We start from the raw sequence: 53,391 nt of genomic DNA, 5'->3' as shown, positions 1-53,391 counted from the left end.
GCCGACCGCCGCTCGCAGGATTGGAAGTGGAATGGCGACAAGATCGCGATGGCGACCGAACGGCTGAACATTCCGTCTGTCGTTGCCGAAGTGCCGGCGGGCGACGCCGGCTGGCAGGGAGCGCCGGAAAACAGCATTGTCGGCCATGTTCACCTGCGTGTCGGCAGGCCGGAAGACGCCGAAGCCTGGTGGAACCAGGAATTCGGCTTCGACACGGTGGCGAAATATGGCGGCCAGGCGGTGTTCCTGTCGTCCGGCGGCTATCACCACCACATCGGCGCCAACGCCTGGCAGAGTTCGGGCGCCGGCCGCCGCGATTCCACGCGGTCGGGCCTGGCCTGGGTTGAAATGCGCTCGGACAATGTGACCAGCCCGGTAACCCGCGAAGATCCCTGGGGCACGGTCATCAGGACTGTTCCCGGCAAGGCTGGCCGATAGGATCGGAGGCTTGTCGCCGGTTCAGATGCCGCTAGGTGGTTCATAGCTGGATCCGGCAGCGTGACCCGTCAGCAATCCGTGCGACCAACTGGTGAACCCAGTTGCCGCCGTACGCACGGCGGACTGCGCCCAGTCATAACCAATCACGTGCTGGCTGAAAGACCATTCGCCGTTGTTGCGCGTGGCGATTGCGAAGCGCGCATGCGGGCTGCCGGTCACGGTGAGGCCGGGGAAGGCCTGGACGCCCACGCTGCCGGGATTGAGTATCAGCCGACTGTCGGACAGATGCACGAGGCGTGGCGTGTGGGTATGGCCGCACAAGATTAGGCTGGCATCGGTATTTCCGAGCTTGCTCCTGATCTGATTTTCTCCGGACGGATAAAAGTGGTCGACGCCGTCTTCTTCAAGCAGGAACGCCTCGTCGTCGCTGGGGCTGCCGTGGCAGAGCAGGATTTCAGGAGCGAGTGGCAAGGTGATCGGCAATGCCGAAAGCCATGCCAGGGACGCCGGTGAGAGGCATTGACGGGTAAACGCGTCAACATCTTCCAACCCGGAAACAGGGGGCTCGACAAGCACGCGGTCGTGATTCCCGCGCACGGTTGGCCAGTTCTCGGCGACCAGATATTGCGCGGTTTCCTCGGGCCATAACGGGCCGGAGACACAGTCGCCTAAATTGACAATGATATCCGGAGAACTTTCCCTGATGCGCGCATGAGCTGCCTCCAACGCGCGCAGATTCCCATGGACGTCTGAAATAACAGCCAGTCGCATTGAATATTCTATCCAAACACCCGTTTGAAGATCGTGTCGACATGCTTGGTGTGATAGCCCAGGTCGAATTTCTCGCGGATTTCTGCTTCCGGCAGCGCTGCGGTCACTTCCTTGTCGGCGAGCAGTTCTTCAAGGAAATCAGCGCCTTGCTCCCACACCTTCATGGCGTTGCGCTGCACCAGTCGGTAGGAGTCTTCACGCGACAGGCCGGCCTGCGTCAGCGCCAGCATGACGCGCTGCGAATGCACGAGGCCGCGGAACTTGTTCATGTTCTTCAGCATGTTGTCGGGATAGACAAGCAGCTTGTCGATGACGGTGGTCAGCCGTGACAGCGCGAAATCGAGCGTCACCGTGGCGTCCGGCCCGATCATGCGCTCGACCGACGAGTGCGAAATGTCGCGCTCGTGCCAGAGCGCCACATTCTCCATCGCCGGCAGCGCCATCGACCGCACCATGCGGGCAAGGCCGGTGAGGTTTTCGGTCAGCACCGGGTTGCGCTTGTGCGGCATTGCCGAGGAGCCTTTCTGGCCCGGCGAAAAATACTCTTCCGCTTCCAGCACTTCGGTGCGCTGCAGATGCCGGATCTCGATCGACAGCCGCTCGATCGACGAGGCGATGACGCCCAGCGTGGCGAAGAACATGGCATGGCGGTCGCGGGGGATCACTTGAGTCGACACCGGCTCGGGCTTCAGGCCGAGCTTTGCCGCCACATGTTCCTCGACATAGGGGTCGATGTTGGCGAAGGTGCCGACCGCGCCAGAAATCGCGCAGGTGGCAATGTCTTCGCGCGCATGCACCAGGCGCTCGCGGCAGCGCGAGAACTCAGCATAGGCTTGCGCCAGCTTGACGCCGAAGGTCGTCGGCTCGGCATGGATGCCGTGGCTACGGCCGATGGTGACGGTGTCCTTGTGCTCGAAAGCACGGCGCTTGAGCGCTGCAAGCAGGCCGTCGATGTCGGCGAGCAGGATGTCGCTGGCGCGGGTAAGCTGCACGGCAAAGCAGGTGTCGAGCACGTCCGACGACGTCATTCCCTGGTGGATGAAACGGGCGTCCGGCCCAACGAATTCGGCGAGATGGGTCAGGAAGGCGATGACGTCGTGCTTGGTGACGCGCTCGATCTCGTCGATCGCCTCGACATCGAATTTTGCCGCACTGCCCTTTTCCCAGATGGTTTTGGCCGCTTCCCTGGGGATGACGCCGAGTTCGGCCAGCGCATCGCACGCATAGGCTTCGATTTCGAACCAGATGCGAAACCGGGTTTCGGGCGACCAGATGGCGACCATTTCCGGTCGGGAGTAGCGAGGGATCATCGGTCAGTCCTGACGTATCGAGAGGTTTGCCCGCGTCCTAACAGAGGCGAGCAAAATGCTCAACGCTGCTGGCGCGCAAACCAGACGCTCGCGGCAAACAAGGCCACGAAACCAAGCGGAAAATAAAGCCGGATGCCCAGCACCACGAACTGGTAGAGCGCAATCAAGGTCGTGAAGACGAACTGGAGGGCCCAGGTGTGGGTAAAGGCAGGTGCATGCCACTCTGCATAGTAGGAGCGGTACTGCAGCGCAAACAGCCCAGAGGTCAGGCCGACCGTTGCTGCGGCAAGGCACACAAAGGCTGCTGCGAAGGCGACCTCCCAGCGCCTGCCCTGCGAGACCAGCTTCGCGGCAAACAGGCCAATCGGAAAGGCCAGCGCAGCTCCCACCGCGAACAGCAGGGTGACAATGCGGATTTTCGCCGGGGTCTCCCAGTTGTTCAAGAACAGGTTGACCAGCGCGCTGGCCCCCATCGTCACCGCCCACAACAAGGCGCCGAAAAACGCTATGCGCGGCGTCGGTACCGCGCGGCAAAGGCGGTTCAGCGCACGATCGCGCCTGGCGGGTTGAACAACAAAAGGTGTCACAGGCGGCCGGTCACCGCGATCCAGCGAAAGTCCGGCCCCTCGAAGCCGTATTGGCGCACCGCGATCAGCACCGCGTAGGCGCTGAGACTGTCCATTGAAAAGGTCTGCACGGCGCCGATGCTATAGCCGTTCGGGCAACCCCGGCTTTTCGGTATCGCCTTGTCCTCGTGCAGCAGCTTGGTGGTGCCGCCATCCTGGGCCTCGATACGCAGCAAGCGAAAACCGTTGATCTCGCCCTGGCTCTCGCAGCCTTCGGTGTTGTTCATGCCCAGCTCGTCCAGCCGGAATTCGAGCGGCTGATCGACCGGAGAGAAGATCGGGCGCGGGTTGACCGCCATCCGGTGCGGATCGGCTGAAAGTTCGGTCACCGGGTTGAAACCCGCGGTGATGCCGCGGTTGGCGCTCAGCTCGGCCTGACTGACGATGGCTTCACCTTTTTGCCGGGCCTGAAGGCGCGCCGCGTCCAGCTTGGCATTCTCGTCCTCAAGCCGCACCCGGATCGGCGTGCCCTTGAGAAAGCTGTCGGTGCTGGTGTCGATGTAGTAGCGGTTGGCATAGGGAAAGCCCGATCCATCCTGCACGCCATATTCCTCGAAAGCGAAGACACTGCCGTCCTTGGCGAAGCCGAGGATTTCAAGTTCAGCGACATCGCCGGCACGTGCGGCGATCGAGGTCGCAAACTGTGCAAGCAGGGCAACTGCAAACAGAAATAGCATTCGCATCGGTCTTCACCCCCCGTGATCGTTTCAATCCACTAGCACGACAGAATCAAAACGTCGTGCGGTGCGAAAGCCGATGCATCCAATCGGCCCCTCATTTGTTAATGTCGGCAGTCCCAATGGAGAACCACCATGACCGACACCAGCAAAATTCGCGAGCATATGGAAGTCGTCGGCGCCGATGGCGTGCATGTCGGCACCGTCGACAAGGTCGACGGCCAGCGCATCAAGCTGACCAAGGCCGATAGCGGTCAGGGCGCTCACAAGGGCCATCACCATTATGTTCCCGTGAGCCTGATTGCCGAGGTCGACGGCAACAAGGTGTGGCTGTCCGCGAATTCCGATGTCGCGGTGACCTTCGAGGAAGAAAAATCCGATCGAGTATGATCGAGGGCCTCTGTTTATCCCAGGCGCGATGACCAGACCGGAAACAGATCGTTTTCGGCCGGCGTCGCGGCAAACACGCCGCGGCTGATGGCGCGCGCCATCGTGGCGCCGGCCGCGGCATAGAGGTCGATTGCCGCGTCGGCGGTGAGTTCGATGCCGCTCGTGCCGGTTGCCAGCGCGAATACCAGGTCGCCATCGGCCGGCGTGTGTGTCGGCCAGATGGCGCGCACGAAGCCGTCATGCGCTGAGATTGCCAGGCGCTTTGCAGCGGCCTTGGTGAGAACCGCGTCGGTGGCGATGACGGCGATCGTGGTGTTGCCGCCGGCCTGTCTGCCCATATGCTTGTCGCGGTATTTCAGCAGGATCGTTTTCGCGTCGTCCGGCATCGGCGAGGGATAACCAAGTCCTCCGAATTCGTCGCCGATTTCGAACGGTGCCGCCCAGAAATGGCGAGTTCGGCTGATGGTTGCTGAGCCGGTCGGATTGACGGCGGCCAGTGCGCCGATGGTGACGCCATTGTCCAGCAGCGTCGAGGCCGAGCCGAGGCCGCCCTTCAGCCCCGAGGTCAACGTACCGGTGCCGGCGCCGATGGTGCCGAGTTCGAAATCGGCAGCGGCCTTTTGCGCTGCTTCATAGCCAAGCTCGCGGTAGGGCGGATAACGGCCCCAATCCTTGTCGCCGCCATTGCGCAGGTCGAACAGGATCGCCGACGGCACGATCGGCACGCGAAAGCCTCCGACCTCCAGGCCGATGCCGCGTTCGCGCAGCGCCGCCTGCACGCCGGATGCAGCGTCGAGGCCGAAAGCCGAACCGCCCGAAAGCACCACGGCGTGCACCACATCGACCGAATTGTGCGGTTCGAGCAGGTCGGTCTCACGGGTGCCCGGCGCGCCGCCCAGGATCTGAACGCCGGCCACCGTCGGTCCGTCGCAGAGCACGGTCGTCACGCCGGACTTCAGCTTGGCATCGGACGCGTTGCCGACGCGCAGTCCGGCAACGTCGGTGATCAGGTTGCGCGGGCCGGTGCGAAACATCAGTTGCTTTCCAAAGGCGCAAAGCGCGTGCCGTCGAATCGGAAGACGCGGTAGGGGCTCTGGCTGAGGTCGCCTTTTGCATCAAAGCGGATCGGCCCGATCGCAGTGGTGAAATCCTGTCCGGTCAGGGCCTCGGTCAGTGGCTTGCCCGAGCCCTCGGACAAGGTTGACGCCGTTTTGGCGATCTCGATAGCCGCGTAGGCGGGCAGCGTATAACCGTCGGGCACGACCTTCTGCGTGGCAAAGGCCGACAATAGTTTGGGGTCGGCGACATCGGCCCATTCCGGCGGTGCGATCATCAATGTTCCCACGGCATAGGGCACGTCTCCGGTCGGTGTGCGGAGGTTCTCCCCGCCGGCAAAGACGATGCCGGCCTGGAGCTGTGCTGCATCCCGGCCCATGATGGCTATGTCGTCGCCGTCGCCGCCGGCAAACACATGCGTGGCGCCGGCCTTCTTCAGCCGGCCGATCATGCCGATCTGATTGTCGAGCTGCGGCCGGAACGTGTCGACGAATACCGGTTTCAGCGCTGCCTGCTCGGCGGCCGCCCGCAACGTCTCGGCGATTTCGCGGCCATAGATGGTGCCGTCGTCGATGACGGCGAACAGCTCGCTTTGCCACAGATGGGTGAGGGTGGAGGCGACGGCGTTACGCTCATCGTCGCCGCGTGGCCCGAGACGATAGACCGGCCAGCCGGTCTTGACGCGGCGGTCGGTCAGGCTTTCGGTTCGCACGCCAACGGTAATGACTGGAATGTTGGCATCCTTCAGGATCGGCATCGCCGCCTCGATCGCCTCGGTGCAAAGGAATCCGACCACGACATTGACCTTGGCTGCGACGAATTCCCTGGCCGCCGCAGCGCCTCCGTCCGCAGTGCAGGCGTCATCCACGATCTTGAGTTCTATGCCGTTTGCTAGGGCCGCCTGACCGGTGCCGGCCTCGATCTGTTTGCCGAGAATGGCCGATGGTCCAGAGAGAGACGCTGAGACGCCGACCACCAGCGTCTGGGCATTCGCATCACTGGCCAGAAACAGCCAGAACAGCGCCGCTATCGTTCTTGTCCTGGGTCGCATTCGAGCGATGAGGTCCTCTGTGCCGGTCTTATGCTGCTGGCACCTATTTATCGCCAAGACCTAAAGCCTGCCCGACCTTGGTGCAACACGCGAATTTCGGGATATGGCTCAAGCACTTCGCTTGTGGCAGGCTATGTATGGCCATATATGTCGGTAGGATCCTGACCATGGAAAATATACGGTGCTGAAGAAGAACGAAATTGGGCCGCAGGCCTACCGCGACGCCATGAGCCATTTTGCCGGCCACGTCCATGTTGTCACCACCGATGGGCCGGCCGGCAAGCGCGGTGCGACGGTGATTGCGGCCTGTTCCGTGTCGGATACACCGCCGACCATTCTGGTCTGTCTCAACCGTGAAAATCCCAAGAATGAGCCGTTCGTAAAAAACGGCAAATTTGCCTTGAACACGCTGGCCTCGCACCAGGAGCCGCTGTCGATCGGGTTTTCCGGCATCACCGGCCTGCCGGTCGAGGAGCGCTTCGCGCTTGGCGAATGGGACGAGATCTCCACCGGCGCGCCAACTCTGAAGGGCGCGCTCGCCGTGTTCGACTGCGAATTGATCGACACCAAGGACCTGGCCACGCATCGTGTGCTTTTTGGCAAGGTGACAGGCCTTCGGATGGGCGATAATTTGCGGCCGCTGATCTACCACGCCCGCGGCTACCACGTTCTGGAAAGCGGAGCGGCGGCGTTCACGGAGAAAGAATGACCGAGCTGAAACCGCGCGCCGCGCCGCGGACGATCGACGAGACGCTCGATCTCCTGACCGGCGCGGACTATGTAGCGGACCGGTCGCTGGCGACCGTGCTGTTCCTGTCGCTGCGCATGAAGCGGCCGCTGTTCCTCGAGGGCGAGGCCGGCGTCGGCAAGACCGAAATCGCCAAGGTATTGGCGCAGGCGCTCGGCCGTCGGCTGATCCGCCTGCAGTGCTATGAAGGCCTCGACGTCTCGTCCGCCGTCTATGAGTGGAACTACGCCGCGCAGATGATCGAGATCCGCATGGAGGAGGCGGTCGGCAAGGTCGAGCGCTCCGCGATGGAGCGCAACGTCTTCTCCGAAAAATATCTGATCCGCCGCCCGGTGCTCGATGCGCTGACCGGCAAGGCCGGGGCTGCTCCGGTCTTCCTGATCGACGAGCTCGATCGCACCGACGAGGCGTTCGAAGCCTTCCTGCTCGAAATCCTGTCGGACTTCCAGGTGACGGTGCCTGAACTCGGCACCATCAAGGCGGACGAGCCGCCGATCGTCATCATCACCACCAACCGCACCCGCGAGATCCACGATGCGCTGAAGCGGCGCTGCCTCTATCACTGGGTCGACTATCCCAATGCTGAGCGCGAACTGGAGATCGTGCGCCGCAAGGTGCCGCAAGCCAACCAGCGGCTTTCGGCCGAAGTGGTCTCCTTCATCCAGAAGCTGCGCCAGATCGAGCTGTTCAAGGTGCCGGGCGTTGCCGAAACCATTGACTGGGCCGGCGCGCTGACCGAGCTCGACAAGGTGGCGCTCGATCCTGAAACCGTCTCCGACACGATCGGCGTGCTGTTGAAATACCAGGACGACATTGCCCGCATCGAACAGGGCGAAGGCCGGCGCATCCTCAACGAGGTGAAGGCCGAGCTTTCGGCGGCGGAGTAGGCGATGCCGATCCAGGAACCGAAACAAGCGAAGGCCGACGGGCGGATCGCCGACAATATCGTTTATTTCGCCCGCACTCTGCGCAAGGCCGGCATGCGGGTCGGGCCCGCCTCGGTCAAGGATGCCATCGAAGCGGTGCTCGTCGCCGGCATCGGTTCGCGCGACGATTTCTACTGGACGCTGCACGCCGTGCTGGTGTCCAGACATGAGGATCACGCCACTTTCGACGAAACCTTCCGGCTGTTCTGGAAGTCGCGCGAGCTGATCGAAAAGATGCTGGCGATGTTTTCGCCCGTGGCGCCCGACAACAGGGAAAAGCAGAAGCCCCGCACAGCCGAAAACCGTGTCAGCCAGGCGATGTTCGAAGGCCACCAGAAGAACCAGCCGGCTCAGGAAATCCCTGAGATCGAGGTCGACGCCCGCTTCACCTTTTCCGGCAACGAGGTGCTGCGCGGCAAGGACTTTGCCCAGATGAACGCGACCGAGATGGCCGACGCAAAGAAGGCGATCGCGCAGTTGCGGCTGCCTTTCGACATGGTGCGGACGCGGCGCTTCAAGGCTGATGCGCATGGCCGCCGCATCGATCCGCGCGCCATGATGCGTTCGGCAGCGCGCACAGGCGGCGAATTGATCCTGCCGAAATTCCGTTCAGCCCGCGAAGTCCATCCGCCGCTGGTGGTGCTGGCCGACATTTCCGGCTCGATGAGCCAGTACACACGCATCTTCCTGCATTTCCTGCATGCGCTGACCGAAAAACGCCGGCGCGTGCACACTTTTGTTTTCGGCACCCGGCTCACCAACCTGACCCGGCAGATGCGCCATCGCGACCCCGATGCCGCCCTTGCCGACTGCTCGGCGGCGGTCAAGGACTGGTCAGGCGGCACCCGCATCGGCGATACGCTGGCCGAGTTCAACCTGATATGGTCGCGCCGCGTGCTGGGGCAGGGCGCGGTGGTGCTTCTGATCACCGACGGGCTGGAGCGCGACGATGTCGCCGGCCTGTCGGAGGAAATGGAGCGTCTGCACAAATCCTGCCGGCGGCTGATCTGGCTGAACCCATTGCTGCGTTTCGACGGTTTTCAGGCGCGCGCCCGTGGCGTCATGGCGATGCTGCCGCATGTCGACGAATTCCGCTCGGTGCACAATCTCGATGCGCTCGCCGATCTCTGCGCGTCGCTGGACAAGAAATCGGCACAGTCGGTCGATCCGCGCCGATGGCTGGAGGCTGGCGCGAGGCACGCCGCATAACCATATCTTTCTCATCCGAAAAACAGATCCTCGAGAAAAACAGACTTCTGGAAAAACGGTCATGGAAAACAGCATTTATCTGGATGAGGCCCGCGACCCCTTGATCATCGCAGAGGGCTGGATGAAGGACGGCAAGGACGTGGCCATCGCGACAGTGGTCGAGACCTGGGGTTCCGCGCCCCGACCCGCAGGCAGCCATCTGGTCATCGACGCCGACGGCAATTTCCACGGCTCCGTCTCGGGCGGCTGCGTCGAAGGCGCTGTTGTCACCGAGGCGATCGACGTCATCGACAGCGGCAAGGCAAAAATGCTTGAGTTCGGTGTTGCCGACGAAACCGCCTGGCAGGTCGGCCTGTCCTGTGGCGGCCGCATCAAGGTGTATGTCGAAAGGCTCGGCTGATCTCGGATGGATCCCTATGCGCTGAAAACGCTCAACGCCGAACGCCGCGCTCGCCGCGCGGCGATCCTGGTCACTGATCTCGGTGACGGTCGCAACCGCATCGTGCGTGAGGGCGATCAGGTCGCTGGCGATCTCGGCGCCGCGATCGCCAGGGCGTTTCGCACTGGCAATTCCGGTTCGGTCGAGGCCGAGGGGCGGACCTTCTTTCTCAATGCGCATCTGCCGCAGCCGCGTCTGGTCGTGATTGGCGCTGTCCATATCAGCCAGGCGCTGGCGCCGATGGCGAAAATCGCCGGTTACCCCGTAGAGATCATCGACCCCCGCACCGCTTTCGCCACGCCGGACCGATTTCCAGACGTCGCGCTCCATGCCGAATGGCCCGAGGACGTGCTGAAGCGTCAGCCACTCGACAGCTATACAGCGCTGGCCGCCGTTACCCATGATCCGAAGATCGACGATTTCGCCCTGAAGATCGCGCTCGACGCCAACTGTTTCTATGTTGGCGCCCTTGGCAGCCGGAAGACGCATGCCAAGCGGGTCGAACGCCTGCTGGCGCTGGGCGCGAGCGCCGACCAGATTGCGCGTATTCATGCGCCGATCGGGCTTGATATTGGTGCAGCCAGCCCGGCCGAGATCGCCGTTGCGGTCCTTGCGCAAGCGATCCATGCCTTTCGCTCGCGCGGTGTGGAAGTTAAAGGCGCGGCAGCGTGAAGTTCGGGCCGATCCCGATCGATACGGCCGAAGGCGCGGTGCTGGCGCATGCCACCACGGCTGGTGAACGCCGCTTTCGCAAGGCGCACAGGTTGAGCGCCGAAGATGTCGCGCTGCTGCGGGCCGCCGGCATTTCTGAAGTCGTTGCGGCGGTGCTGGCCGCCGACGACCTCGGCGAGGATGCCGCCGCGCAGGCGATCGCTGACAGCATGGCCTTTCGCGGCATCGAGGCCAGGTCGGCCGCGACCGGGCGGGTCAATCTCCATGCCCAAGCGTCGGGCATCTTCACTGTCGATAATGCTGTCATCGACGCTATCAATGCCATCGATCCGGCCATCACCATCGCCACGCTGGCGCAGCATGCGCCGGTCGAGAAAGGCCAAATGGTCGCGACCGTGAAGATCATCCCCTTCGCGGTCAGTTCGGCACTGGTCGACGCCGCGACAAAAATCTGCGCCGGTGGTGAGATCTTTGCCGTCAATGCCTACCAGCCGGTCCGTGTCGGCGTCATCCAGACGGTTCTGCCCGGCATCAAGCCTTCCGTACTCGACAAGACGCTGCGCGTCACCGAAGCCCGGCTCGGCCGCACCGGCGGCAGGCTGACGGCGGAGCGCCGCACGCCGCATGAGATCGCACCGGTGGCGGAAGCCGCGGCCTCCCTGGCGCGCGACAACGACATGGTGGTGATCTTCGGCGCCTCGGCGATGAGCGATTTCGCCGATGTCGTTCCGGCGGCGATCGAGAGGGCGGGCGGTACCGTTATCCGCGCCGGCATGCCTGTCGACCCCGGCAACCTGCTGGTGCTGGGCACGCTCGACGGCAAGCGCGTCATTGGTGCACCCGGTTGCGCCCGCAGCCCCAAGGAGAACGGCTTCGATTGGGTATTGGACCGGTTGATCGCTGGCCTTGATGTGACCGCCAAGGACATTGCCGGCATGGGCGTCGGCGGGCTGCTGATGGAAATTCCGACACGGCCGCAGCCGCGCGAACCGCTGCCGGCCAAAAGTCAGCTCAAGGTCGGCATCGTGCTGCTGGCGGCCGGCCGGTCGAGCCGCATGGGGGGGCCGAACAAGCTCCTGGCGCTGTTCGACGGCAAGCCTCTGGTGCGCCGCACTGCTGAGCGGGCGCTCGGCTCGAAGGCATCGGGCACAATTGTCGTCACCGGCCACCAGCGCGAGCGGGTGCGCGCCGCGCTGGCGGGCCTCGACGTGACCTTCGCCGACAACCCCGACTTTGCTGAGGGCCTGTCCACCTCGCTGAAAGCCGGCATTGCGTACCTGCCGGAAGACTCCGCCGGCGTGATGATCGTTCTCGGCGACATGCCGGGTATTGCGTCCGACGACCTCGACAGGTTGATCGAAGCTTTCCGCAAGGCCGGCGGCAATTCGGTGGTTCGCGCCTCGCATGACGGCAAGCGCGGCAACCCGGTGCTGTTGCCGCGCTCGCTGTTTCCGGCGATCGCCCATCTGGAAGGCGACACCGGCGCACGCCATCTGGTCGAGACCGAAGGGCTCGATGTCATCGATGTTGAGATCGGCGCGGCGGCGTCTGTCGATGTCGATACCCGCGAGGCGCTGGAAGGCGCCGGCGGCGTGCTGCAGGATTGACAAACCCAAGCCGAAAAACGCATGCCTTGGCCATGTCTTTTCGTTTCTTTCCCTCTGCGTTTGCGCATTTACCCCCCTCTGGCCTGCCGGCCATCTCCCCCTCAAGGGGGGAGATCGGCAGTTTCGATGGAAGCGTCCATCCTGCGGCCTTGGAAATTGGCGAAAACCGAAAGCGCATCCAATCTCCCCCCTTGAGGGGGAGATGGCCGGCAGGCCAGAGGGGGGCGTGCCGCGCGTTCCTCACAGCAATGCTTTTCTTGGTTTCTTCAGCCACCCACGCCAATGCTCTCGAATTAAAACCCTTCAAGGACGATCTCTTCGCCTATCCGACCACGCTGTCGTCCGACACCAATGGTGCCTACATCGTCATCGACTACCGCGAGATGCGCGACATCAACCAGCGTGACCAGGTGCCCGAGCGCCGGGTGAACGCTCAATACACCGACACCAGCGTTCGCAAGGTGCAGCAGGATCTGCTCCTGAAGACCGATGCCGGCGATGTCAGGCATGTCGCCGTCGGCAAGACCGAGGGCGCCGGTATCATCGTGCTTTATCTGCACGGGCAGGGTGGCAGCCGCAAGCAGGGCGTCGACGACTTCACCTTCGGAGGCAATTTCAACCGGCTCAAGAATCTGATGGCCGGCAATGGCGGCCTCTACCTCAGTCCGGATTTTTCCGATTTCGGTGACACCGGTGCCGCTCAGGTGGCGGCCCTGATTGATCACTATGTCGAACAATCGCCGGGCGCGAAAATCTTCGTCGCCTGCGGCTCGATGGGTGGCGCCCTGTGCTGGAAGCTTGCTGCCCGCAAAGACACCGGCGGCCGTATCAACGGCTTGCTGCTGCTCGGCTCGCTGTGGGACGAGAGCTTTTTCACTAGCCCAGCCTTCAAGCGCCGCGTACCGGTCTTCTTCGGCCAGGGCAGCCACGACGTGGTTTTCCCGGTGGAAAAGCAGGAAGCCTTCTTTCGCTCGATCCTGGCCAAGTCGAACACTTATCCGACGCGTTTCGTCCGTTTCGAGACCGGCACCCATGGCACGCCGATCCGCATGACCGACTGGCGCGGTACACTCAACTGGATGCTGTCGAAGGCACCTTGATCGACACCGCGGGAAGCCCGTACGGGCTCACGGCGGAGTGTTGTAGTCGACAACCGTCTGCGGATTTTCCTCGCCGTCATAGGACGCATCGACGTCGAACTGGACCAGCGAGAAATTGCCATTCCGGAACAGATATGTCCCCGCGTCGGACGCATCGCCGATGCCGCGCCATTTGTTGAACGTGGTGATCGTGTGGGCATTCTCGTCATAGTCGGAATTGACCGCCCAGCCGGTCGTCTGGAAACCGATGATGCTCATGCCCAGTAATTTGCCGTCGCTGTCATTGTTTTCGTAGCGGATGTCCATCTTGGGTTCGGCGAACTGCAACTGCTGTACGCCCGAGACCTCGTCGGTCATGTAGTAGATCGAGCTTTCATTATAGGCTGCGGCCGAGCAGGAAAAATGAAACAGCCGCGTTTCCTTGTCAGGATCGCCGGGCTGCGCATTCTTGTCCTTGTACTTGATCGAAAAGACCTCCGGCTCATCGGCCAGGAATTGCTTGTCGCATTGGTCGCCATACGTCGCCAGAAACGCCTTCTTGGCCTGTTCCAATGCCGTGTCCTTCTTCGGCGGCGGCGGCCCGTCGCCGCAGCTTGGCGGCAACGCCTCTTCGAAATCGGCGGTGGAGGGTTTAAGCGCGCCTTTTTCGATGTGGATCGGATCGAAGGGCGGCGCGGCCTGGATCTGGGCATTCACCTGGCGCAGCGTATAGCAGCCGGCAAAGACCTTCTCGCCGCCGCTCTTGTCGGTGGCGCGGATGGCGACCGGGACGTTGTAGAAAATGCTGCCGGCCGCACCCTCGTCCGAAACAGCACCGGTGGCGACCTCGACCTTGTCTGTGCCGTCATAACCCTTGACGAAACTGTCGAAATCCTTTGCCGGCTTCGTATCGCCGAAATAGCCCCAGGCGCGGGCGAATTCGTGCCGGCTAATGGCGCTGTAGAGCGAGCGGACGACCGCATCGGCGCTCGACCGGTCGTCGACATAGGGCGCTTCGGGTGCATCTTCGGCGGCCAATGTCGTCTGGCCGATCGGGGCAAGGGAGAGAAAGGCAGTCGCTGCGAGAAGGGCGCGTCTCATCGGGAATCTCCGCTCGATAGGAGATTCTACTATGGCGATTGCGGCAACGTGGTGACGCAGCGCCGGCGGTCTTGAAGAATCGTGCGCGAAGGCGCTACGTCGCGTCCGCTGGCGTTCGGCCGGACAGGGAGATTTGACGTGACGATATCGATGTATGAGGCATCCGTGCCCGTGTTTTCGGTCAGGCTGAAAGCGCTTTCCAATGTGCTTGCGACCGCCGAACAGAATGCGCTTGACCGCAAGATCGACCCGCAGGTTTTTTTGACGGCGCGGCTAGCGCCAGACATGTTCGCCTTGACCAGGCAGGTGCAGATCGCCACCGATCATGCCAAGGGCGCGCCGTCGCGGCTCGCCGGCCGTGAGGTGCCGAAATACGAGGACAATGAGGCGAGTTTCGCCGATGTCCAGGCCCGCATCACGAAGACCCTGGATCTTCTGGCGTCATTTTCGGCTGCCGAGTTCGACGGCTCCGACGACAAGATCATCGAATTGAAGCTTGGTGGACGCGAAAGCTCGATGCCCGGCATGCAGTATCTGCTGCATGTGGCCATGCCCAACTTCTATTTTCACCTCACCACTGCTTACGACATCCTTCGCCACAATGGCGTGCCGTTGGGCAAGGCGACGTTCCTGGGCGCGCTGTAAAGGATTGAGGTCTTCGAGATGTCCCGGACTGATCCGGGACATCTGACGACTCCGACGGCAGTTAGCGAATGGACATTTCGCGGGCAATGCGCGGAAAATCGGCGGGTTTGATACCGATGTCAGCGCGGTCGGCACTGCTCATCGAATGAAGCAGTGCGAGCGCCGAACGGTATCTCAGATGCTCCTGCGGCCGCGGCCGGGCGAACATTTCAGTGAAGAAACCCATGATTCAAGCCCCTTAATTGGTCCTCCACAGCCGCCAATATAGGTGAATCGTGACAATTGTGCAGTGCAGCATTTGCATGCCTGCCATGTCTTGGCGAATTTCTTTCGCCATTTCCCTAATCGACAGAAACTTTTGCGCGACGCGCATCGTAGCCTTGAATGCTGGCTACATGGCCGGTTTTTCCTCGCCACTCCTGGCGAATTCCGGACTGCATGAAAGTGCAGTCCGGCTTTTTGTGTTGGGGTTGAGGAGGCTGAAGAGGCCGAAGAGGCTAGCCTGCGCGACGGCTAAATTCGTTAAGATCGGTGGCATGCATTTTTAACGAGCCGGCTCTAAGCTCTGAGGCTTGCACGGTCGGGCAAGGGGGAGGCTGACATCGCTACTGGCGCCAAGCGGGATTTCGCTTCGTTGCTCGACGACCTCTTCGTCGCTTCCGACAGGGGCGGCGAGATTGGGAGAGACGGGATTGAAGAGGCCGGCGCTCGTCCATCCATCCCGTTCGACTATCTCTCGGTGGCCGATGAACTCCATTCCGGCCGTATCAAGGTTTCTGGCAGCAGCTTTGCCAGCGAATATCGCGAGGCCGGTGCCGATCTGGCGACCGAATTCGCCGCCTTGCTCGATCATGCCAAACTGGCTCTTGCCGGCGAGGAGCCAAAGCCTGAGGAAAAGCTGCCGCCGATCGATCCGGAATCCATCGCGGTCGAACTTGGCCTCAATCAGCCCAAGCAAATCGCCGATTTCGGCCGCATGCGCCGCAGCTTTGCCTTTGCCAACCATCCCGACCGTGTCGCCCCGCATCTGCGCCAGCGCGCTATGATCCGCATGCAGGTGGCTAACATGCTGATCGACGAGGCCAAGCGGCGTGCGGTGGCCGGCGCTCGCCGCTAAACGCCGCTGGTTCACGCAAAAGTCGGCCTGGCGAGGCTTGGAGAGTGCCTCTGCTTTCCGTAGGATGGGCTTACTCCCCGCGCAGCCGCGCACGCTTTTCCTCCGGAGCAGAATTCCATGCACAAACGCCGTCTCGGTCGGACCGATCTTCTTGTTACCCAGATCTGCCTGGGCTCCATGACCTGGGGCCAGCAGAACACCGAGGCCGAGGGCCACGCCCAGATGGACCTCGCCTTTTCACGCGGCGTCAATTTCATCGACACCGCCGAACTCTACCCGATCCCGCCCAAAGCGGAGACGCAAGGGCGGACCGAAAAGATCATCGGCAGCTGGATGAAGGTCAACCGCAACCGTGACAAGGTGATCCTGGCCTCCAAGGTTGTCGGCCGCACGGCCAACAGCTGGTTTCGCGGCGACAGGCCGTCGCAACTGGTGCGCGCCGATATTTTTGACGCCATCGACAAGTCGCTGGCCAAGCTCGGCACCGACTACATCGACCTCTACCAGATCCACTGGCCGGAACGGGACATTCCCTGGGGCGCCAATTCGACGCGCATCGGCGCCGTATCGCCGCGCGCCGATTCTGTCGGCGCACCGGCCGACGAAACACCGATCGCCGAGACGCTTGCCGTGTTCGACGAACTGGTGAAGGCGGGAAAGATCCGCCATTTCGGCCTGTCGAACGAGAGTTCCTGGGGCGTGATGCGGTTCCTTGCCGAGGCTGAAAAGGGTATTGGCCCGCGCGTCGCGTCGATCCAGAACGCCTACAATCTCGTCAACCGCACCTTCGAGGTGAACCTCGCCGAGGTCTGCGAGCGCGAGCAGGTGTCGTTGCTTCCTTATTCGCCGCTGGCGCAGGGTTATCTGACCGGCAAATACGATCATGGCGCGCGCCCGCAAGGGTCGCGCTCGCAGCTGTTCAATCGTGGCCAGCGCTATGAGACGCCCAACGCGGCGCAAGTGCAGCTCGAATACAATGAGCTGGCGCGCGCCTTTGGCCTGGAGCCGGCATTGTTTGCCAATGCCTATGTCTCAAGCCGGCCCTTCGTCACCTCGAACATCGTCGGCGCGACGACCATTTCGCAGCTCGACCTAGCGCTGTCTTCCGTGGAAATCGTCTGGACCGAAGAGATGCAGAAGGCGGTGGATGCGATCCACCAGCGGGTCGGCAATCCCTGTCCTTGAACGGATTGGATGTGGCCGAATACTCGATAATTCCAAGTGAGCGAGCGACAATGAATTTTCCGGTTGAGACAGTGCGTGAAAAGTTTCCGGCTCTTTCCCTGACCGACAAGGGCCGTCGCCGCATCTATCTCGACAACCCTGCCGGCACGCAGGTACCACAGCCAGTGGCGGATGCGGTGTCGCGCTGTCTTTTGACCACCAATGCCAACCTCGGCGGCTATTTCGAAACGACGATTGCCGCGCAAGCTGTCGTCGACGTCGCGCATCAGGCGATGGCCGATTTCCTCGGTGCGGCGAGCCCCGAGGAAATCATCATCGGCGCCAATATGACGACGCTGACCTATCACATGTCGCGCACGCTCGGCCGCACCATGCAGCCCGGCGACGAGATCATCCTCACCCGTATGGACCATGAGGGCAACGTCTCGCCCTGGCTGCAACTGGCCGAGGATCTCGGGCTCGTCGTGCGCTGGCTGCCGTTCGATGAAAAGAGCTGGCAGGTCGAAGAGGCAACGCTGGCTAGCCTGCTTTCAGGCAGGACGCGATTGGTCGCCTTGAACTATGCCAGCAACCTGACCGGCTCGATCAACCGGGTGAAGGCGCTGACCGCCATCGCGAAACAGACCGGTGCGCTGGTGTATGTCGACGCCGTGCAGTTCGCTCCGCATGGCCTGATCGACGTCAGGGAGCTCGACTGCGATTTCCTGATCTGCTCGGCCTACAAGTTCTTCGGTCCGCACATGGGCATTTTGTGGGGGCGGCGCGACGTCATCGATGGCCTGAAACCTTACAAATGCCGCTGCTCGTCGAATGGGCTGCCGGAGCGGTTCGAACTAGGCACTCCGCAAATCGAGTTGATGGCCGGTCTCACGGCCGCGGTTGACTACTTTGCCGACCTTGGCGCGGCAGCGGGCGAGGGTGGATCGCGAAGGCAGAAGATCGCCAAGGCATTTGAAGTCTCGATCGCCTACGAAAACCCGCTGGCGCAACAGCTGATCGATGGCCTGTCCGATATCGAGGGCTTGACGATCCACGGCATCACCGATCCGAAGCGGATTGGCGAGCGCGTGCCGACGGTGTCCTTCACCGTCGACGGCATCGTGCCGGAGACGATCGTGCGGCAGATGAACGCCGAAAACATCTTCCTATGGTCCGGCCACAACTACGCCTGGGAGATCGTCCACCAACTCGGCATTCCTGCCGAGCAAGGCGTCGTGCGTATCGGCATCGCCCACTACAACACTACAGCCGAAATCGACGAGACGTTGGAGAGCGTGCACCGGGTGATCGCCATGCTCAGGCAGCAACGACCCTGACGCACTGTCGCAACGAGGTCACCGCGTCTTTCCGCCGAAGCCGGTGAGGAACGCGGTGAGATTGTCGCCGAGTTCGTCGCAGAGATAGCCGCCCTCCTGGACGATGACCGTCGGCAGGCCGAGCTTTGCGATGGCCTCGCCGATGCGCGAGAAGCCAGGTGTCGTCACCGAAAGTCCGCCGAACGGATCGCCTTCGAACGCATCGAGGCCGAGCGCCACGACCAGCGCGTCTGGCGAAAAGGCACGGATGCGCTGGAACCCCACCTCGAGCGCTTCCAGAAACAACGCGTCGGCGGATTTACGCGGCAAGGGCAGGTTGAAATTGTAGCCGAGGCCAGGCCCTTCGCCGCGCTCGTCGGCATGGCCCCAGAAGAACGGATAGAAGCGCACCGGATCGGCATGCAGCGAGACGGTCAGCACATCCGGCCGCGCGTAAAAGATGCCTTGCGTGCCATTGCCGTGATGCAGGTCGACGTCGAGGATCGCCGCCCGCGACGCCGTCCTGCGCAAGGTCTGTGCGGCGACCGCCGAATTGTTGATGAAGCAGAAGCCGCCGGCGACATCGGCAAAGGCATGGTGGCCGGGCGGGCGGCACAGCGCGTAGGCGGCCGGCGCGCCTGCCATCACCGCTTCAGCGGCTTCGACCGCGCTCCAGGCACTCCACAGCGCGCTCTGCCATGTCTCGCCCGAGATCGGGCAGGCGGTGTCGGCCATGTGATAGCCGGCCTGACCGACGGCCGAGGCTGGATAGGAGCCGTTGCGCGCGATCGGGTGGATGTTGGGGATCACTTCAGCTGAGGCACCGTCGATGCGCTGCCAGCGCGTGTAGATGTGCTCAAGAAAGTCGAGATATTCCGGCGTATGCACTGCCGCGACCGGACCGAGCCCATGATTGCGCGGCCGGTCGATGGCACAGCCGGCAGATTTTGCGCCGGCTAACAATCTCTCGACGCGTTCAGGCTGTTCCGGATTGGGCTTCGCGGCACCGCTCGACAGGAAGGCCTTGGGATCGTGGCGCTTCTGTTCCTCCGCATAGAAGGCCTTCATACCTGCTCCCCATTTTCGGCCGAGTCGGCGAAGGCAAAGAAGGCCTGGCCGATGATCTTCTGCGTCTGTTCGTAGCTCGACCAGGCGATGCCCAGCCTTTCATAGAACGCTTTGGCGCCCTCATTGTCGGTATCGACGGATAGTCGGAGATAGACGCCGCCTTCTCTCCGGCACTGTGCCGCGACGTGCCGCAGCAGCCGCTCGCCGATCTTGCGGCCGCGAAAACGGTCCTCGACATAGAGGTCCTGCACATAGACACCAGGCCGCCCCATCCAGGTCGAAAAGATGGGGAAATGCAGGCAGAGCCCGGCAAAGTTGCCGCCGACTTCGGCGATCAGGGTGGAGAAAGCGCGTTTCTCGCCAAAGCCGTAAGTTCTGAGATCGTCATGCGTCGAGATGATCTCCTCGGGCGCGCCGATGTGGGTGCCGAGTTTCAGGATCGCCGCGTGGATAGTTGCGACGTCGTCGATATTGCCGGGACGGAGGACGATTTCGTCTGCTGTTGGGCTGGTCAAGACAGGTATGGCGCCAAGGCACCCCCCTCTGTCCTGCCGGACATCTCCCCCTCAAGGGGGGAGATCGGATATTGCCACGGCTTTCGCCAATCATCTGCGTTGTAGGATGGACGGCGAGATAGAAGCTGCCAATCTCCCCCCTGGAGGGGGAGATGTCCGGCAGGACAGAGGGGGGCGGGACTGGACACTACCATCTCAATCAATCACATCTCAAAACGCCACTCGGTCGCCGCCCTTGAGCGCCAGCATGTCGCGCGCTTCGGTGGGTGTGGCAACCTCCAGCGACAGCCCATCGAGGATGCCACGGATGCGGCGCACCTGATCGGCATTGGATTTCGCCAGCTGGCGGCCGTCATAGAGACTGTCTTCCAGCCCGACGCGAACATTGCCGCCCATGGCCGCGGCGATCGAGATCAGCGGCATCTGCTGGCGGCCGGCGGCCAGCACCGAGAACTGGTAGCTGTCGCCGAACAATTTGTCGGCGATCCGCTTCATATGGACGAGATTGTCGGGATCGGCGCCGATGCCGCCCAATATGCCCAGCACGAACTGGATGAACAGCGGTCCCGACACCAGGCCCCGATCGCGGAAATGCGCCAGCGAATACAGATGGCCGACATCGTAGCATTCGAATTCGAAGCGCGTGCCGCAGCCCTTGCCCAGCCTTTCCAGCACGCCTTCCATGTCGGCGAAGGTGTTCTTGAAAATTGTATGCCGCGTCGCTTCGAGCAGCTGCGGCTCCCATTCGTGCTGCCATTCCCGTGGCTTGTCGAGCATGGGAAACAGCGCGAAATTCATCGAACCCATGTTGAGCGAGCACATTTCTGGCTCGGCGCGCAAAGGGGCAGCCAGCCGCTGATCCAAGGTCATCAGCGACGAGCCGCCGGTGGTGATGTTGATCACCGCATCGGTCGCCTGCTTGATGCGCGGCAGGAACTGCATATAGACGTCCGGATCGGCGGTCGGGCGGCCATCCCTGGGGTCACGGGCGTGGAGATGCAGGATCGATGCACCGGCCTCGGCCGCCGCGATCGCGTCTGCAGCGATCTGGTCCGGTGTCACCGGCAGATAGGGCGACATCGACGGCGTGTGCACCGAGCCGGTGACGGCGCAGGTGATGATGACTTTTCGCGAGGCCATGCTCTTACCCTTCGACCGGCAGGTCGAGCTCGGAGGCTAATGCCTCCAGCGAATCGCCGATGATGGAAATGATCTCGCCGAGCTGCTCCCTGGTGACGATCATCGGCGGCGCGACCATGAAATTGTCGCCGTCGACGCCGCCCTTGACCTTGCGGCCATAGATGATCAGCCCGCGCTCATAGGCGAGGTCGAGCAGCCGTTGCGTGGCCTTCTTGGTCTGGTCGATCGGTTTCAAGGTCTCGGGATCGGCAACCATCTGGGCGCCTGTGAGCAGGCCCTTGCCGCGTACGTCGGCGATGAACGGAAACCGCTTGGACAGCGCCTTCAGCCCATCCATCAGCACGTCGCCCATGGCAGCCGCATTGGCGATCAGGTCGAGCCGATCCATTTCGCCAAGGACAGCCAGCCCGGCAGCGCAGGCCAGCGGGTTGCCGGCATAGGTGTGGCCGTGCTGGAAGCCGCCTGAGGCAAGCAGCGGCTGCACCAGCCGCATCGGTGCGGCCAGCGCGCCAAGCGGCGCATAGCCGGAGCCTAGCCCCTTGGACAACGCGACGATGTCGGGCTTGCAGTTCCAGTGGTCGCCGCCGAGGAATTTGCCGGTACGGCCGGCGCCGCTCATCACTTCATCATGGATGAGCAGGATGCCGTAGCGGTCGCAGATCTCGCGGATGCGTGGATAGTAGCTGTCGGGAGCCACAAGCGCTGCGGTCGCAGCACCCCCGATCGTCTCCATGATGAAGGCCACCACGCTGTCTGGACCTTCCGCCAGGATCTTCTCCTCCAGCATGTCGGCATAGCGGATGCCGCGCTGTTCCATCGAAAGATTGTCGCGGTCGCGCCAGGCATCCGGCGCCGGCACGGTCGGCATCACCCGCATCATCGGCTCGAAAGTTTCGGCCAGCGCATCGTCGCCGGTGATCGACAGCGAACCCAGCGTGCCGCCATGATAGGACGGGAAGCGCGTGATCACCTTCCAGCGGCTGGCCTGTCCGGTGGCGACGGCCCATTGCCGCGCCAGCTTGATGCAGGATTCGGTCGCCTCCGAGCCGCCCGAGACGAAGAAGATGCGGTCCATGCCTTCCGGCAACTTGCCGGCCAGCTCGCGTGCCAGTTCTTCGGCCGGCTCGTTCTCGAAATGCAGGCGGTAGGCGAAGGTGGCGCGGTCCATCTGCCGCTTCATGGCATCCAGCACATTGCGGTTGGAATGGCCGATATTGGCGACCATCGGGCCGCTCGATCCATCGATGAAGCGGCGGCCGTCCTGCGTCCACATATAGATGCCCTCGGCGCGGTCGATCAGCGGCCGGCGCAGGCTGGACAGATAGAACAGATGCGATTCTCGCCGGGCTTCGGTGTCTTGAGCGGCGATCTGGACTTTCGACATGTCAGGACTTTCCGAGGTAACGATCGAGGACATTCTTGGTAACGCGTTCGACCATCGGGTCTTGTCGTAGCAGGCCGGCGACCCATTCGCAGCTTCCGGCGTGGAACACCTCGCCCTTGCCGCGCGGGAAGTTGACGATCATGCCATTGCCGCGTTTGACTTTTTCCAGATTGGCGTCGCTCCTGTCGCCAAATAGCGTTTCTGCGGTGAAGCGGCCGTCCTCGTCGGTGAGGAACTGGTCCTCGATCGGGATATCGGCGCTTTCCTCGACCTGGGATGCCATGCCGACGGCGAGAACCTGGAGGCCTTCGGGCGCGCCGCTGGTCGCGGTCGGATAGGGCAGGCCGCCGCGTATCTCGAAGTCGAGCCCGTCGACCTCATAGCCATAGACATGGCTGTCGGCGCCCAGCAGGTCACCGTAGTAGATGCCGGTGCCGGCGAACGCCCAGTGTTCCGGCCGGTAGACCGGGAAGCCACGCACGCCGCGCGGCGCGCAGCCGCCCCAGCCGGCATAGAGGCCACGGGTCGCGTTGAGCCCGAAGGTCGCCGCACCCGGCCGGCCGATTTCCGGCGCCTCCCAGGAATTGGTGGCGCGGGTGACGTCACCACTGCGATAGGCTGGATCCTCGGCGCGGGCGCGGTATTTGTAGCAGACCTGCCGGCGGCCCTCGTCCTCGAACCGCGTCTGCCACATGAAATTACCGGCAAAGCGTGCCGCGTGGCCGCCGCGCTCGACATAGTTGTCAACCGCATCGCGCATTTCCCAGGTCCAGTACTCGTCATGGCCGACGAAGACGGCGCAGTCATAGCCGTCGAGAATCTCTGGCGAAACATGCAGATCGTGCTGACTAGCGAGATCGACTTCATAGCCGGCCCGTTCGGCGAAGCGGAAGAAGTGGCTGTCATAGCTGGCCCAGCCCGACGACGCGTATTTCTTCGAATGGCCGGTGGCGAGCGCCCATTCCATATGCGGATAACGCGGCACCGTCTTCGGCGGCACGGCGACTTCCAGCGGCACGCGCGGCGCATCCTTCGGCAGCACGACGAAGCCACGACACCAGGGGCGTTGTGTCGATACGATGGGCGAATACTGGTTGCGATCCGGCCCAGTGATGCCCTGGTAATGGTTGGAGCCGCCCCAGGTGTTGTAGGCGAGCCAGGTTCCCGTCGCCGCCACGTGCAGCACGCGGCCGGATTTCTTGCCGGGCAGGGGTGCGACGATGAAAATATGGTGGCATTGGATCGGCTTGCCGTCACGGCCGTCGGCGGTCAGCGTCACCCGGTAGGCGCCGGACGGCCAGTCGTTCCCGACACGGAACTCGAAGGACGCGTCCCAGCCGCACCCTTCTGCTGAGCACTGGTCCGGCGTGTCCTGCCAGCGCGCCGCGATGTCCGCCTGCTCGAACACTTTCGTCTCGGTGCCGCCGTCGCGGACGATTGCAATGTTGAATCGCGAGGCCGTCGAACTGACGTGCAACGCCACCGTCTCACCAGCGCGATAGGAAAACCGGTCACTGTAGCACCAGATCTCGCCGCGCTCGCCATCCATCTCAGGCCATTCGTAATAGTGGCCGCGCACCGCGTGCCGGCGCTGCTCCGGCGTCAGTCCGAAATCGGGAAATTCGGTCGGCAGTTGGGTCATGAACACCGGAGAAGTTCGAAGGCCGCCATTTCGGCGATCTGCCGGTCCAGCGTCAAATGGAAACGATCGGGCCAGCATTCGTTAGCCGCGCCCTTGGCCCCCGAGGTCAAAGAGACTATCTCCACACAGGGCGGCATTTCCGCCACGGGGGTCGGCATGCTCAGAGTGCAAAAGGTCAAGGTCGACGAGATCTACGTGCCGACGGCGCGCAAGAAGACGTTGCATCCCGAGACCGTCCGCCATCTGGCCGAGGACATTCTGGAAAACGGCATGAAGACGCCGATCCAGGTCCGCCACGACGGCAAACGCCATATCTTGGTCGAAGGCCTGCATCGGCTGGAAGCGGCAAAGTGGCTCGGCGAGACCGAGATCGAGGCCTATCTGGTGCAAGCCAAGCGCCACTGACACGTCGATAGAACATCCAGTTTCTCGATCAGACATGCTGCTTTGATAAGCCGAATGCCTCGGCGTTTGGCGGAAACGCGCCCGTCGCTTCGCCATCCTCGGGTCTCCGCGACGGAGCTGCGCTCCCGCTTCGCCCGTGGATGACGAAGGTGGGTGACGCTTCGGGCCAATCGAGACGGTGCTGACATTTTTTCGCCGGCGGTGTCGGTTTGCGGTTCATCGGCTCGTCCTTGGGACGGAAGCCAGATCAAACGCACACCGAGGACATCATGACCACCAAGCTCGACATCGCCCCCGCCAATGACCGCGAACTGGTTCTCGGCCGCATCATCGATGCGCCGCGCGAGAACGTCTATCGCTGCTGGACCGATCCGAAACTGGTGACGCAGTGGTTCTCGCCAAAGCCGTGGACGACACCGCGCGCCGAAATGGATGTGCGCACCGGCGGCTCGAGCCTAGTCGTCATGGCTGGCCCCGACGGCAATGAATTCCCCAACCCCGGTGTTTTCCTAGAAGTCATCCCCGGCAAGAAGATCGTCTTCACCGATGCCTACACAGAGGCTTGGGAACCGTCGGAAAAGCCATTCATGACCGGCGTGCTGACCTTCGAGGACGAGGGGACTGGCAAGACCCGCTACATCGCTCGGGTCAGGCACTGGAGTGTCGCCGACCGCGAACAGCACGAGAAGATGGGCTTTGACGAGGGCTGGGGCCAGTGCACCGACCAGCTCGAAGAACTCGCCAAAACGCTTTGATCAACCAAACGGTTTGATCAGCAAAACGCTTTGATATCGGCAGGACGCGAGGAGATCGATATGTCCAAAACCCTGTTTTTCGCCATTTTTGCTTCGGCCGCAGTGCTTCTTGGCTGCCCGGCCGCCACCCATGCAGAGGAGACAAAGTCCGTCATGACGACCGCAACGAACGCACTGCCGAAGCCGGAAAAGTCCGGTCTGCTGCCGATCAACGGCCTGAACTACTACTATGCCATCTACGGCAAGGGCGAGCCGCTGCTTCTGCTGCATGGCGGCCTCGGCACAACGGACATGTTCGCGCCGATCCTGCCGAAATTTGCCGAAAACCGCACGGTCATCGGCGTCGACCTGCAAGGGCATGGCCGCACCGCGCTTGGCGACCGGCCGTTCAGCGTGGAGGCGATTGGCGACGACATGGCAGCCATCGTGAAGGCGCTTGGCTACGACAAGGTCGACGTCATGGGCTATTCGCTGGGCGGCGGCGTCGCCTTCCGCATGTCCGTCCAGCATCCCGAAGCGGTGCGCCGGCTCGTCCTGGTGTCGACCGGCTACGCCGCGGACGGCTTCTACGCCGAGATGCGCGGCCAGCAGGCGCAGGTCAGCGCGGCGGCGGCCGATTTCATGAAGGACACGCCGATGTACAAATCCTACGTGGCGGTGGCGCCACGTCCGCAGGATTTCCCGAAGCTGCTCGACGCGCTCGGCAACTTCATGCGCCAGGAGTACGACTACTCAGCCGACGTCGCCGAGCTGAAGATGCCGGTCATGCTGGCCTATGGCGACAGCGACATGTACCGGCCCGAGCATGAGATCAAGTTCTACCAGATGCTCGGCGGCGGACTGAAGGACGCCGGCTGGATGCGCGAGAACCTGTCGCAGAACCGCCTCGCGATCCTGCCCAACCGCACCCACTACGACGTCTTCTTCGCTCCCGAGCTGACGGCCGCGGCACTGCCGTTCCTCAACGGCGAGACCAAGGTGAAGACCTGGGACGAAGTGGTCAGCGAAACGGAATAGGCTTGCCTGCTAATCGGCTGTCGGTCGTCTCCCACGAGGCGGCCGGCAATGTTTTGTGCCCTATAGCCGTGCCTATGAAGCCCTCGCCCGGCGCGGCTGCCTGAGATGCTTGATGCCGCTCATCTCGACGAAATTCGTCGCCGCGTCCCAGAGATAGTCGCCGTAGAAAAACGGCTCGAAGGGTTCCGGGCCGCTCAATGGCAGCGGCGCGATTTCGGCGTCGACACGCGGTTCGTAGAAGAACGGAATCGAGAAGCGCGCCGTCTTCGGCGCAATCACCCGGTGCCGCGTTGCCCGGATGCGCCCGCCGGTCCAGCGTTCCAGCAGCTGGCCGAAATTGACCGCCAGCGTACCGTTGGCCGGCGGCACATCGATCCATTCGCCGGCAAGGGTCTTTGCCTGCAAGCCCTCGACGCCGTCCTGCGCCAGCAAGGTGACGAAGCCGGAATCGGCATGCTCGCGGCCGATGATGGTGCGCGTCTCGCCCTTGTGAACAACCGAAAACTCCGGCCCGCTGGTGTCGACCCCGGCATTGGCGTCACGCAGGGGATAGCGGATCAGCCGCAGCGTCGAGATGCCATGCTCGAAATAGGCATCGAAAATGGTTTCCGGCAGGCCAAGTCCGCGGGCGATTCGAGCGCATCAGCGCGTTGCCCACCGCCTCCATAGCGCGGTAGTAGTCCGCTGCCGCCGCGCGCCAGCCGGGCAGGGCGTCGTCGGCCGGCAAGGGCGTCGGCTCGCACAACGGATCGTCGGAAGCCGGGGTGCGCGCCGCATGGGCGAGGTCCGGCCCCATGTCGATGCCTTCCTTGTAGGAAACGGCTGTCGGCTGCAGCGGGAACCAGCCGCGATAGACATTGTTTTTCGTGCGGTCGAAATTCCAGCGCAGCAGTTGCTGCTTCTCGGCGTCGGCAAGCGAGAAGATATGCAGCACTTGTGCACGTTTGTCCGGCGTCAGCCAATCGTCGCCGGGAAAGTCCCGGACCGCCATGAAGCCGATGCCAGCGGCCGCCGCCATGATCCTGGCGTCGGTGCGGTCGCGAGCGGGCGAGGGCGGCCCGAACAGGTCCGCAATGCCGATGGTTTCGATGTCCTGCGTCATGACTTCAGTCCTACCCGCATCACCATAATCGATGGCGTTGTATCAAAGCTTTTCAATTGACCCAATCGGTCCCGCCGCTACCTTGCCGCCTATTCTCTCCAACAATGGATCCGGGCGATGGCAAGATATGAGGGCGGATGCCTGTGCAAGGCGGTGCGCTACCGCACGGACGCAACCCCGATCAACGAGCGCATCTGCCATTGCCGGGTTTGCCAGAAGGCGATCGGCGCCGCCTTCAACGCACGCGTGCTGTTTCGCATCGACGATTTGACGGTCGACGGGCCGCTGGCGACGATAAACTCCTCGCTGGAGCTCAAGCGCGGCTTTTGCCCGAGTTGCGGCACGACGATGTTCTCCCGACGCGATTCCGCGGGCATCATCGGCGTCACCACCGGTTCGCTCGACGATCCGACCGCTTTCAAGCCGCAAATGCATATTTTTACGGCCTCGAAGCAGCCCTGGCTGGTGCTCGATGACGGCCTGCCGCAATACGAAGGCGCCCCGCCGCCAGGCTAGTTTTTTTCCTTCTCCCCTTGAGGGGAAGGAAGAGCGCAAGCCTGAACAAAATTTAATCCAAATCAACACGAGATAGCCGGCAAAGCGTCATTGGCGAGCCATCATTGTCTCCCCATTTAAGGGTCGCGGGCACGGCATTCGAGGAGACGACGGATGAACGACAGCATCAGCACCCTGGACGAGCTTTTGAGCGATCCGATGGTCCTGCTTGTGATGGAGCGCGATCGTGTGCGCCCTGAACAGGTGCGCATGCTGCTCGAACGGGCTCGTCGGCCTTCCATCGATGAACCTGTCGTTCCGCCGGCGCATGTGATCGCCAGGGCATGCCAGAAACTCTGGCTTTGCCCGTAATCGCGTTGCGATTTTCCCTATGAACCTCAAACCGGCCCAAGCTGGGTCGGTTTTCAATCGCGCGCATTTCGCCGCACCAGCTTACAAATCCGTAAATTGATTATCCTGCCCATGACGATAAGGCTTGCCCGACCGATATTGGTCGGTCCGCGCAGACCCGATCTCTCATGCATGGAATTCGACATTGGCTGACATCTGCACTCAAGGCCTGGACACGGGCTTTGTCGGGTTAGGGTATGCCAAGGTGGCGTTCCTGGGCGTGGTGCAAGGCATCACCGAATTGCTGCCGATTTCCTCGACCGCCCATATGCGCATCGTGCCGGCAGTGCTTGGCTGGCAGGATCCGGGTTCCGCCTTCTCCGCCGCCATGCAACTCGCGGCCCTTGCCGCGGTGGTCAGCTATTTCTGGAGCGATGTCAGGGACATCCTGTTTGGTTCGCTCGATGCCCTGGCGCGACGCGATTTCGCTGACCGGCATTTCAAGCTGGCGCTGTGGATCGTGCTGGCGACGATCCCGATCGTCATCGCTGGCGTCGCGCTGTCGGGCCTGCTCAACGCCTGCAATTCGCCGCTGCGCAGCCTGACGGTGATCGGCTGGGCCTGCATCGCCATGGCGATCCTGCTGGCGCTGGCCGAGATTTTTGCCCGCCACCGGCGCACCATGGGCGAAGCCTCGCTGACTGATGCGCTGCTTGTCGGTGTCGCCCAGATCGGCGCGCTGATTCCTGGCGTGTCGCGCTCGGGCTCGACCCTGACGGCGGCACTGGGGCTCGGCTTCAAGCGGGCCGAGGCGGCGCGCTTCTCGTTCCTGCTTGGGCTGCCGGCGATTGCGCTGGCCGGCCTCAAGGAGCTTTGGGAACTGCACAAGGTCCATCTCGACGCCCATGGCTGGTCGGTCCTTGCCGTCGGGCTGGTCGTCGCCTCGATCTCCGCCTTCTTCGCCATATGGGGGCTGATGCGCGTACTGGAGCGTTTTTCGGCCTGGCCGTTCGTCATCTATCGCGGCGTGCTCGGCGTCGTCCTGCTGCTGGGCGTGGCCATGGGCTGGCTCGTTTAGGGCACTTTCACAGTATCGCTTGAAACGGGCTATATCCGTACCGGACCCCGAATCTGGATTCCGGTACGCGCATGGATTTCTTCACCCTTCTGCAATCAGTCCCACTGCTGCTGGCGCTGGCCAAGGGCGCGCTGCCGTCGGTGGCGGCCTTCGGCATGGGGTTTGGCCAGTGGGTTGCCTCGCTGCCGCCATGCCGGGACTTCGCCTTCGAGGCGACCAGCTATCTCGTGTGCGAGGTCGATCCGAAGCGATATCAGGTCGAGTTGTTCTGGAAGGATCCGGCGGGCAAGCCGTTTCAGTCGCTGCACAATCTCACTGCCTCGCAGGAGGCGGCCGGGCGCACGATGCTGTTTGGCATCAATGCCGGCATGTATCATCCGAACCTCGCGCCAGTCGGTCTTTATGTCGAGCAGGGCCAGGAAATGGCTTCTGTGAAGACGGGGTCGGGAAGCGGCAATTTTTCCCTGCAGCCGAATGGCATTTTCTACATGCGCGACGGCAAGGCTGCGGTTCGCGCCACCAGGGATTTCGTGAAAAGGCGTCCGCCCGTCGACTATGCGACGCAATCCGGGCCGATGTTGGTGATCGACGGCCGACTGCATCCGAAATTTCAGGCCGACGGCACCTCGCGAAAAACACGCGACGGGGTCGGTGTGCGCAAGGATGGCGTCGCGGTCTTCGCGATTTCGAACGGCACCGTGACCTTCCATGCCTTCGCCCGTCTTTTCCGCGACGCGCTCGGCTGCGACAATGCGCTGTTCCTCGACGGCACGATATCAAGCCTGTTTGCGCCTGCCATCGGCCGCAATGACGACTACTGGAATCTGGGGCCGATGATCGGCGTTTTCAGGAAGCCCTAGCGGCTTTGCCGACCCCACAAGGCTGGCCGATCCCTTGCACGGAGAGCCAGATTTCGCTGTTTGGCCTACGTGAAAAAAATTGATTCAAACTTTATTGGTAATTTCTCATTCATAACTGATCCGGTTTGTCCGTCGGCTGTCGCTTTGCCCTCGGTCTGTTGTGTTTTGAGTACAGGTCCAGATGCGGATTCCGGGCGCCATCAGTTTCTTGATCGCATCGCTATGCCTTGCCGGCTGCACGTCGACGGCCGGCGTCGACGCGCTGGATTTGCAGAAACCGTCCAGCGAGACCACGAGTTCCGTGATCCGGCCGCCCGCACCTATCGCGGCAGTGCCAGCGGCAACGGCCAGACGAGCGCCAAGGGTCGAAATGGCGCCGGTGGACGAAAGCCCCCGGCCTTTCGGACTGGCGGAGGAAGAAACGGTGGCGCTTTCAGCGCCTGAACCGTCGGACAGCGTCGAGCCGTCAATCGAGCCGGCGGCCCTTGTGTCGCCGCCGAGGCTGCTGAGCCGCGCAGCGCCGCCGATGCTTGCCGGGCCGCTTACCCGCTATGGATTTCGCGATGCCAAGCCGATCAATTTCGGCAAGGCTTCGCCCCGCCATCTTGCCGTGCACGGCGTCGACGTCTCGCGCTGGCAAGGCAACGTCAACTGGGACAAACTGCGCGCCCAGGGCGCCAACTTCGCTTACATCAAGGCGACCGACGGTGGCGACCACCTCGATCCGATGTTTACCAGGAATTGGCGCAATGCCGACGCCGCCGGCCTGAAGCGCGGCGCCTACCACTTCTTCTACTGGTGCCGCACGGCCGGCGAGCAGGCCGACTGGTTCATTCGCAACGTGCCCAGGGTCGAAGGCGCTCTGCCGCCGGTGATCGACGTCGAGTGGAACGGCGAATCCAGCTGCAAGCGGCGGCCTTCGCGCGAAAAGGTGCTGGAGAAGATGCAGGTGTTCATGGACAGGCTGGAGCGCTACTACGGCCAGCGGCCCATCATCTACACCGCGCCCGATTTCTATCGCGACAATCTGCGCGGCGCCTTCCTCGATTATCCGTTCTGGCTGCGGGCCGTGGCGCGGCACCCGTCAAAAGTCTACCCCGACCGCAAATGGCTGTTCTGGCAGTATTCCGGCTCCGGTCTGTCGCATGGCGTCACCGGCCGCATCGACCTCAACGTCTTCCACGGCGACGAGCGGCAGTGGCGTGCCTGGGCCGGCGGGCGGGTTTCCGTCGCCGAAGCCGACTGACGCAGTCCACTAGGCCCGGCGTCCTTCGCTCTCCCTGATCTCAGCCGTCCGGGCGATCGCGAAGAATGGAACACGTTCCTGGCTGTGAGGCCGTCATGACGCTCCGCGGGCTGTTGCTGTTTGCGCTGCTCAGCCCTTTTGGATTTTGAGAATATACAAGACATTGCCGTCGCCTTGCTGTCTATGTTCAGGTTCCTGCACTCCGGGGGGAGACGAGTTGGAACTCAAGATTATGCTTGTCGGCTTTGCCTGCGTGGTCGCCGGCATGTTGTCGCTCATCACCTTCCTGAAATGGCGAGAGGTGAAGGCACTCAGCCGCTGGTTGCCGGCGCCGGGAAAGATCATCTCTTCGCGCGTCGAAGCCCGTGAAGTGAGGCGCTCGGGCGTTGGCTCGGACAGCACTGATACCACCGAAATGCGCAATTTTCCGGCGATCACCTTTGAATACAAGGTCGGCGGTAAGAAATTTCAAAGCTCGCGCTACAGCGTGCAGGAGAATCTGGGAAATTTCGAGGTCAAGGAGACCCTTGCGCAGTTTCCCCGCGGCGCGGAAGTGACTGTCTTCTACAATCCGGCCGATCCGAGCAAAGCCGTGATCGAGCGTACCATGCCCGAAGGCGCTTTCAAGTTCATGGTCCAGCTTTCGGCGGGGCTGGTGATCGGCGCGCTGGTGCTGGTGTTTTCGGTCGGCGGTGTCCTGGAGGCGATCGGCCCGCATCTGCCCAAGCCGCAGAACCTCGGCGCGGGAGCGCTGCTGCTGTTCATGGGCCTGTTCGCCCTGCGCATGGGCTTCGCCCAGAAGTCGCTCGCCGACCAGGCGGCAAAATGGCCCGTCGCCGCCGGCCGCATCGATGCCTCGGGCCTGCAGGCGCTGCGAAGCCATTCAGGCTATCGACGATGGCGCACGGTCTTCAAATCCCGCATCGTCTACTCCTATGGCGTTGCCGGCCAGCGCTACAGCGCCGATCGTGTGACCTTCGGTGCCACCGTGACGGCTTCGCTGCCCGGCCTCGTCGGCGGTCAGGCACGGCAGTATATCGAGGGCAGCAAGGTCGACGTGCACTATGACCCCGCCAACCCCGGCTCGGCCGTGCTCGAATGCCGGGTGCGCGGGCTCTGGCTGCTGTGGGTCTGTTCGGCTGGCTTTCTCGGTGGCGCCGCATTTCTGGTCGGGCTGTTCTGAGGCGCCGGACCCCTTCAGCAGCGAACGAGGGGGCCGCTGTCGAAGCCAGGCCAGGTTAACCGCAGCGTGGCGTCATGCCTGACTATATGGATGACGCGCGTGAACGGCTCCTCCAGCGACGGGTCAGAGCCGTAGCATTGGCTGGCATGCACCACCCAGCCAGTCGGATTTTTGCGAAACGTCGCGTGCTCGCAGCCGAATTCGGGAAGCGACAGCGCCGCCCGGTCTACGGTGAAGACGGTTTCGCGCTGAACGTCGGCGGCCGCACTGCAGTTCAGCCGGTCGCTGGACCATGTCCCGACATACGGTGCGGCCGCCAATGCAGGCCCGCCCGCGAATGCAGACATTGCCACCGTTATTGCCAAACGCCGCATCACCAGCTTGTCTCCTTCGGTCAGGGCGCTCGACCATACAGGCTGTTGGGTTCGCAAGGGACAAGTTTTCGACGGAACGGACTACGCAGCCGTTCCGGATTTCGCTTATGGTTTCACACGGATGATGCGACTGTGCCGGCTGGCCTTGCCTGCAACCGCTCTCCGGGAAGAGCGGCAAATCTACGGGACTAGCTTATGCTCCTTGAACACGCCGATACGCTGCGATGAGCACGCACGTCGAAGACATGAGAAATCTCGGACCAGCCATGGCGCGGATGCTGGCGGAAATTGATATTCTCGATGATGAGGATTTGCGCAATTTTGGCGTCGTCGAAGCTTACCACCGACTGAAGTTTCGGTTCGGGCGGCATGTGACGATCCTCGCACTCTATGCGATGGAGGCGGCAGTTCGCGGTTGTGACTGGCGGGCGCTTGATACCGAGACAAAGGAAAATCTGCTTAGGCAGGCGCGTCAGAACCCAGCGAGGGGCACGTTTTCATCCGGGAGAGGATAAACGCAGCCGTTCCGGATTTCGCTTATGCTTTTGCGCGGACGATGCGACTGTGCGAGCCGGCATGCAGCCCGCATCTGGCTTTCACAACGCTTTCCAGGGACATTTGATGATCACCCGCAAACTGGTCTTCGTTTTCCTGGGCCTGCTCGGCCCGATGCAGGCTGCCTTCGCAGAAGACTGTCTGCTGAGCCACGCCACCTATCGGGAGCCACGTTCGGGTGCCGTCATGCAATTTCGGCCGCTCGCCAACGAGCCGGCGGCGCTGACGGCGGAAGTTTTTTCGCTGAGCGTGCCGAACACCGACACAAGCCTGCCGGCCGACATCACCTGGACCAACGGCAAGAATTCATTCCCGCTCGGCACCATCCGCCACGCCTGCACCGACGACGACCGCGAAGCGGGCCTGCAGGATGGCAGCGGGCTGTGCAGGATATGGGATGGCCAAGTCTACGCCCTGACCGGCGGCGGCGCCGAACAGTTGAATTCGCGCGAAGCGACACCCGCGCCGAAGGGGCTGCTTTTGCCCGATTTCGGCGTGGCTTTCACCGAATGGGCCGATTTCGCCAATGCCAATCCCGACGGCTCGGCGTGGGATGCCTTCACTTTGACGGGATGCAGCGATGAGTAGCACCATGAGATCAATCATCTGGGCCAGCGCCCTGTTTGCATCCGCGACGATCATCACCGTAGTGCGTGCCGACGAGCCGTCGCCATCGCGCCAGCCTATCGACAAATGCGTCTGGGAAAAACTGGCCGACAAGACTGTCGGGCTGGCCGCCTGGGCGCAGCGCTGCGACTTCGGCTTCCGCCAGATCCATTTCGAATTTGCCGGCAATGCGCTTGCCATCAAATACAGCGATGGCGGAGACGCCGATCCACTTGTCGAGTTGTATGACATCAGGCCCGGCGAAACCGCCGAGGCCGCATTGCAGCGCCTGTTCCTGGAGAAGACCGACAAGGCCGTCAGCGCGCGCTGCGTGCTGAAGCCTTACATCGAGGGCACCGTGCCCACCGGCGTCAAACGCTACACATTCAGCCCCGACGCCGCCTACGCGAAAGAGCTGAAAGCGGTAGCCGATCCCAACGAGGTTCCGGAGCCGCTCTGCGGCGACTGGGGCGAAATGCCTGACGGTATCCAGTATTTCGAGGTGCCCACGGGCGAGGGGCGGAAAGTGCTGTTCGTGCGTATAGGCCAAGACGAGCCGTTATTTGACGAGCAGACGCTACGGGTGTTGCCGGCGAGTTAGACGCCAGGCTCGTTGAGCATGGCTTCGATGTTGTAGCCATCGGGATCAAGAACGAAGCAGGCATAGTAGGTCGCGGTATACTCCGGCCGCGGGCCGGGTGCGCCATTGTCCGTGCCGCCGGCCTGGAGAGCAGCTCGATAAAACGCCTCGACGTCCGCCTTGCTGTTCACCCGGAAAGCGACATGCACACGTGTCAGCGGTGGGTTGCTGTCCGATCGCTGGATCTCGAACAGGCTGCCTGCGCCGACATCAAAGGCCCAGAACACGCCCTCCTTGCCGAAGGAGAGGCTATATCCCAAGGGTGCAAAAGCCCTTTCGTAGAAGAGCTTGCTCTTCTCAAGGTCGCTCACAGCAATGGTGATGTGATCAATCATTCCGCACTGTCGCAGGATTCTGGCGCTAAGAAAGGAGCGCCGCTGCTGCCCGCCGCACCCGCTTTGGCCCGTGGGCTCTATGCCTCTACATATTCGGCCAGGCTGACGCCGTTGGGCACATCCAGCCCGTCGGCGCGCAAGCCTTCGATGTGAAAGCGTATTGCGTCGCGAATCTCGGTTTCCACCTCAGGTACGGTCGCACCGGTCGCGATGCAGCCGGGGAGGTCCGGCACATAGGCAGAAAAATTGTTTCCTGCTTTTTCAATCACCACCGCGTAACGCATGTCATCACTCCTTCAAACCTGACTGCTTGAGGATGCTGTTCAGTGTTCCCTGTGCAACCTCTTCAGACGGCTTGCCGGCCACGGTAACGCGGCCGGCTTTGATCTTGTGCTTATATTGGCGATGACTGCCCTTGGTTGCAACCAGATACCAGCCGTCGGCCTCCAGCAGGCGAATGACTTCGCGAACCGTAAGCCGACGAGGTGGCATCGGCTCTCAGCTGCACCCGCTCGTCGAGCCGCACGTATCGCACTTCTCACAAGTCCCGTTGCGTACCATGGTAAAGTTCTGGCACTCGGAGCAGGAATTGCCGGTGTAGCCTTGAAGCAGCGACTTGGCGCGACGGTCGTTGGCGAGTTTTTTTGCTTCGGCCGCCTCAACGGCCGCGGCGTCGGTGAACAAGCCTGCCGTGGCGTCCGAAGCAGCCGCTTCCTCGAAAGCGATGTCCTCGGCCAGTTCCTTTGCCCGCTCCTCATAGTCGCGCTTGTAGGCGACCGCTTCGTCGCTGGCCGGTTTCAGCGCCAGCACGTTGGAACCGGAGAAGGCTGTCGGCACTGAGCGGGCAGGGGCGCCCGAGGGTGCTGCAAAGCCTTTCGGATCATTGCCGCTGACGCGCGACACCAGCTTCACCGGCGAAGCGCCACGGGTCAGGCCCTTGGAGACCGCATCCGTCTTGCCTTCGCTGATGCCGCGGCCAAGTGCGGTGTTGGAAAAGTCCGACTGGTCGACATGGGCGAGGTCGTTGCGGCCGAGATAGGAGATCGCCAGTTCGCGGAACACGTAGTCGAGGATCGACGTCGCGCTCTTGATGGCGTCGTTGCCTTGCACCATGCCGGCCGGCTCGAATTTGGTGAAGGTGAAGGCGTGCACATATTCGTCGAGCGGCACGCCATATTGCAGGCCCAGCGAAATGGCGATGGCGAAGTTGTTGAGAAGGCCACGCAGTGTCGCGCCTTCCTTGTTCATGTCGATGAAGATCTCGCCGAGACGGCCATCGTCATATTCACCGGTGCGCAGGAAGATGGTGTTGCCACCGATCTTGGCCTTCTGCGTGTAGCCCTTGCGGCGGCCGGGCAGCTTTTCCTGCTCGCGCGACACGCGTTCGATGATGCGCTCGACAATCCGTTCGGTGATCTGCGCCGCGCGCGCCGCCGCCGGTGCGGCGATCAGCTGCTCGAGGGCTTCTTCCTCATCGTCCTCGCCATCGGCGAGCAGCGAGGAGTTGAGCGGCTGCGAGAGCTTCGAGCCGTCGCGATAGAGCGCGTTGGCCTTCAGCGCCAGCTTCCACGACAGCATATAGGCGCCCTTGGCGTCTTCCACCGTCGCATCGTTGGGCATGTTGATGGTCTTGGAGATAGCGCCGGAGATGAAGGGCTGCGCTGCCGCCATCATCTGGATGTGGCTGTTGATCGACAGCGAGCGCTTGCCGATCTTGCCGCATGGGCTGGCGCAGTCGAACACAGCCAGGTGTTCGGGCTTGAGGAAGGGCGCGCCTTCCAGCGTCATCGCACCGCAGACATGGATGTTGGCGGCCTCGATGTCCTTCCTGGAGAAGCCGAGCGCCGGCAGGATCTCGAACGAGAAATCGTTGAGCTGCTCGTCGGTGAACCCGAACGTCTCCTTCACCCAGTCCGCGCCGAGCGTCCACTGGTTGAAGACGAACTTGATGTCGAAGGCCGACTTCAAGGCTGCGTTGAGCGCCACGATCTTCTCGTCGGTGAAACCCTTGGCCTTGAGCGCGCCGGGGTTGATGGCCGGCGCTTGGTTGAGGTTGCCGTGGCCGACCGCATAGGCCTCCATCTCGCCGATCTGGGCTTCGGAGTAGCCGAGCGTGCGCAGCGCTTCCGGCACGGCGCGGTTGATGATCTTGAAATAGCCGCCGCCGGCCAGCTTCTTGAACTTCACCAGGGCGAAGTCGGGCTCGATGCCGGTGGTGTCGCAATCCATGACCAGACCGATCGTGCCGGTCGGCGCGATGACGGTCGCCTGCGCATTGCGGTAGCCATGCTCCTCGCCAAGCTCGATGGCGCGGTCCCAAGCGGCCTTGGCGTGGGTGGCAAGCTCCTGCTGCTTCAGGTCGGAAGCGACCAGCGGCACCGGGTTGACGGCGAGCTTCTCATAGCCCTGCTTCTCGCCATAGGCGGCGCGGCGGTGGTTGCGCATGACGCGCAGCATGTTCTGCGCATTGCGGTCGTAGTCGGCGAAGGCGCCGAGCTCGCCGGCCATCTCGGCCGAGGTGGCATAGGCCATGCCGGTCATGATGGCGGTGAGTGCGGCGCAGATCGCGCGGCCTTCGTCGGAATCGTAGGGTATGCCTGAGGTCATCAGCAGGCCGCCGATGTTGGCGTAGCCGAGGCCAAGCGTGCGGTATTCGTAGGACTGCTTGGCGATCTCCTTCGACGGGAACTGCGCCATCATGACGGAGATTTCCAGCACGATGGTCCACAGCCGCACAGTGTGCTCGTAAGCGGCGATGTCGATCGTGCCGTCGGCGTTGCGGTAGGGCAGCAGATTGATCGAGGCGAGGTTGCAGGCCGTGTCGTCGAGGAACATGTATTCCGAGCACGGGTTGGACGCCCGGATCGCACCGGCGGAAGCGCAGGTATGCCAATCGTTCATCGTCGTGTTGAAATGCAGGCCCGGATCGGCCGAAGCCCAGGCGGCATAGCCGATCTTTTCCCAGAGATCCCTGGCCTTCAGCGTCTTCAGCACCTTGCCGTCCTTGCGGGCGGTCAGGTGCCAGTCGGCATCGTCCTCGACGGCGCGCAGGAAATTGTCTTTCAGCGACACCGAATTGTTGGAGTTCTGGCCCGAGACCGTGAGGTAGGCATCCGAATCCCAGTCGGTGTCGTAAGTCTTGAACGACATCTGGGAGTAGCCCTGCTTGGCGAACTGGATGACGCGGTAGATGTAGTTCTCCGGCACGGCGGACTTCTTGGCCGCCTTGATCTCGCGCTTCAGCGCGGAGTTGATCGACGGGTCGAAGCAATCGTCATCATGGCCTTCGCAATTGACGCAGGCCTTCATGATCGCTTCGAGATGCTTCTTGACGATCTTGGAGCCGGTCACCAGCGAGGCGACCTTCTGCTCTTCATTGACCTTCCAGTCGATGAATTCCTCGATATCGGGGTGGTCGGCGTCAACGATGACCATTTTCGCGGCGCGACGCGTCGTGCCGCCCGACTTGATGGCGCCCGCCGCGCGGTCGCCGATCTTGAGGAAGCTCATCAAGCCGGACGAGCGGCCGCCGCCCGACAGCTTTTCACCTTCGCCGCGCAGCAGCGAGAAGTTGGAACCGGTGCCGGAGCCGTATTTGAACAGGCGCGCTTCACGCACCCAAAGGTCCATGATGCCGCCCTCGTTGACGAGGTCGTCCTGCACGCCCTGGATGAAGCAGGCATGCGGCTGCGGATGCTCGTAGGAGGACTTCGACTTGGTCAGCTTGCCGGTGAACGGGTCGACATAGAAGTGGCCCTGGCTCGGGCCGTCGATGCCATAGGCCCAGTGCAGGCCGGTGTTGAACCATTGCGGCGAGTTCGGCGCCACGCGCTGGGTGGCCAGCATATAGGCAAGCTCATCACGGAAGGCGCGTGCGTCTTCCTCCGACGACTTGAAGTAGCCGCCCTTCCAGCCCCAATAGGTCCAGGTGCCGGCCAGCCGGTCGAAGACCTGGCGGGCGTCGATCTCGGAGCCGTAGCGCTCGGCTTCCGGCAGCTTGGCGAGTTCGGCCTCGTCGGCGACGGAGCGCCACAGGAAGGAGGGGACGTCGTTCTCCTCGATCTTCTTCAGGCGCGCGGGAACACCGGCCTTGCGGAAATACTTCTGCGCCAGGATGTCGGCGGCAACCTGGGAGAACTGCGCCGGAACATCGATGTTGTCCAAGCGGAACACCACCGAACCATCCGGATTCTTGATCTCCGAAAGCGCCTTGCGGAATTCGATCTCCGCATAGGCAGATTGTCCTGGCTTGGTGAAACGACGCTCGATGCGCATTGGTCCGGTCCCTTTTGTCTATATATAGCGCTTTCGTCAGGGGATTTCTGCCCCAATGCGAAACACGCATGTCCGCCGTCTGCCGGCGTTCAAAAACGGCCGGCTTCTCCATTTCGCAGTCTTCGCCGGCCCTGCTGGTCAAAACTCCTTGCGAAGCGACTGTCCAACGCGCCGATGAACCCACGGGTCCCTCAAAACTGATTTTTTCCGATTCCCTCACTTGAGGGAAATTCACACTATCTAGCGTCGAGCCTACCTGCAAACACTAAATATAGTGTTAACAGACAATTTATTCAAGCCCGACAATTGTCCCAATCGTCCCCAATCGCCCCACAATTCCAACGCTTCCGCCGGCCTCGTAAACGGGCGGAAATGCGAGCGAAAACGCACATAATCCAGGAAAAAGACCGGGCTCAGAACTTTCCGGTCGCACTCTCAACAGAAGCGCATGGCCTATAAAAGGCGACTCGTTTTGCGCCGTCAAGGATTCGTTTGCGTAGCTTTTGTGACCCCAACATCTTGTGTGTCACATATGTGGATAACGGGGATAGAATTCGGCGCGGCGATCGCGATTTGCCGCCAGGGGCAACGGGGCTGTGGCAAGGCCAAGTTATTGCGAGGAGGACCGAGGCGCAAGCTTGCCACCCAAGCCCCGGCAGGATCAGCCGTAATGCAGCCGGGGTTTTGGCTCGGTGCCGGTGAACTGCACGCCAAGGCGGTCATTGCGCCGCCAGCGAACCTCGCATCGATAGGCAATGCCATCGAGCGGCACATAGAGAAGGAAGCGATCGGGAACCCGGGCTTCGAGCGGTACCTTCAGTTCGGCGCCACCTTCGTGCTGATTGCGCAGTGTGCAACCGACTTCCGAATTCGAAATTCCGGTGATGATCGACCCGCCCTTGAGCACACGCGGACGATGCTCGCGCTGGGGCTCGCCGGGTTCGTTCGGAATTGGACTTGCAGGGTTCGCCATCGATGAAAATACCAGAGCTGCCGAACCGTACCCGTGATTCCTTAGCAAAGCATTCACGTTGAGGCGCGCCGCCGCGGCCGTTCAATGCCCCTTCAGGGGAAGCTGTGCGGATCGGCACAGAAATAGGCGATGATCTGGCAAAGGTCGGGTTCGTTGATCATGCGCACCGCTTCGCTGGAACTGACCCATTTGCGGGTGCGGGAGTGTTTTTCCTTCCAGCGGTCGGCGACCTTGTCGACGTGCAGCGGGAACACCAGAACCTCGCACGGCACTTCTTCGCCGGAAGCCAGCACCTTGGCGTAGAAGTAACGGCCGGCTTCGAGATGAGAGACACTCCCGCGCAGTCCGGCTTCTTCGCCGGCCTCGCGCGCCGCGGCCTCGCAGAGCGGCTCCCTGGCCTCGGGCCAGCCCTTGGGAATAACCCAACGCCCGGTATCGCGGCTGGTGATCAGCATGATCTCGACACCGTTCCCGGTATCGCGCCAGGGCAAGGCGGCAACCTGCAGGCGGCACGGCGCCGTGCCGAAGAGCCGTCGGACCCTTTCGGCCAGATGATTGTGCGTCGTTGGCCTCGTTAACATCGAAGAAGCTAGCCCCAGCCTCCGGAATCGTTTGCCGTCTCACGAATCTTACGGCTAATTGTCAGCAATAAAAGTAAAAAATTTCATTCGTCACGCCGATTTCCGCCAGTAGACGTCGATTTCGCAAAATATCTGGCCTGTCGGGCCCATTTGCGAAAGCAAACAATGCCCGGTGCAAGTTGCTGATCTGTAACAGGCAGGTTGTTGCGAATCAGCCGGCGTGGTCGTCGGCGATCGGCTTCTGGTAGGTGAAGCCCATGTCCCATGGGAAATAGATCCAGGTGTCCTGGCTGACTTCGGTGACGAAAGTATCGACCAGTGGCCGCCCTTTCGGCTTGGCGTAGACGGTGGCGAAATGCGCCTTCGGCATCATCGCGCGCACGATGGCCGCCGTCTTGCCGGTGTCGGTCAGGTCGTCGATGATCAGCACGCCGACGCCGTCATCGACCAGCAGGGTGGGTGTAATCTCTTTGAGAACCTGCATCTGCCCTTGGCTGGTGTAGTCGTGATAGGAGGCGACACAGACCGTCTCGATGACCCGGATGCCGAGTTCGCGCGAGATGATCGCCGCTGGGACCAGCCCGCCGCGTGTGATGCAGACGATCGCTTTCCACTGCCCCTTGTTGGCGCCGGCAAGCCGCCAGGCGAGCGCGCGGGCATCACGATGGAACTGGTCCCAGGAGACCGGAAAGGCTTTTTCGGGAAGGGACATGTCGCGCACTCCGCAGCACGCGGGGATCGCGCGCAAGAAAACAGGGGAATGCGCGCGGAATTAGCTGGAAAGCCCCCTTCTTGGCAAGAGCAGGGGCTTGGCAAGAGCAGGCCTGAGCAATCGCTGTGGACTTCAAGTGCGTCGCGTCGAAACGAATTCATGCGATGCGCTTCAAGTCTCTGTTGCCATGCATGTCGTTTTCTCAAGCCCGGAGCCACTTATGAGTGACATGCGTCAGCGCGACAGGAAGGCTGCCACCGGCGCGGTGCGCAGCACACTGCGCGTCACGCCGCCGAACAGAAGCTGGCGCAGCCATGAGTGGCTGTAGGCGCCGAGCACCAGCAGATCGGCGCCGGTCTCCGCGATCCTGGTCTGGATGATGTCATCGATCGAATTGCCGCCCGACTGCTGCACCGAGACGCTGACGTTGGCGCCGTGGCGCGACAGCGCGGCCGCGATTTCGGCGCCGGCGGCCTCCGGGCTGTCGTCGAGCGTTTCAGGCGGGTCGATGACCAATATGTCGGTTTTCTCGGCTTCGATGATGAAGGGCAGCGCGTCGAAGGCGGCGCGCGCCGCCTCCTTGCTGCCGTTCCACGCGAGCAGCACATGTTTGAAGGTGGTGACCAGCGGACCCGCATGCGGCACCACCAGCACCGGCCGGCCCGCATCATAGACCAGCGTGTCGACATCCGCGCTCGGGTCACCGCCCGTCTCGCGCTGCGCCGCTATGATCAGATCGGCGGCGCGCACGCTCGAAATCCCGGTCAGCGCACTGTCACCCGAAAAGCTCTCCAGGCTTCGCCACTCGAAGGACAGGCCGGAATCCTCGATGCGTCTGAGGAAAGTCGCCTGCAGTTTTTCGGCACGCTCCCGGTTCATGTCGGCCGAAACCTGCAGGAATTCAGTGTCCGGAAAACCCGTGGCCGAAGTGTAGGGCACCGGAAGCGTTTCGGCATGGATACCGGTCAGATGGCTCTGGAACCGGGTGGCGAGAGGAATGGCGCAGTCGAGCACGCGCTCCGCGTCCTGCTCGTTCTGCAGAATGGCGACGATGGTTTTGAATCGCATGATAATCCCTCAGTTTACGAGCTACCGAACTCGCACCGAGGAAACGTTGCAGCGTCGTGCTTGGTTCCGGTGTGGACCAGATCAGCCGGGATTGCTGGCGAACCCGGCCACCATGGCCTCGACATCGGCACGTGCGGCATCCAGCGCCTCCTGGCTGCGGGCACGCACGACCAGTTCGGTCCAGAATTTGCCATCGCCATATTTCGGGTAGGAGCCGATGATCGTGTCCGGATGCGCTTTCTGGATGTCGCCCAGCGGCCCGCCGATAAGGCCTTCGCCGAATGGGCAGGGCACGGTCGCCGACAGCATTTTCGTGCCGGCCTTCAGCGTCGGTACGACGTTGTCGAGCATGGCCTGGAAGATCGACGGCACACCGGCCATGACATGGACGTTGCCGATGCGGAAGCCGGGCGCAACCGACACCGGATTGTCGATGAGATCGGCGCCGCGCGGCATCCGCGCCATGCGCTTGCGGGCCTCTGTGTATTCGATGCCGCGCGCGGCGTAGCTTGCCTCCAGCATCGCGTAGGCCTTGGCATCGTATTCGCAAGGCACGCCGAAAGCCTTGGAAATGGAATCGGCCGTGATGTCGTCATGCGTCGGTCCAATGCCGCCGGTGCTGAACACATAAGTGTAGCGGGCGCGCACCGCATTCACCGCGGCAATGATCTCGTCTTCCTCGTCCGGCACGATGCGCACCTCCTTCAGGTCGATGCCGATCGCCGTCATGATATCGGCGAGATGGCCGATGTTCTTGTCCTTGGTTCGGCCGGACAGAATCTCATCGCCGATGACGAGCATGGCGGCTGTTACGATTTCAGGCATGGAAGGCTCCGGCATGACGGTGGCCTGAGATAGCGCGGCGCGGCGGCGGCGGCAATGCCGCCGGAACGGTGAACACTCCCAGATATCCATTGAATGCCCGGCGGGCTGCCGCGTCAGCGCAAATCGACCTGTCGACGGGTCCCTGGGCCACAGTTTCGATGCAAGGTTGCAGCGGCGCCGGATGCGGCTAAGCTCAACCAGACTCTGGTCCGGGTGAACAATGCTGTTGTCGATTCTGTCGTGGCTGCTGGCCGTGCTGTTGTTGCTGGCAGTCCTTGTCATCGCCTGTCTGGTGCTGGCGACGCTGTGGATCGCCGCCAAGGCCGAAAGGCTGGTGCCGCCGGTCGGAAAATTCATCGAGATCGACGGCAACCGCATCCATTATGTCGATCAGGGTGAAGGGCGGCCGATCGTCTTCGTGCACGGGCTTGGTGCCCAACTCCATCATTTCGGGCACACTCTGTTTGGACGGTTCGGCCCGGGCTACCGGTTGATCGCGCTTGATCGACCAGGGTCGGGCTATTCGGTGCGGGCGCGCGGCGCTACGGGCCGGCTGCCCGAACAGGCTGAGATCGTACGCCGCTTCATCGAAGCCCTGGGGCTGGAAAGGCCGCTGGTGGTCGGTCACTCGCTGGGCGGCGCCGTCGCGCTGACCCTGGCCGTGGAGCACCCCGAGGCGATTTCCGGCATCGCGCTCTTGGCGCCATTGACCCATCTGGAAGCCGGCATGCGCGAAAAGTCCGGCTTGCTCAATATCCCCTCGCGCCTGCGGCGCTGGATCACGGCTTACACCATGGCGATACCGACAAGTCTCCGATATGCGCGGCCGACGATGGAATTCATCTTCGCGCCGCAGGCTTTTCCTGCCGATTACATGGTCGACGCAGGTGGATGGCTCGGGCTGAGGCCAGCCCATTTCTACGCCACGTCGTCGGATGTCGTGGCAGTCGAACAGGATCTCGGCCGCATCGAGCAGCGTTATGGCGAGATCGCCATGCCGGCCGGCATTCTCTTCGGAACGGCCGACCGCGTTGTCGATATCCGTACCCACGGCGAGCCAATGCAGAGCGAAATCGAAACACTTGATTTCGAATCTGTCGACGGTCTCGGCCACATGCCGCAATTCAATGAGCCCGAACGGAGCATTACCTTCATCAAACGCATTGCGGCGCGTGCGTTTTCCGAGCCGACATCAAACCGGCTTCACAACAATTTCAAGGAACCATTCGGCTGATTGCCGGGTTTTGCCCGCGTCGCACCCAAGACGACGAAGATATGGAGTAATTCAAAATGTACACAAAACTTCTCGCAGCATCCGTCCTGACGATCGGCCTCGCCACATCGGCGATGGCGCAGTCGTCGGACAGCACATATTCCAGCCGTCACAACTGGTGGCTGTTCGGTAATGAAGACCAGACGACTGTCGATCCCAACACCACCGGTAGCATCAATGCAGACGGCTCCGGGTTGAACACCATGGGCAACACCGGCGGGATTGGACCATGTGCCCATAACACGCCCGGTCCGGACGCCAATGCCGGGCAGAACGTCAACGATCAGTACTGCGGCAAATAAGGCCACGCGGGCGGTTGCTGGCTGCGGAGCGTTTCCTCTCCGGACGTCTGCGGCTGGCGCCCCGCTCTATACCGCCAAAAATTAACTGGAGATCCCAGGCTTACTCGGAAACCTCTGTTTGCGGCCGATCCCGGCCGTCTGCGAGTTCTTCATGCCATTTGCCTTCGGCGTCCTCGTACTGAATGCCGTCCGTGGCTCCGGCGACCTGCTGCTCGGCCGAAGCGATTTCGGCGGCGCGCAATGCGTCCTCATGCGTGGGAAACGTCTCCGAGAAGGTTGCTCCGACCTTGTAGGCCCAGCCGCCGTCATGCTCGACGATTTTGTAAGTCAGCTTCGCCATGAAAACCTCCAGTTGAAAGGCCCGCCTGCTCAATGCAGCCGGTCGTCGGGCAGTTTGTCGTCGGGCACCAGCACTTCCGATTCCTTGGCGGCTTCAATCAGCGCCCGGCGCGCATCCGCTGTCGAACGATAACCTTCCAGCACTTTGAGGCAAGTGTCGAGGGCATCACGATGACGCGGGCCGCGATTGAGCGGCCACACGGTCATCAGGCATTCCGCGGCCTCCTGGGCGCTGCGGATATGGCGATATTTGCCGACATGGCCAAGTTCGACAACCACCGGCACTTCAAAAGGTTTGTTATCCATCATGGCCGCAACGCAAAGCAGCCGATTTGGTTGCAAACGTGGCCTTCAGCCTGCGCCCAAACGTCTCAGAGCCTGTTTGGAGGCTGCCATCTGACCGGGAACGGCTCGAAAACAGCCGCTCAGTAACCGCAGTCGTTGCGCAGCCAGCGGGCGTTTGCCCAGCCGGTCCGGCCGCCGATTTCGACCTGATACCAGTTGCCGCGCCGGTCGAAGATCTCGGTATGATCGCCATTGAACAATTGGCCGATCATCCGCGACGACGAGTTCGGCCGTGTCCGCACGGCGAGAAAGCCGCTGCCGGTCGCCAGATTGTAGCGGCCGGACAGGCCGTGCACCGTGCCCTCGCAATATTGTGCACCGGCCGGCGTCGATGTGCCGATCCAAAGTCCGGCCACGACGGTTAGCGCTGCAACCGGCAAGAATGCCCTCAATGGCATGACTTCCTCCCAAGCCCGGCCGCGCCCGCCGCAGCCTCACCCAACGTAGCAGTTTGTGGCGAGAATTGAAGCGGGGCAAACTGTGCCGGTGTCAGGAGAACGGGCTGATCAGCCCGCCGCCTTCATCCAGTGCTGCATCGTGGTCACCGAACGGGCAAGCTGTGGCGCCGGGTGGATTGTCTCGCTGAACGTCGCCGCCGCACGCCATCCCCAGCGCGGATCGGCCAGGAAGGCGCGCGCCAGCGCCACCATGTCGGCGCGGCCCTCAGTGAGGATCGCTTCGGCCTGCTTCGGGTCATCGATCAGGCCGACCGCGCGGGTCGGAATGCCTGCACCCTTGCGCACGGCCTCCGCCAGATGCACCTGGTAGCCGGGGCCGGTGGGCAATTTCTGCAACGGCGAATTACCGCCGCTCGAGCAGCAGAGATAGGCGACGCCCAAATCCTTGAGTGCCTTCGCGACTTCGATCGCGTCCTCGACGTCGAAGCCGCCATCGACCCAATCCTTCACCGACAGCCGCGCGCCGAGCATCAGCTTTGGCGTTGCCTTGCGCACCGCCTTGGCGATCTCGACGACAAGGCGCATGCGGTTCTCCAGCGAGCCGCCCCAGCGATCGGTGCGCTGGTTGGACAATGGCGACAGGAACTGGAAGATCAGATAACCATGCGCGGCGTGCAGTTCGAGGAAGTCGAAGCCCGCGCGTTCGGCCCGCCTTGCCGCCTCGGCGAAGCGTTCGATGAGCTGCAGGATCTCTTTCTCCTCCAGCGCCCGCGGCACGTTCCAGCCGGTGTCGTAGGCAATGGCCGAGGCCGACACGGTCTGCCAGGGGTCCTCATCTGGCTGCAGCGGTCCGCCGCCCTCCCACGGCTTGCGGTTCGAGGCTTTGCGGCCGGCATGGGCCAGTTGCGTGCCAAATTTCGTGCCCGGAGCGGCGACGCGTCTTGCCGCATCCAGCGCCCGGCGGGCGGCGGCCTCATTGTCTTCGGAATAAAGGCCGAGGCAGCCATGCGTGATGCGCCCGCGGCGCTCGACATCGGTCATCTCGACCGTGACCATGCCGGCGCCGGACATGGCAAGGTTCATCCAATGGTAGAGGTGCCAGTCGCTGGCCGAGCCGTCTTCGGCCGAATACTGGCACATCGGTGCGACAGCGATACGATTGGGGAAGGTGAGGCCGTCGAGGGTGATCGGCTGGAAAAGCGATGCGGTCATGAGAAACTCCGGGGAGGGTTAGCAGCTATTTAGGCAACCGATCGAGTCTGCGCCAGACACGAGGCGGTGAAACGGCTTCTGGACCAATCACTGACGGCATTGCCGAAACGCCGGTTCGCGGCTACGCCTCGACCGCCAATGCATGTCGCCCAAAAGTGGCCCCGGTTTTGGGAGAACGACATGCATGAACCAAGAGCATGGAGACCATGATGGAAGATCGCGTTCGCATCCGTTCGGAGGAAATCCTCTCCGACGACTGGGCCGTCCTGAAGAAGACCGTTCTCGACTACCGCCGGCGTGACGGACAGTGGGAGACGCAGGTGCGCCAGACCTATGATCGCGGCGATGGCGCGGTGATCCTGCCTTACGATCCCTCGCGTTCGACCGTGCTCCTGGTGCGCCAGTTCCGCTATCCCGCCTACGTCACCGGCCACCGCGAACCGCTGATCGAGGCCTGTGCCGGCCTGCTGGATGAAAACGATCCGGAAACCTGTATCCGCAAGGAGGCGGAGGAGGAGCTCGGCTACCGGCTGCAGAACGTGGAGAGGCTGTTTTCGCCCTATATGAGCCCCGGCAGCGTCACAGAACGGCTCTGGTTCTTCATCGCCCGTTATTCGCCCGCCGACCGCATCTCGGCCGGCGGTGGCGCGGCGGACGAAGGCGAGGACATCGAAGTTCTGGAAATGCCGCTCGACGAGGCGCTGGCCGGCATTGCCGATGGCCGCATCATCGACGCCAAGACGATTATTTTGATCCAGCATTTGAAGCTGAACCCGATGCGGGCTTGACTTGGGTCCAAGGCAGCCGTTGGACCCGTTGGCAGGGCTGTCTCATCGGTATCAAGATTCTTATTTGCGTGATTTCTAATATATATCTAGATTGATCGGCGCGGGGGAAGCCCAAACCCCACCCGCGATGGCCGGTGCGGCCCCCTTAGACCCCTAAGCCAACCGCACTGGCCATTCATCCCTTTGCGGCTACTGGTCTGGGTTCTCGAGGTGAGCGTGAAGGTTTTCTATTTGACAACTTAATTGATTGGCGCCGGCGACAGGCTGGAGTGGGCTGGGAAAAGAGATGTACTTTCCGCAATATCTGATTGGAATGTCCGCAACGACGATCGGCGTTGCAATCTGGGCTTACTTGGAGGCCGGGTCGGTCTGGGCGTCGCTTGGGTGGGCAATTCTCACCTTGGTTGTCCTGCAGGTCGGTTACGGCGGCTTGGTTATTTATCTGGTCTTCCGGCGACCATCTGAAGCCTCGGACGCACGGCCGGCTATTGACCCTACAAGCCCCCTTTTATTCTGGCCTTTCTGAACTGGTCAGGTTGAATGCCCCGCACGCGGAAAGCCGCGCTTGTGGTCGAGCTCGGGTTCCAAGGTCTGCGCCAATCGGCGGGGGAGGGAATATGGCTGAGCAAGACAGATGGAAGGAACTGTCGAAAGCAGCCGGCAGCGCGAGCCCACCCAGGCCAGTAACGTTGACGGGAAACCATATAAGCCTCGTGCCGCTCTGCCGCGAAGATGCCGACGAAATCTTCCGGCTGACCCATGCTGGCGAACGCGACGAGATCTGGGCCGAGATGAAGATGGGGCCGTTCGACAGGGTTGAGTCTTTCCGCGCGCATGTCGAGGATCTGCTCAGCGACCAGTCGCGCGCATTCCTGACGCTACGCACCGCCAGGGGGCCTGTCGGCTGGCTTTGCCTGATGGAGGCAAGGCCGGCGCATCGGGTGATTGAACTCGGCTACATCCTTTTCGCGCCCAGCCTACAGAGGACTGTCGCTGCCAGCGAGTCGCTATTCCTCATCATGCGGCACGTCTTCGACGATCTGGGCTATCGCCGCCTGGAATGGACCTGCACCACAGCCAATGCGAAATCCAGACGAGCGGCCGACCGGTTGGGCTTCGTCTTCGAGGGTATATTGCGCGAGAGTCTCATCCTGAAAGGGCGCCCGTGCGACATCTGCATGTACTCCCTCCTGGCGCGGGAATGGACCGTCGCCGAGGGCGCCTTCCTGACTTGGCTATCTCCCGACAATTTTGCCGATGGACGCCAGATGCAGTCCTTGGAGCAGGTCAGAGCGTCTCTGCCGCGCAATTGAGATTGGGGCGGCGGGCTTTCTAATCAGGCGCCATGAAGATCACGTTCGAGCAGTCTGATGGTGGGGCCAGTATCTTCGGAGATGGCGCGATCGATGCCTTCTACGGTGATCGCGATCGTTCCGTTCTCGACCCTGCCTATCCAACCCTTGGCTTTCATATACCAGAGGTGAAACTCGAGATGTTCACGCGGACAGCCTGACAAGCGTTCGAGTTCTGTATCGCCAATGCCAGGATTATTAACGTCTTGCCGCCGTTTCACATAAAGGAGCGAGAGCACCCTGGCCTGAATGACGACGTCCTTTTCAAAGCCTTTTGTGTTGGTGGCTTCTTCTGCCAACTCGCGGCGAAAGTTCGCATGATCCTTATGTCGAATGTCATACTGCGCGCGCTTGACCGGATCTTTGAGAATATTGTGGGCCTCTACGATCTCGCTAAAGCGCGCTTCATCGCCGGTGTCCCGATTGTCGGGATGGTAGCGCATAGCAAAATAACGAAATACTCGTTCGATCGTTTCCGAGTTGGCGTTCGGGCTGATTTCCAGAATTTCATAGTAGTCAGTGACCATCGAATCGCGTTCCTCTCCAGCAGAACTGTATATGCGTATTCGCCGAAAGACGGAACGTTTAATGGACATTGACCGACCTCAAGCGGTTGCGTCGGACCATTGCTTGAGGCAGCCAAGACCTTAGTCCTGCCGTTCAGATCAACGGGGTGAAAGATCACCGGCGCCAAGGACCGTCGACAGGCCGTGGGGCACAATATGGTGCGGACGACGGGAATCGAACCCGTACGATCAGAGATCGAGGGATTTTAAGTCCCTTGCGTCTACCAATTCCGCCACGTCCGCAGGCCAGCCCTTTTCAGACGCCAGACACAGGCCGTCAAGTCGTGTTCTTGGGCCTTGGCGAACGCGCGAACAAACCAGCCGGCTTGGTGATACTGGCGCGATCACGGAATTATCGGCGCTGCGGGCACGGATATGATGTTTGTGCGGCGGATCTGATCCGCCAAGGCCGGCGCCTCTCAGGCCCAACCCATTCCCCCGCCCACTGGGAGCGCCGGCCGCCCCAATTCCCCCCGAAGTCCGTCCCGGCCTTCAGCGCTACAACAACGGGTTGGTTCAGAACTTGTAGCTCAAATTGATGCCGACCGTGTTCAGCTTCACGTTCTGATCGCGATCGTTAAAGGGTTCCGCCACGTCGTAGTGCTCGGAGCCGAAATCATAGTAGCGATACTGCGCACCGACGACGAACTTGTCGGTCAGCGCGTAGTCGACGCCGGCACCCACGGTCCAGCCGATATTTGTGCGCGTGCTGGCGAACGCCGGACCCGCGACCTGCGAGGTTTCGATGCCGGCAAAGGCGACGCCGCCAATGCCGTAGATCAGCAGGCGATCCATGGCGTAACCCGCCTTGGCGTTGACCGACCCGAACCACTTGATGTCGGTCCCGAATGTGCTTCCCAGGCCCGATTCCGTCGTGCCTTCGATCGAGGAATAGTTGAGGTCTGCCTCGGCGCCGAGCACAGCCTGGTCGAACTGCCACAGGCCGGCGACATGGCCGCCGACGAAGCCGCCATCAATATCGGGGGTGATGGAAAACGGCGCGCCTTCCGTCGTTGATATATCGGATCGGCCCCAGCCATAGCCGCCTTGCAGACCGGCGTAGTAGCCCGTCCAGTCGAAGCCGGGCGCCGTCATCGGCACGTCGACCATCTGGTCGGCTGCAAAAGCCGGCACGGCCGAAGCGACAAGAAAAACGGCACTTGCGACCACCAGGCGACGCATCGAACTCCCCGAAATGGCGATCCAGAAATGTCCTTGCGGGAAGGGTAACCTGATTTGCCACAAAACGGAATTCCATTTCCGACTGCGACCAATATGTGGTGAAGACGGCGTAATCCGTTGATCGACAGTAGCAAAGACCGTTCGGCGCTGGCCAAAACCACATCGGCTTGGCACAGTCGGGCAAACAGGAGTCTTTCATGACAAAGAAGCCGTCGGGGCATGCGACGAAACCCAAACCCTGGACCGAGATGGCGACGCATCTGGTCGATGTCGCCATGGGGCGCAAACCCGCCGATCTCGTCATCCGCAACGGCCGCTGGGTAAACGTCCATTCGGGCGAGATCATCGCCGGCACCGACATCGCCATTGCCGGCGGGCGCTTCGCCTTTTGCGGGCCTGATGCCAGCCACGCCATCGGCCAGGGCGTCACCAAGGTGGTCGACGCCGGCGGGCGCTATCTGGTGCCCGGCCTTTGCGACGCGCACATGCATGTCGAAAGCGGTATGGTGACGGTGACCGAGTTCTGCCGGGCTGTCATTCCGCACGGCACCACCTCGATGTTCATCGACCCGCATGAGATCGCCAATGTGCTGGGCCTGCCGGGCGTGCGGCTGATGCATGACGAGGCCGTCGCCATGCCCATCAACGTGCATGTGCAGATGCCGTCCTGCGTGCCTTCGGCGCCGGGGCTGGAACATGCCGGCGCCGAGCTGACGGTTGCCGATGTGGCGGAAGCGATGACCTGGGAAAACATCATCGGGCTCGGCGAGGTGATGAATTTTCCCGGCGTCGCCGCCAATGACCCGGTCATGTCGGGCGAGATCGCCGCGACGGTCAAGGCAGGCAAGACGGTCGGTGGCCACTATGCCTCGCGCGATCTCGGCCTGCCGTTCCATGGCTATGTCGCCGGCGGCCCGGAAGACGACCACGAGGGTACGCGCGCCGAGGATGCCATTGCGCGTGTGCGCCAGGGCATGAAGGCGATGCTGCGGCTGGGCTCGGCCTGGTATGACGTCGCCTCGCAGATCAAGGCGGTGACGGAGAGCGGGATCGACCCGCGCAACTTCATCCTGTGCACCGACGACAGCCATTCCGGCACGCTGGTCCATGAAGGCCATATGGACCGCGTGGTGCGCCACGCCATCAGCCAAGGCTTGAAGCCGGTGACGGCGATCCAGATGGCGACGCTCAACACCGCCCAGCATTTCAAGCTGGAGCGCGAGATCGGCTCGATCGCGCCGGGGCGGCTGGCCGACCTGCTGATCGTCTCCGATCTCGCCGCGATGACCATAGACGAAGTTTATGCACGCGGTGTCAGGCTGGCCAAGGGCGGCAAGCTCGAAATCGACATTCCGGCCTATGATTATCCCCTGACGGCGAAGAACACCGTCAAGCTCGGCAAGAAGCTGAAGGGCGGCGACTTCGACATCGTGGCTCCCCAGGGCGCCAACGAGGTGCGGGTGCGCGTCATCGGCGTCATCGAGAACCAGGCGCCGACGCGGGCACTGGAGGCCGATCTGCCGGTCGAGGACGGGCTGGTCGCCATGGATCGCCGCAACGATGTCTGCCAGATCGCGCTGGTCGAGCGCCACAGAGGCACCGGCGGCGTCACCAACGCCTTCGTCTCCGGATTCGGTTACATGGCTGACTGCGCCATGGCGTCCAGCGTGGCGCATGACGCCCACCACATCATCTGCGTCGGTACCAACAAGCAGGACATGGCGCTGGCCGTGAACCGTCTGGGCGAGGTCGGCGGCGGCGTCGTGCTGTTCTCCAAGGGCAAGGAACTGGCGCTGGTCGAAATGCCTATCGCCGGGCTGATGTCGGACGAGCGGGCTGAAATCGTCGCCGCCAAGGCCGATAAGCTCGCCGAGGCGATGCGCAAGATGGGCTGTTCATTGAACAACGCCTATATGCAGCACTCGCTGCTGGCCCTGGTCGTCATTCCCGAACTGAGGATTTCGGATGTCGGCTTGATCGACGTGACGACATTCCAGAAGGTCGACCTCTTCGTCTAGGCACGTCGATATTCAGGTGATGCCGGCCTGCGAATGACGGCTTTCTGCGCTTCCGGTGCTCATATGTGGACGGCCCCCTGCTTGCAAGT

62 protein-coding genes and 1 tRNA gene (1 of these 63 only partly in view) are annotated in these 53,391 nt (G+C 62.3%); 31 read left to right on the top strand and 32 right to left on the bottom strand.

Annotation, left to right across the window (positions count from 1 at the left end; all coding sequences use genetic code 11):
• A protein-coding gene (locus tag NKI73_RS10245) for a VOC family protein (RefSeq protein ID WP_352629130.1) crosses the window boundary here: on the top strand, positions 1–438 show its 3' portion. It extends 381 nt beyond the left edge of the window; the window shows 438 of its 819 coding nt (coding positions 382–819); its start codon lies beyond the left edge, outside the window; the stop codon is at positions 436–438.
• A gap of 21 nt (positions 439–459) precedes the next feature.
• Here the strand turns inward: NKI73_RS10245 and NKI73_RS10240 are convergent, their stop codons facing one another.
• The 4 genes from NKI73_RS10240 to NKI73_RS10225 form a co-directional block, all read right to left on the bottom strand.
• Entirely contained in the window at positions 460–1,209 is a 750-nt protein-coding gene (locus tag NKI73_RS10240) for a metallophosphoesterase family protein (protein ID WP_352629128.1), read from the bottom strand.
• 8 nt (positions 1,210–1,217) lie between these two features.
• The gene (purB, locus tag NKI73_RS10235; protein WP_352629127.1) at positions 1,218–2,519 is read right to left on the bottom strand and encodes an adenylosuccinate lyase; all 1,302 of its coding nucleotides are present in this window, start codon (positions 2,517–2,519) and stop codon (positions 1,218–1,220) included.
• Between the two features lie 59 nt (positions 2,520–2,578).
• Complete coding sequence (locus NKI73_RS10230; RefSeq protein ID WP_352629125.1) at positions 2,579–2,992, bottom strand: hypothetical protein; 414 nt, start codon at positions 2,990–2,992, stop codon at positions 2,579–2,581.
• Positions 2,993–3,102: 110 nt separating this feature from the next.
• Complete coding sequence (locus NKI73_RS10225; RefSeq protein ID WP_352629123.1) at positions 3,103–3,828, bottom strand: DUF2259 domain-containing protein; 726 nt, start codon at positions 3,826–3,828, stop codon at positions 3,103–3,105.
• Between the two features lie 129 nt (positions 3,829–3,957).
• On the opposite strand from NKI73_RS10225, the gene NKI73_RS10220 reads away from it, so the two are divergent.
• Positions 3,958–4,212: a DUF2171 domain-containing protein gene (locus tag NKI73_RS10220; RefSeq protein ID WP_352629121.1), complete on the top strand. Its 255-nt coding sequence runs from the start codon at positions 3,958–3,960 to the stop codon at positions 4,210–4,212.
• Positions 4,213–4,226: 14 nt separating this feature from the next.
• Here the strand turns inward: NKI73_RS10220 and NKI73_RS10215 are convergent, their stop codons facing one another.
• Together NKI73_RS10215 and NKI73_RS10210 are read right to left on the bottom strand one after the other, a co-directional pair.
• Positions 4,227–5,246 (bottom strand): P1 family peptidase, encoded by a 1,020-nt coding sequence (locus NKI73_RS10215; RefSeq protein WP_352629118.1) that lies wholly within the window; start codon positions 5,244–5,246, stop codon positions 4,227–4,229.
• Positions 5,246–6,319, bottom strand: coding sequence for a branched-chain amino acid ABC transporter substrate-binding protein (locus NKI73_RS10210; protein WP_352629116.1), 1,074 nt, complete (start codon positions 6,317–6,319; stop codon positions 5,246–5,248). The genes NKI73_RS10215 and NKI73_RS10210 overlap by 1 nt, the downstream gene beginning before the upstream one ends.
• Before the next feature lie 181 nt (positions 6,320–6,500).
• Here NKI73_RS10210 and NKI73_RS10205 point away from each other — a divergent pair, with 181 nt between their 5' ends.
• The 7 genes from NKI73_RS10205 (at position 6,501) to NKI73_RS10175 (ending at position 13,020) form a co-directional block, all read left to right on the top strand.
• Complete coding sequence (locus tag NKI73_RS10205) at positions 6,501–7,028, top strand: flavin reductase (protein WP_352629114.1); 528 nt, start codon at positions 6,501–6,503, stop codon at positions 7,026–7,028.
• A complete protein-coding gene (locus tag NKI73_RS10200) occupies positions 7,025–7,954 on the top strand; it encodes an AAA family ATPase (protein ID WP_352602640.1) in 930 nt (309 codons plus the stop codon). The genes NKI73_RS10205 and NKI73_RS10200 overlap by 4 nt, the downstream gene beginning before the upstream one ends.
• Positions 7,955–7,957: 3 nt before the next feature.
• Entirely contained in the window at positions 7,958–9,202 is a 1,245-nt protein-coding gene (locus tag NKI73_RS10195) for a vWA domain-containing protein (RefSeq protein WP_352629112.1), read from the top strand.
• 61 nt (positions 9,203–9,263) lie between these two features.
• The gene (locus tag NKI73_RS10190; RefSeq protein ID WP_352629110.1) at positions 9,264–9,602 is read left to right on the top strand and encodes an XdhC family protein; all 339 of its coding nucleotides are present in this window, start codon (positions 9,264–9,266) and stop codon (positions 9,600–9,602) included.
• Positions 9,603–9,608: 6 nt separating this feature from the next.
• Positions 9,609–10,313 carry an XdhC family protein gene (locus NKI73_RS10185; RefSeq protein ID WP_352629108.1) on the top strand — a complete coding sequence of 235 codons (705 nt, stop codon included), beginning with the start codon at positions 9,609–9,611 and terminating at the stop codon, positions 10,311–10,313.
• On the top strand, positions 10,310–11,920 hold the full coding sequence (locus NKI73_RS10180; RefSeq protein WP_352629106.1) for an NTP transferase domain-containing protein: 1,611 nt from the start codon (positions 10,310–10,312) through the stop codon (positions 11,918–11,920). The genes NKI73_RS10185 and NKI73_RS10180 overlap by 4 nt, the downstream gene beginning before the upstream one ends.
• Positions 11,921–12,168: 248 nt before the next feature.
• Entirely contained in the window at positions 12,169–13,020 is an 852-nt protein-coding gene (locus tag NKI73_RS10175) for an alpha/beta hydrolase (RefSeq protein ID WP_352629104.1), read from the top strand.
• Between the two features lie 27 nt (positions 13,021–13,047).
• On the opposite strand, the gene NKI73_RS10170 is transcribed toward NKI73_RS10175, so the two are convergent.
• Positions 13,048–14,100 carry a DUF1176 domain-containing protein gene (locus tag NKI73_RS10170; RefSeq protein WP_352629102.1) on the bottom strand — a complete coding sequence of 351 codons (1,053 nt, stop codon included), beginning with the start codon at positions 14,098–14,100 and terminating at the stop codon, positions 13,048–13,050.
• Positions 14,101–14,238: 138 nt separating this feature from the next.
• Between NKI73_RS10170 and NKI73_RS10165 the strand changes: the two genes are divergently transcribed.
• Complete coding sequence (locus tag NKI73_RS10165; protein WP_352629100.1) at positions 14,239–14,745, top strand: DUF1993 domain-containing protein; 507 nt, start codon at positions 14,239–14,241, stop codon at positions 14,743–14,745.
• 61 nt (positions 14,746–14,806) lie between these two features.
• Here the strand turns inward: NKI73_RS10165 and NKI73_RS10160 are convergent, their stop codons facing one another.
• Entirely contained in the window at positions 14,807–14,971 is a 165-nt protein-coding gene (locus NKI73_RS10160) for a hypothetical protein (protein ID WP_352629098.1), read from the bottom strand.
• Positions 14,972–15,379: 408 nt separating this feature from the next.
• On the opposite strand from NKI73_RS10160, the gene NKI73_RS10155 reads away from it, so the two are divergent.
• The 3 genes from NKI73_RS10155 (at position 15,380) to NKI73_RS10145 (ending at position 18,363) form a co-directional block, all read left to right on the top strand.
• The gene (locus NKI73_RS10155) at positions 15,380–15,862 is read left to right on the top strand and encodes a hypothetical protein (protein WP_352629096.1); all 483 of its coding nucleotides are present in this window, start codon (positions 15,380–15,382) and stop codon (positions 15,860–15,862) included.
• Between the two features lie 117 nt (positions 15,863–15,979).
• Positions 15,980–17,047 carry an aldo/keto reductase gene (locus NKI73_RS10150; RefSeq protein WP_352629094.1) on the top strand — a complete coding sequence of 356 codons (1,068 nt, stop codon included), beginning with the start codon at positions 15,980–15,982 and terminating at the stop codon, positions 17,045–17,047.
• Between the two features lie 50 nt (positions 17,048–17,097).
• Positions 17,098–18,363 (top strand): cysteine desulfurase-like protein, encoded by a 1,266-nt coding sequence (locus tag NKI73_RS10145; protein WP_352629092.1) that lies wholly within the window; start codon positions 17,098–17,100, stop codon positions 18,361–18,363.
• Positions 18,364–18,381: 18 nt separating this feature from the next.
• Here NKI73_RS10145 and NKI73_RS10140 read toward each other — a convergent pair whose 3' ends face one another.
• The 5 genes from NKI73_RS10140 to NKI73_RS10120 all read right to left on the bottom strand — a co-directional run bounded on the left by NKI73_RS10140 (position 18,382) and on the right by NKI73_RS10120 (position 24,091).
• Entirely contained in the window at positions 18,382–19,410 is a 1,029-nt protein-coding gene (locus NKI73_RS10140; protein ID WP_352629090.1) for a histone deacetylase family protein, read from the bottom strand.
• Entirely contained in the window at positions 19,407–19,925 is a 519-nt protein-coding gene (locus NKI73_RS10135) for a GNAT family N-acetyltransferase (protein ID WP_352629088.1), read from the bottom strand. Before NKI73_RS10135 ends, NKI73_RS10140 begins: the two co-directional genes overlap by 4 nt.
• Before the next feature lie 210 nt (positions 19,926–20,135).
• Positions 20,136–21,065, bottom strand: a complete 930-nt coding sequence (gene kce / locus NKI73_RS10130) for a 3,5-dioxohexanoate:acetyl-CoA acetone transferase (RefSeq protein ID WP_352629086.1) — start codon at positions 21,063–21,065, stop codon at positions 20,136–20,138.
• A 4-nt stretch (positions 21,066–21,069) separates the two neighbouring features.
• Positions 21,070–22,449: an aminotransferase family protein gene (locus tag NKI73_RS10125; protein WP_352629084.1), complete on the bottom strand. Its 1,380-nt coding sequence runs from the start codon at positions 22,447–22,449 to the stop codon at positions 21,070–21,072.
• A gap of 1 nt (position 22,450) precedes the next feature.
• A complete protein-coding gene (locus NKI73_RS10120) occupies positions 22,451–24,091 on the bottom strand; it encodes a N,N-dimethylformamidase beta subunit family domain-containing protein (RefSeq protein WP_352629082.1) in 1,641 nt (546 codons plus the stop codon).
• A 156-nt stretch (positions 24,092–24,247) separates the two neighbouring features.
• Between NKI73_RS10120 and NKI73_RS10115 the strand changes: the two genes are divergently transcribed.
• From NKI73_RS10115 to NKI73_RS10105, 3 genes are all read left to right on the top strand, one after another.
• Positions 24,248–24,496: a ParB N-terminal domain-containing protein gene (locus NKI73_RS10115; RefSeq protein ID WP_013532091.1), complete on the top strand. Its 249-nt coding sequence runs from the start codon at positions 24,248–24,250 to the stop codon at positions 24,494–24,496.
• Positions 24,497–24,765: 269 nt separating this feature from the next.
• The gene (locus NKI73_RS10110) at positions 24,766–25,251 is read left to right on the top strand and encodes an SRPBCC family protein (RefSeq protein WP_352629080.1); all 486 of its coding nucleotides are present in this window, start codon (positions 24,766–24,768) and stop codon (positions 25,249–25,251) included.
• 60 nt (positions 25,252–25,311) lie between these two features.
• Positions 25,312–26,268 carry an alpha/beta fold hydrolase gene (locus tag NKI73_RS10105; protein WP_352629079.1) on the top strand — a complete coding sequence of 319 codons (957 nt, stop codon included), beginning with the start codon at positions 25,312–25,314 and terminating at the stop codon, positions 26,266–26,268.
• A 72-nt stretch (positions 26,269–26,340) separates the two neighbouring features.
• On the opposite strand, the gene NKI73_RS10100 is transcribed toward NKI73_RS10105, so the two are convergent.
• Together NKI73_RS10100 and NKI73_RS10095 are read right to left on the bottom strand one after the other, a co-directional pair.
• On the bottom strand, positions 26,341–26,700 hold the full coding sequence (locus tag NKI73_RS10100) for a 2OG-Fe(II) oxygenase family protein (RefSeq protein ID WP_352629078.1): 360 nt from the start codon (positions 26,698–26,700) through the stop codon (positions 26,341–26,343).
• Positions 26,701–26,806: 106 nt separating this feature from the next.
• Positions 26,807–27,370, bottom strand: coding sequence for an isopenicillin N synthase family oxygenase (locus NKI73_RS10095; RefSeq protein ID WP_352629077.1), 564 nt, complete (start codon positions 27,368–27,370; stop codon positions 26,807–26,809).
• 117 nt (positions 27,371–27,487) lie between these two features.
• Between NKI73_RS10095 and NKI73_RS10090 the strand changes: the two genes are divergently transcribed.
• The 6 genes from NKI73_RS10090 to NKI73_RS10065 all read left to right on the top strand — a co-directional run bounded on the left by NKI73_RS10090 (position 27,488) and on the right by NKI73_RS10065 (position 32,583).
• Positions 27,488–27,886 carry a GFA family protein gene (locus NKI73_RS10090; protein ID WP_352629075.1) on the top strand — a complete coding sequence of 133 codons (399 nt, stop codon included), beginning with the start codon at positions 27,488–27,490 and terminating at the stop codon, positions 27,884–27,886.
• Between the two features lie 153 nt (positions 27,887–28,039).
• Positions 28,040–28,237 (top strand): hypothetical protein, encoded by a 198-nt coding sequence (locus tag NKI73_RS10085; RefSeq protein WP_352629073.1) that lies wholly within the window; start codon positions 28,040–28,042, stop codon positions 28,235–28,237.
• 184 nt (positions 28,238–28,421) lie between these two features.
• Complete coding sequence (locus NKI73_RS10080) at positions 28,422–29,294, top strand: undecaprenyl-diphosphate phosphatase (RefSeq protein ID WP_352629071.1); 873 nt, start codon at positions 28,422–28,424, stop codon at positions 29,292–29,294.
• Between the two features lie 71 nt (positions 29,295–29,365).
• Positions 29,366–30,154 carry a phosphodiester glycosidase family protein gene (locus NKI73_RS10075; RefSeq protein WP_352629069.1) on the top strand — a complete coding sequence of 263 codons (789 nt, stop codon included), beginning with the start codon at positions 29,366–29,368 and terminating at the stop codon, positions 30,152–30,154.
• 181 nt (positions 30,155–30,335) lie between these two features.
• The gene (locus NKI73_RS10070; protein ID WP_352629067.1) at positions 30,336–31,400 is read left to right on the top strand and encodes a glycoside hydrolase family 25 protein; all 1,065 of its coding nucleotides are present in this window, start codon (positions 30,336–30,338) and stop codon (positions 31,398–31,400) included.
• Between the two features lie 217 nt (positions 31,401–31,617).
• Complete coding sequence (locus NKI73_RS10065; RefSeq protein ID WP_352629064.1) at positions 31,618–32,583, top strand: DUF3592 domain-containing protein; 966 nt, start codon at positions 31,618–31,620, stop codon at positions 32,581–32,583.
• A gap of 14 nt (positions 32,584–32,597) precedes the next feature.
• On the opposite strand, the gene NKI73_RS10060 is transcribed toward NKI73_RS10065, so the two are convergent.
• Positions 32,598–32,930, bottom strand: coding sequence for a hypothetical protein (locus NKI73_RS10060; protein WP_352629062.1), 333 nt, complete (start codon positions 32,928–32,930; stop codon positions 32,598–32,600).
• A 251-nt stretch (positions 32,931–33,181) separates the two neighbouring features.
• Here NKI73_RS10060 and NKI73_RS10055 point away from each other — a divergent pair, with 251 nt between their 5' ends.
• The 3 genes from NKI73_RS10055 to NKI73_RS10045 all read left to right on the top strand — a co-directional run bounded on the left by NKI73_RS10055 (position 33,182) and on the right by NKI73_RS10045 (position 34,719).
• A complete protein-coding gene (locus NKI73_RS10055) occupies positions 33,182–33,472 on the top strand; it encodes a TfoX/Sxy family DNA transformation protein (protein WP_352629060.1) in 291 nt (96 codons plus the stop codon).
• 106 nt (positions 33,473–33,578) lie between these two features.
• Entirely contained in the window at positions 33,579–34,100 is a 522-nt protein-coding gene (locus NKI73_RS10050) for a hypothetical protein (RefSeq protein WP_352629058.1), read from the top strand.
• 4 nt (positions 34,101–34,104) lie between these two features.
• On the top strand, positions 34,105–34,719 hold the full coding sequence (locus NKI73_RS10045; protein ID WP_352629057.1) for a hypothetical protein: 615 nt from the start codon (positions 34,105–34,107) through the stop codon (positions 34,717–34,719).
• On the opposite strand, the gene NKI73_RS10040 is transcribed toward NKI73_RS10045, so the two are convergent.
• From NKI73_RS10040 to NKI73_RS10000, 9 genes are all read right to left on the bottom strand, one after another.
• On the bottom strand, positions 34,716–35,093 hold the full coding sequence (locus tag NKI73_RS10040) for a VOC family protein (RefSeq protein WP_352629055.1): 378 nt from the start codon (positions 35,091–35,093) through the stop codon (positions 34,716–34,718). The two genes, NKI73_RS10045 and NKI73_RS10040, sit on opposite strands and share 4 nt — an antisense overlap.
• 77 nt (positions 35,094–35,170) lie before the next feature.
• Positions 35,171–35,377, bottom strand: a complete 207-nt coding sequence (locus tag NKI73_RS10035; protein WP_352629053.1) for a type II toxin-antitoxin system HicB family antitoxin — start codon at positions 35,375–35,377, stop codon at positions 35,171–35,173.
• A gap of 4 nt (positions 35,378–35,381) precedes the next feature.
• Positions 35,382–35,585 carry a type II toxin-antitoxin system HicA family toxin gene (locus NKI73_RS10030; protein ID WP_352629051.1) on the bottom strand — a complete coding sequence of 68 codons (204 nt, stop codon included), beginning with the start codon at positions 35,583–35,585 and terminating at the stop codon, positions 35,382–35,384.
• Positions 35,586–35,591: 6 nt separating this feature from the next.
• Complete coding sequence (locus NKI73_RS10025) at positions 35,592–39,368, bottom strand: vitamin B12-dependent ribonucleotide reductase (protein ID WP_352629049.1); 3,777 nt, start codon at positions 39,366–39,368, stop codon at positions 35,592–35,594.
• A gap of 661 nt (positions 39,369–40,029) precedes the next feature.
• The gene (locus tag NKI73_RS10020; RefSeq protein WP_352629047.1) at positions 40,030–40,341 is read right to left on the bottom strand and encodes a PilZ domain-containing protein; all 312 of its coding nucleotides are present in this window, start codon (positions 40,339–40,341) and stop codon (positions 40,030–40,032) included.
• Between the two features lie 92 nt (positions 40,342–40,433).
• Complete coding sequence (locus NKI73_RS10015; protein ID WP_352629045.1) at positions 40,434–40,922, bottom strand: NUDIX hydrolase; 489 nt, start codon at positions 40,920–40,922, stop codon at positions 40,434–40,436.
• A 211-nt stretch (positions 40,923–41,133) separates the two neighbouring features.
• The gene (gene gpt / locus NKI73_RS10010) at positions 41,134–41,634 is read right to left on the bottom strand and encodes a xanthine phosphoribosyltransferase (protein ID WP_352629043.1); all 501 of its coding nucleotides are present in this window, start codon (positions 41,632–41,634) and stop codon (positions 41,134–41,136) included.
• A gap of 234 nt (positions 41,635–41,868) precedes the next feature.
• Complete coding sequence (locus NKI73_RS10005; RefSeq protein WP_352629041.1) at positions 41,869–42,702, bottom strand: universal stress protein; 834 nt, start codon at positions 42,700–42,702, stop codon at positions 41,869–41,871.
• A gap of 81 nt (positions 42,703–42,783) precedes the next feature.
• Positions 42,784–43,527, bottom strand: a complete 744-nt coding sequence (locus NKI73_RS10000; protein ID WP_352629039.1) for a competence/damage-inducible protein A — start codon at positions 43,525–43,527, stop codon at positions 42,784–42,786.
• 220 nt (positions 43,528–43,747) lie between these two features.
• Here NKI73_RS10000 and NKI73_RS09995 point away from each other — a divergent pair, with 220 nt between their 5' ends.
• Both NKI73_RS09995 and NKI73_RS09990 read left to right on the top strand, forming a co-directional pair.
• Positions 43,748–44,761: an alpha/beta fold hydrolase gene (locus NKI73_RS09995; protein WP_352629037.1), complete on the top strand. Its 1,014-nt coding sequence runs from the start codon at positions 43,748–43,750 to the stop codon at positions 44,759–44,761.
• Between the two features lie 56 nt (positions 44,762–44,817).
• Positions 44,818–45,102: a hypothetical protein gene (locus NKI73_RS09990; RefSeq protein ID WP_352629036.1), complete on the top strand. Its 285-nt coding sequence runs from the start codon at positions 44,818–44,820 to the stop codon at positions 45,100–45,102.
• A 100-nt stretch (positions 45,103–45,202) separates the two neighbouring features.
• Here the strand turns inward: NKI73_RS09990 and NKI73_RS09985 are convergent, their stop codons facing one another.
• The 4 genes from NKI73_RS09985 to NKI73_RS09970 all read right to left on the bottom strand — a co-directional run bounded on the left by NKI73_RS09985 (position 45,203) and on the right by NKI73_RS09970 (position 47,396).
• Positions 45,203–45,442 (bottom strand): DUF2188 domain-containing protein, encoded by a 240-nt coding sequence (locus NKI73_RS09985; protein ID WP_352629034.1) that lies wholly within the window; start codon positions 45,440–45,442, stop codon positions 45,203–45,205.
• Between the two features lie 29 nt (positions 45,443–45,471).
• The gene (locus NKI73_RS09980; protein ID WP_352629032.1) at positions 45,472–45,750 is read right to left on the bottom strand and encodes a DUF982 domain-containing protein; all 279 of its coding nucleotides are present in this window, start codon (positions 45,748–45,750) and stop codon (positions 45,472–45,474) included.
• A 116-nt stretch (positions 45,751–45,866) separates the two neighbouring features.
• A complete protein-coding gene (locus NKI73_RS09975) occupies positions 45,867–46,184 on the bottom strand; it encodes an SH3 domain-containing protein (protein WP_352629030.1) in 318 nt (105 codons plus the stop codon).
• Positions 46,185–46,292: 108 nt separating this feature from the next.
• Positions 46,293–47,396, bottom strand: a complete 1,104-nt coding sequence (locus NKI73_RS09970) for an NADH:flavin oxidoreductase/NADH oxidase (RefSeq protein ID WP_352629028.1) — start codon at positions 47,394–47,396, stop codon at positions 46,293–46,295.
• A 209-nt stretch (positions 47,397–47,605) separates the two neighbouring features.
• Between NKI73_RS09970 and NKI73_RS09965 the strand changes: the two genes are divergently transcribed.
• The 3 genes from NKI73_RS09965 (at position 47,606) to NKI73_RS09960 (ending at position 49,497) form a co-directional block, all read left to right on the top strand.
• Positions 47,606–48,184, top strand: a complete 579-nt coding sequence (locus NKI73_RS09965) for an NUDIX domain-containing protein (RefSeq protein ID WP_352629026.1) — start codon at positions 47,606–47,608, stop codon at positions 48,182–48,184.
• A gap of 286 nt (positions 48,185–48,470) precedes the next feature.
• Positions 48,471–48,710, top strand: coding sequence for an exopolysaccharide production repressor protein (locus NKI73_RS33625; RefSeq protein ID WP_502899406.1), 240 nt, complete (start codon positions 48,471–48,473; stop codon positions 48,708–48,710).
• Between the two features lie 91 nt (positions 48,711–48,801).
• Positions 48,802–49,497 (top strand): GNAT family N-acetyltransferase, encoded by a 696-nt coding sequence (locus NKI73_RS09960; protein ID WP_352629024.1) that lies wholly within the window; start codon positions 48,802–48,804, stop codon positions 49,495–49,497.
• Positions 49,498–49,520: 23 nt separating this feature from the next.
• On the opposite strand, the gene NKI73_RS09955 is transcribed toward NKI73_RS09960, so the two are convergent.
• The 3 genes from NKI73_RS09955 to NKI73_RS09945 form a co-directional block, all read right to left on the bottom strand.
• Entirely contained in the window at positions 49,521–50,063 is a 543-nt protein-coding gene (locus NKI73_RS09955; protein ID WP_352629022.1) for a DnaJ domain-containing protein, read from the bottom strand.
• 196 nt (positions 50,064–50,259) lie between these two features.
• A tRNA-Leu gene (locus NKI73_RS09950) sits at positions 50,260–50,345 on the bottom strand.
• A 273-nt stretch (positions 50,346–50,618) separates the two neighbouring features.
• Positions 50,619–51,284: an outer membrane protein gene (locus tag NKI73_RS09945; protein WP_352629020.1), complete on the bottom strand. Its 666-nt coding sequence runs from the start codon at positions 51,282–51,284 to the stop codon at positions 50,619–50,621.
• 197 nt (positions 51,285–51,481) lie between these two features.
• On the opposite strand from NKI73_RS09945, the gene ade reads away from it, so the two are divergent.
• Positions 51,482–53,302, top strand: a complete 1,821-nt coding sequence (ade, locus tag NKI73_RS09940; RefSeq protein ID WP_352629018.1) for an adenine deaminase — start codon at positions 51,482–51,484, stop codon at positions 53,300–53,302.
• Positions 53,303–53,391 lie beyond the last annotated feature (89 nt).

It is taken from the genome of Mesorhizobium sp. M0496 (assembly GCF_040321205.1).
In the GTDB taxonomy this organism is placed as follows: domain Bacteria; phylum Pseudomonadota; class Alphaproteobacteria; order Rhizobiales; family Rhizobiaceae; genus Mesorhizobium.
The sequence above is the reverse complement of the archived record's forward strand: the minus strand, read 5'-3'. Positions and strand labels throughout refer to the sequence as shown.

What these genes read in the sequence shown, in the direction of transcription:
- NKI73_RS10240 (WP_352629128.1), bottom strand. Translation starts at nt 1,209, where the DNA reads ATGCGACTGGCTGTTATTTCAGACGTCCATGGGAATCTGCGCGCGTTG.
- purB (WP_352629127.1), bottom strand. Translation starts at nt 2,519, where the DNA reads ATGATCCCTCGCTACTCCCGACCGGAAATGGTCGCCATCTGGTCGCCC.
- NKI73_RS10230 (WP_352629125.1), bottom strand. Translation starts at nt 2,992, where the DNA reads ATGGGGGCCAGCGCGCTGGTCAACCTGTTCTTGAACAACTGGGAGACC.
- NKI73_RS10225 (WP_352629123.1), bottom strand. Translation starts at nt 3,828, where the DNA reads ATGCGAATGCTATTTCTGTTTGCAGTTGCCCTGCTTGCACAGTTTGCG.
- NKI73_RS10220 (WP_352629121.1), top strand. Translation starts at nt 3,958, where the DNA reads ATGACCGACACCAGCAAAATTCGCGAGCATATGGAAGTCGTCGGCGCC.
- NKI73_RS10215 (WP_352629118.1), bottom strand. Translation starts at nt 5,246, where the DNA reads ATGTTTCGCACCGGCCCGCGCAACCTGATCACCGACGTTGCCGGACTG.
- NKI73_RS10210 (WP_352629116.1), bottom strand. Translation starts at nt 6,319, where the DNA reads ATGCGACCCAGGACAAGAACGATAGCGGCGCTGTTCTGGCTGTTTCTG.
- NKI73_RS10200 (WP_352602640.1), top strand. Translation starts at nt 7,025, where the DNA reads ATGACCGAGCTGAAACCGCGCGCCGCGCCGCGGACGATCGACGAGACG.
- NKI73_RS10195 (WP_352629112.1), top strand. Translation starts at nt 7,958, where the DNA reads ATGCCGATCCAGGAACCGAAACAAGCGAAGGCCGACGGGCGGATCGCC.
- NKI73_RS10190 (WP_352629110.1), top strand. Translation starts at nt 9,264, where the DNA reads ATGGAAAACAGCATTTATCTGGATGAGGCCCGCGACCCCTTGATCATC.
- NKI73_RS10185 (WP_352629108.1), top strand. Translation starts at nt 9,609, where the DNA reads ATGGATCCCTATGCGCTGAAAACGCTCAACGCCGAACGCCGCGCTCGC.
- NKI73_RS10175 (WP_352629104.1), top strand. Translation starts at nt 12,169, where the DNA reads ATGCTTTTCTTGGTTTCTTCAGCCACCCACGCCAATGCTCTCGAATTA.
- NKI73_RS10170 (WP_352629102.1), bottom strand. Translation starts at nt 14,100, where the DNA reads ATGAGACGCGCCCTTCTCGCAGCGACTGCCTTTCTCTCCCTTGCCCCG.
- NKI73_RS10160 (WP_352629098.1), bottom strand. Translation starts at nt 14,971, where the DNA reads ATGGGTTTCTTCACTGAAATGTTCGCCCGGCCGCGGCCGCAGGAGCAT.
- NKI73_RS10150 (WP_352629094.1), top strand. Translation starts at nt 15,980, where the DNA reads ATGCACAAACGCCGTCTCGGTCGGACCGATCTTCTTGTTACCCAGATC.
- NKI73_RS10145 (WP_352629092.1), top strand. Translation starts at nt 17,098, where the DNA reads ATGAATTTTCCGGTTGAGACAGTGCGTGAAAAGTTTCCGGCTCTTTCC.
- NKI73_RS10140 (WP_352629090.1), bottom strand. Translation starts at nt 19,410, where the DNA reads ATGAAGGCCTTCTATGCGGAGGAACAGAAGCGCCACGATCCCAAGGCC.
- kce (WP_352629086.1), bottom strand. Translation starts at nt 21,065, where the DNA reads ATGGCCTCGCGAAAAGTCATCATCACCTGCGCCGTCACCGGCTCGGTG.
- NKI73_RS10125 (WP_352629084.1), bottom strand. Translation starts at nt 22,449, where the DNA reads ATGTCGAAAGTCCAGATCGCCGCTCAAGACACCGAAGCCCGGCGAGAA.
- NKI73_RS10120 (WP_352629082.1), bottom strand. Translation starts at nt 24,091, where the DNA reads ATGACCCAACTGCCGACCGAATTTCCCGATTTCGGACTGACGCCGGAG.
- NKI73_RS10115 (WP_013532091.1), top strand. Translation starts at nt 24,248, where the DNA reads ATGCTCAGAGTGCAAAAGGTCAAGGTCGACGAGATCTACGTGCCGACG.
- NKI73_RS10110 (WP_352629080.1), top strand. Translation starts at nt 24,766, where the DNA reads ATGACCACCAAGCTCGACATCGCCCCCGCCAATGACCGCGAACTGGTT.
- NKI73_RS10105 (WP_352629079.1), top strand. Translation starts at nt 25,312, where the DNA reads ATGTCCAAAACCCTGTTTTTCGCCATTTTTGCTTCGGCCGCAGTGCTT.
- NKI73_RS10095 (WP_352629077.1), bottom strand. Translation starts at nt 27,370, where the DNA reads ATGACGCAGGACATCGAAACCATCGGCATTGCGGACCTGTTCGGGCCG.
- NKI73_RS10090 (WP_352629075.1), top strand. Translation starts at nt 27,488, where the DNA reads ATGGCAAGATATGAGGGCGGATGCCTGTGCAAGGCGGTGCGCTACCGC.
- NKI73_RS10085 (WP_352629073.1), top strand. Translation starts at nt 28,040, where the DNA reads ATGAACGACAGCATCAGCACCCTGGACGAGCTTTTGAGCGATCCGATG.
- NKI73_RS10075 (WP_352629069.1), top strand. Translation starts at nt 29,366, where the DNA reads ATGGATTTCTTCACCCTTCTGCAATCAGTCCCACTGCTGCTGGCGCTG.
- NKI73_RS10070 (WP_352629067.1), top strand. Translation starts at nt 30,336, where the DNA reads ATGCGGATTCCGGGCGCCATCAGTTTCTTGATCGCATCGCTATGCCTT.
- NKI73_RS10060 (WP_352629062.1), bottom strand. Translation starts at nt 32,930, where the DNA reads ATGTCTGCATTCGCGGGCGGGCCTGCATTGGCGGCCGCACCGTATGTC.
- NKI73_RS10055 (WP_352629060.1), top strand. Translation starts at nt 33,182, where the DNA reads ATGAGCACGCACGTCGAAGACATGAGAAATCTCGGACCAGCCATGGCG.
- NKI73_RS10050 (WP_352629058.1), top strand. Translation starts at nt 33,579, where the DNA reads ATGATCACCCGCAAACTGGTCTTCGTTTTCCTGGGCCTGCTCGGCCCG.
- NKI73_RS10045 (WP_352629057.1), top strand. Translation starts at nt 34,105, where the DNA reads ATGAGATCAATCATCTGGGCCAGCGCCCTGTTTGCATCCGCGACGATC.
- NKI73_RS10040 (WP_352629055.1), bottom strand. Translation starts at nt 35,093, where the DNA reads ATGATTGATCACATCACCATTGCTGTGAGCGACCTTGAGAAGAGCAAG.
- NKI73_RS10035 (WP_352629053.1), bottom strand. Translation starts at nt 35,377, where the DNA reads ATGCGTTACGCGGTGGTGATTGAAAAAGCAGGAAACAATTTTTCTGCC.
- NKI73_RS10030 (WP_352629051.1), bottom strand. Translation starts at nt 35,585, where the DNA reads ATGCCACCTCGTCGGCTTACGGTTCGCGAAGTCATTCGCCTGCTGGAG.
- NKI73_RS10025 (WP_352629049.1), bottom strand. Translation starts at nt 39,368, where the DNA reads ATGCGCATCGAGCGTCGTTTCACCAAGCCAGGACAATCTGCCTATGCG.
- NKI73_RS10020 (WP_352629047.1), bottom strand. Translation starts at nt 40,341, where the DNA reads ATGGCGAACCCTGCAAGTCCAATTCCGAACGAACCCGGCGAGCCCCAG.
- NKI73_RS10015 (WP_352629045.1), bottom strand. Translation starts at nt 40,922, where the DNA reads ATGTTAACGAGGCCAACGACGCACAATCATCTGGCCGAAAGGGTCCGA.
- gpt (WP_352629043.1), bottom strand. Translation starts at nt 41,634, where the DNA reads ATGTCCCTTCCCGAAAAAGCCTTTCCGGTCTCCTGGGACCAGTTCCAT.
- NKI73_RS10005 (WP_352629041.1), bottom strand. Translation starts at nt 42,702, where the DNA reads ATGCGATTCAAAACCATCGTCGCCATTCTGCAGAACGAGCAGGACGCG.
- NKI73_RS10000 (WP_352629039.1), bottom strand. Translation starts at nt 43,527, where the DNA reads ATGCCTGAAATCGTAACAGCCGCCATGCTCGTCATCGGCGATGAGATT.
- NKI73_RS09995 (WP_352629037.1), top strand. Translation starts at nt 43,748, where the DNA reads ATGCTGTTGTCGATTCTGTCGTGGCTGCTGGCCGTGCTGTTGTTGCTG.
- NKI73_RS09990 (WP_352629036.1), top strand. Translation starts at nt 44,818, where the DNA reads ATGTACACAAAACTTCTCGCAGCATCCGTCCTGACGATCGGCCTCGCC.
- NKI73_RS09985 (WP_352629034.1), bottom strand. Translation starts at nt 45,442, where the DNA reads ATGGCGAAGCTGACTTACAAAATCGTCGAGCATGACGGCGGCTGGGCC.
- NKI73_RS09980 (WP_352629032.1), bottom strand. Translation starts at nt 45,750, where the DNA reads ATGATGGATAACAAACCTTTTGAAGTGCCGGTGGTTGTCGAACTTGGC.
- NKI73_RS09975 (WP_352629030.1), bottom strand. Translation starts at nt 46,184, where the DNA reads ATGCCATTGAGGGCATTCTTGCCGGTTGCAGCGCTAACCGTCGTGGCC.
- NKI73_RS09970 (WP_352629028.1), bottom strand. Translation starts at nt 47,396, where the DNA reads ATGACCGCATCGCTTTTCCAGCCGATCACCCTCGACGGCCTCACCTTC.
- NKI73_RS09965 (WP_352629026.1), top strand. Translation starts at nt 47,606, where the DNA reads ATGGAAGATCGCGTTCGCATCCGTTCGGAGGAAATCCTCTCCGACGAC.
- NKI73_RS33625 (WP_502899406.1), top strand. Translation starts at nt 48,471, where the DNA reads ATGTACTTTCCGCAATATCTGATTGGAATGTCCGCAACGACGATCGGC.
- NKI73_RS09960 (WP_352629024.1), top strand. Translation starts at nt 48,802, where the DNA reads ATGGCTGAGCAAGACAGATGGAAGGAACTGTCGAAAGCAGCCGGCAGC.
- NKI73_RS09955 (WP_352629022.1), bottom strand. Translation starts at nt 50,063, where the DNA reads ATGGTCACTGACTACTATGAAATTCTGGAAATCAGCCCGAACGCCAAC.
- NKI73_RS09945 (WP_352629020.1), bottom strand. Translation starts at nt 51,284, where the DNA reads ATGCGTCGCCTGGTGGTCGCAAGTGCCGTTTTTCTTGTCGCTTCGGCC.
- ade (WP_352629018.1), top strand. Translation starts at nt 51,482, where the DNA reads ATGACAAAGAAGCCGTCGGGGCATGCGACGAAACCCAAACCCTGGACC.